The sequence below is a fragment of the Micromonospora sp. NPDC005206 genome (assembly GCF_040608175.1).
Taxonomy (GTDB): domain Bacteria; phylum Actinomycetota; class Actinomycetes; order Mycobacteriales; family Micromonosporaceae; genus Micromonospora.
In genome coordinates this window covers 228,097-282,519 of the sequence record NZ_JBEXHU010000007.1, presented here as the reverse complement: position 1 = coordinate 282,519, position 54,423 = coordinate 228,097, and the positions used below count along the sequence as shown (strand labels likewise).

General features: G+C 71.9%; 61 protein-coding genes and 1 tRNA gene (2 of these 62 cut by a window edge). 27 read left to right on the top strand and 35 right to left on the bottom strand.

Annotation, left to right across the window (positions count from 1 at the left end; translation table 11 throughout):
- From ABZU69_RS13170 to ABZU69_RS13120, 11 genes are all read right to left on the bottom strand, one after another.
- Positions 1-371, bottom strand: the 5' portion of a protein-coding gene (locus tag ABZU69_RS13170; protein ID WP_354964584.1) for a PD-(D/E)XK nuclease family protein. Its footprint begins 550 nt before the window's first position; 371 of the gene's 921 nt are visible here — the first part of the coding sequence; it begins with the start codon at positions 369-371; the stop codon falls past the left edge of the window.
- A 45-nt stretch (positions 372-416) separates the two neighbouring features.
- Positions 417-1,031, bottom strand: a complete 615-nt coding sequence (locus ABZU69_RS13165) for a MarC family protein (protein WP_089017854.1) — start codon at positions 1,029-1,031, stop codon at positions 417-419.
- Positions 1,032-1,071: 40 nt separating this feature from the next.
- Complete coding sequence (locus ABZU69_RS13160; RefSeq protein ID WP_354964583.1) at positions 1,072-1,944, bottom strand: PHP domain-containing protein; 873 nt, start codon at positions 1,942-1,944, stop codon at positions 1,072-1,074.
- Positions 1,945-2,014: 70 nt separating this feature from the next.
- Positions 2,015-3,187, bottom strand: coding sequence for a hypothetical protein (locus ABZU69_RS13155; protein WP_354964582.1), 1,173 nt, complete (start codon positions 3,185-3,187; stop codon positions 2,015-2,017).
- Positions 3,188-3,270: 83 nt separating this feature from the next.
- The gene (locus ABZU69_RS13150) at positions 3,271-4,047 is read right to left on the bottom strand and encodes a SigE family RNA polymerase sigma factor (protein WP_354964581.1); all 777 of its coding nucleotides are present in this window, start codon (positions 4,045-4,047) and stop codon (positions 3,271-3,273) included.
- A gap of 103 nt (positions 4,048-4,150) precedes the next feature.
- Complete coding sequence (locus ABZU69_RS13145) at positions 4,151-5,026, bottom strand: PH domain-containing protein (RefSeq protein WP_354964580.1); 876 nt, start codon at positions 5,024-5,026, stop codon at positions 4,151-4,153.
- Between the two features lie 6 nt (positions 5,027-5,032).
- The gene (locus ABZU69_RS13140; RefSeq protein WP_165942702.1) at positions 5,033-5,191 is read right to left on the bottom strand and encodes a hypothetical protein; all 159 of its coding nucleotides are present in this window, start codon (positions 5,189-5,191) and stop codon (positions 5,033-5,035) included.
- 116 nt (positions 5,192-5,307) lie between these two features.
- Entirely contained in the window at positions 5,308-5,988 is a 681-nt protein-coding gene (locus ABZU69_RS13135; protein ID WP_354964579.1) for a DUF6758 family protein, read from the bottom strand.
- An 81-nt stretch (positions 5,989-6,069) separates the two neighbouring features.
- Positions 6,070-6,693, bottom strand: coding sequence for an RNA methyltransferase (locus ABZU69_RS13130; RefSeq protein ID WP_354964578.1), 624 nt, complete (start codon positions 6,691-6,693; stop codon positions 6,070-6,072).
- Between the two features lie 53 nt (positions 6,694-6,746).
- A complete protein-coding gene (locus ABZU69_RS13125; protein WP_354964577.1) occupies positions 6,747-7,262 on the bottom strand; it encodes a hypothetical protein in 516 nt (171 codons plus the stop codon).
- Between the two features lie 110 nt (positions 7,263-7,372).
- Positions 7,373-7,888, bottom strand: coding sequence for a MaoC family dehydratase (locus tag ABZU69_RS13120; RefSeq protein WP_089017858.1), 516 nt, complete (start codon positions 7,886-7,888; stop codon positions 7,373-7,375).
- Between the two features lie 547 nt (positions 7,889-8,435).
- Here ABZU69_RS13120 and trxA point away from each other — a divergent pair.
- The 3 genes from trxA (at position 8,436) to ABZU69_RS13105 (ending at position 10,341) form a co-directional block, all read left to right on the top strand.
- Positions 8,436-8,798, top strand: a complete 363-nt coding sequence (gene trxA / locus ABZU69_RS13115) for a thioredoxin (protein WP_007455291.1) — start codon at positions 8,436-8,438, stop codon at positions 8,796-8,798.
- A 152-nt stretch (positions 8,799-8,950) separates the two neighbouring features.
- Positions 8,951-9,391 carry a hypothetical protein gene (locus ABZU69_RS13110; protein ID WP_354964576.1) on the top strand — a complete coding sequence of 147 codons (441 nt, stop codon included), beginning with the start codon at positions 8,951-8,953 and terminating at the stop codon, positions 9,389-9,391.
- Complete coding sequence (locus ABZU69_RS13105) at positions 9,388-10,341, top strand: HTTM domain-containing protein (RefSeq protein WP_354964575.1); 954 nt, start codon at positions 9,388-9,390, stop codon at positions 10,339-10,341. The genes ABZU69_RS13110 and ABZU69_RS13105 overlap by 4 nt, the downstream gene beginning before the upstream one ends.
- On the opposite strand, the gene ABZU69_RS13100 is transcribed toward ABZU69_RS13105, so the two are convergent.
- Positions 10,305-10,724: a DUF393 domain-containing protein gene (locus ABZU69_RS13100; protein WP_354964574.1), complete on the bottom strand. Its 420-nt coding sequence runs from the start codon at positions 10,722-10,724 to the stop codon at positions 10,305-10,307. The two genes, ABZU69_RS13105 and ABZU69_RS13100, sit on opposite strands and share 37 nt — an antisense overlap.
- A gap of 93 nt (positions 10,725-10,817) precedes the next feature.
- Between ABZU69_RS13100 and ABZU69_RS13095 the strand changes: the two genes are divergently transcribed.
- Together ABZU69_RS13095 and ABZU69_RS13090 are read left to right on the top strand one after the other, a co-directional pair.
- Positions 10,818-12,881, top strand: a complete 2,064-nt coding sequence (locus tag ABZU69_RS13095; RefSeq protein ID WP_354964573.1) for an intein-containing Rv2578c family radical SAM protein — start codon at positions 10,818-10,820, stop codon at positions 12,879-12,881.
- A 26-nt stretch (positions 12,882-12,907) separates the two neighbouring features.
- Complete coding sequence (locus ABZU69_RS13090) at positions 12,908-13,315, top strand: CoA-binding protein (RefSeq protein WP_354964572.1); 408 nt, start codon at positions 12,908-12,910, stop codon at positions 13,313-13,315.
- 30 nt (positions 13,316-13,345) lie between these two features.
- On the opposite strand, the gene ABZU69_RS13085 is transcribed toward ABZU69_RS13090, so the two are convergent.
- Entirely contained in the window at positions 13,346-14,542 is a 1,197-nt protein-coding gene (locus ABZU69_RS13085; protein WP_354964571.1) for an acyl-CoA dehydrogenase family protein, read from the bottom strand.
- Between the two features lie 177 nt (positions 14,543-14,719).
- Between ABZU69_RS13085 and ABZU69_RS13080 the strand changes: the two genes are divergently transcribed.
- Positions 14,720-15,256, top strand: a complete 537-nt coding sequence (locus ABZU69_RS13080) for a DUF4190 domain-containing protein (protein ID WP_354964570.1) — start codon at positions 14,720-14,722, stop codon at positions 15,254-15,256.
- Positions 15,257-15,293: 37 nt separating this feature from the next.
- On the opposite strand, the gene ABZU69_RS13075 is transcribed toward ABZU69_RS13080, so the two are convergent.
- Positions 15,294-16,199: an SDR family NAD(P)-dependent oxidoreductase gene (locus ABZU69_RS13075; protein WP_354964569.1), complete on the bottom strand. Its 906-nt coding sequence runs from the start codon at positions 16,197-16,199 to the stop codon at positions 15,294-15,296.
- Positions 16,200-16,314: 115 nt separating this feature from the next.
- On the opposite strand from ABZU69_RS13075, the gene ABZU69_RS13070 reads away from it, so the two are divergent.
- A complete protein-coding gene (locus tag ABZU69_RS13070) occupies positions 16,315-16,815 on the top strand; it encodes a DUF4190 domain-containing protein (RefSeq protein WP_354964568.1) in 501 nt (166 codons plus the stop codon).
- A 76-nt stretch (positions 16,816-16,891) separates the two neighbouring features.
- Here ABZU69_RS13070 and ABZU69_RS13065 read toward each other — a convergent pair whose 3' ends face one another.
- The gene (locus tag ABZU69_RS13065) at positions 16,892-17,848 is read right to left on the bottom strand and encodes a CoA ester lyase (protein WP_354964567.1); all 957 of its coding nucleotides are present in this window, start codon (positions 17,846-17,848) and stop codon (positions 16,892-16,894) included.
- A gap of 129 nt (positions 17,849-17,977) precedes the next feature.
- Between ABZU69_RS13065 and ABZU69_RS13060 the strand changes: the two genes are divergently transcribed.
- Together ABZU69_RS13060 and ABZU69_RS13055 are read left to right on the top strand one after the other, a co-directional pair.
- Positions 17,978-18,802 carry an SDR family NAD(P)-dependent oxidoreductase gene (locus tag ABZU69_RS13060; protein ID WP_354964636.1) on the top strand — a complete coding sequence of 275 codons (825 nt, stop codon included), beginning with the start codon at positions 17,978-17,980 and terminating at the stop codon, positions 18,800-18,802.
- A 10-nt stretch (positions 18,803-18,812) separates the two neighbouring features.
- Complete coding sequence (locus tag ABZU69_RS13055) at positions 18,813-19,088, top strand: hypothetical protein (RefSeq protein ID WP_354964566.1); 276 nt, start codon at positions 18,813-18,815, stop codon at positions 19,086-19,088.
- Positions 19,089-19,096: 8 nt separating this feature from the next.
- Here ABZU69_RS13055 and ABZU69_RS13050 read toward each other — a convergent pair whose 3' ends face one another.
- The 3 genes from ABZU69_RS13050 to ABZU69_RS13040 all read right to left on the bottom strand — a co-directional run bounded on the left by ABZU69_RS13050 (position 19,097) and on the right by ABZU69_RS13040 (position 22,065).
- Positions 19,097-20,476 carry a hypothetical protein gene (locus tag ABZU69_RS13050; protein ID WP_354964565.1) on the bottom strand — a complete coding sequence of 460 codons (1,380 nt, stop codon included), beginning with the start codon at positions 20,474-20,476 and terminating at the stop codon, positions 19,097-19,099.
- Positions 20,473-20,997 (bottom strand): SigE family RNA polymerase sigma factor, encoded by a 525-nt coding sequence (locus ABZU69_RS13045; protein ID WP_354964564.1) that lies wholly within the window; start codon positions 20,995-20,997, stop codon positions 20,473-20,475. The genes ABZU69_RS13050 and ABZU69_RS13045 overlap by 4 nt, the downstream gene beginning before the upstream one ends.
- A gap of 108 nt (positions 20,998-21,105) precedes the next feature.
- Positions 21,106-22,065: a DMT family transporter gene (locus ABZU69_RS13040; RefSeq protein ID WP_354964563.1), complete on the bottom strand. Its 960-nt coding sequence runs from the start codon at positions 22,063-22,065 to the stop codon at positions 21,106-21,108.
- A 102-nt stretch (positions 22,066-22,167) separates the two neighbouring features.
- On the opposite strand from ABZU69_RS13040, the gene ABZU69_RS13035 reads away from it, so the two are divergent.
- A complete protein-coding gene (locus ABZU69_RS13035; RefSeq protein ID WP_354964562.1) occupies positions 22,168-22,875 on the top strand; it encodes an HAD family hydrolase in 708 nt (235 codons plus the stop codon).
- Positions 22,876-22,893: 18 nt separating this feature from the next.
- Here ABZU69_RS13035 and ABZU69_RS13030 read toward each other — a convergent pair whose 3' ends face one another.
- Together ABZU69_RS13030 and ABZU69_RS13025 are read right to left on the bottom strand one after the other, a co-directional pair.
- A complete protein-coding gene (locus tag ABZU69_RS13030; RefSeq protein ID WP_354964561.1) occupies positions 22,894-23,424 on the bottom strand; it encodes a hypothetical protein in 531 nt (176 codons plus the stop codon).
- Positions 23,425-23,439: 15 nt separating this feature from the next.
- Positions 23,440-24,309, bottom strand: a complete 870-nt coding sequence (locus tag ABZU69_RS13025) for a PhzF family phenazine biosynthesis protein (RefSeq protein ID WP_354964560.1) — start codon at positions 24,307-24,309, stop codon at positions 23,440-23,442.
- A gap of 33 nt (positions 24,310-24,342) precedes the next feature.
- Between ABZU69_RS13025 and ABZU69_RS13020 the strand changes: the two genes are divergently transcribed.
- From ABZU69_RS13020 to ABZU69_RS13010, 3 genes are all read left to right on the top strand, one after another.
- Positions 24,343-25,629: a CBS domain-containing protein gene (locus tag ABZU69_RS13020; RefSeq protein WP_354964559.1), complete on the top strand. Its 1,287-nt coding sequence runs from the start codon at positions 24,343-24,345 to the stop codon at positions 25,627-25,629.
- A complete protein-coding gene (locus ABZU69_RS13015) occupies positions 25,622-26,272 on the top strand; it encodes a DUF1003 domain-containing protein (RefSeq protein ID WP_354964558.1) in 651 nt (216 codons plus the stop codon). Before ABZU69_RS13020 ends, ABZU69_RS13015 begins: the two co-directional genes overlap by 8 nt.
- An 87-nt stretch (positions 26,273-26,359) precedes the next feature.
- The gene (locus ABZU69_RS13010) at positions 26,360-27,508 is read left to right on the top strand and encodes an Mrp/NBP35 family ATP-binding protein (RefSeq protein WP_354964557.1); all 1,149 of its coding nucleotides are present in this window, start codon (positions 26,360-26,362) and stop codon (positions 27,506-27,508) included.
- An 85-nt stretch (positions 27,509-27,593) separates the two neighbouring features.
- Here ABZU69_RS13010 and ABZU69_RS13005 read toward each other — a convergent pair whose 3' ends face one another.
- Positions 27,594-28,016, bottom strand: coding sequence for a preprotein translocase subunit TatB (locus tag ABZU69_RS13005; RefSeq protein ID WP_354964556.1), 423 nt, complete (start codon positions 28,014-28,016; stop codon positions 27,594-27,596).
- Positions 28,017-28,092: 76 nt separating this feature from the next.
- Positions 28,093-29,463 carry a trypsin-like peptidase domain-containing protein gene (locus ABZU69_RS13000; RefSeq protein WP_354964555.1) on the bottom strand — a complete coding sequence of 457 codons (1,371 nt, stop codon included), beginning with the start codon at positions 29,461-29,463 and terminating at the stop codon, positions 28,093-28,095.
- 345 nt (positions 29,464-29,808) lie between these two features.
- Between ABZU69_RS13000 and ABZU69_RS12995 the strand changes: the two genes are divergently transcribed.
- Positions 29,809-30,459: an O-methyltransferase gene (locus ABZU69_RS12995; RefSeq protein WP_269458432.1), complete on the top strand. Its 651-nt coding sequence runs from the start codon at positions 29,809-29,811 to the stop codon at positions 30,457-30,459.
- A 6-nt stretch (positions 30,460-30,465) separates the two neighbouring features.
- On the opposite strand, the gene ABZU69_RS12990 is transcribed toward ABZU69_RS12995, so the two are convergent.
- Together ABZU69_RS12990 and ABZU69_RS12985 are read right to left on the bottom strand one after the other, a co-directional pair.
- The gene (locus tag ABZU69_RS12990; RefSeq protein ID WP_354964554.1) at positions 30,466-31,941 is read right to left on the bottom strand and encodes a leucyl aminopeptidase family protein; all 1,476 of its coding nucleotides are present in this window, start codon (positions 31,939-31,941) and stop codon (positions 30,466-30,468) included.
- Between the two features lie 147 nt (positions 31,942-32,088).
- The gene (locus ABZU69_RS12985; RefSeq protein ID WP_007455245.1) at positions 32,089-32,256 is read right to left on the bottom strand and encodes a DUF3117 domain-containing protein; all 168 of its coding nucleotides are present in this window, start codon (positions 32,254-32,256) and stop codon (positions 32,089-32,091) included.
- A 190-nt stretch (positions 32,257-32,446) separates the two neighbouring features.
- Here ABZU69_RS12985 and ABZU69_RS12980 point away from each other — a divergent pair, with 190 nt between their 5' ends.
- Positions 32,447-33,265, top strand: coding sequence for a PaaX family transcriptional regulator C-terminal domain-containing protein (locus tag ABZU69_RS12980; protein ID WP_354964553.1), 819 nt, complete (start codon positions 32,447-32,449; stop codon positions 33,263-33,265).
- Positions 33,266-33,269: 4 nt separating this feature from the next.
- Entirely contained in the window at positions 33,270-34,061 is a 792-nt protein-coding gene (locus ABZU69_RS12975) for an enoyl-CoA hydratase-related protein (RefSeq protein WP_354964552.1), read from the top strand.
- Positions 34,062-34,084: 23 nt separating this feature from the next.
- Here ABZU69_RS12975 and ABZU69_RS12970 read toward each other — a convergent pair whose 3' ends face one another.
- The 4 genes from ABZU69_RS12970 to ABZU69_RS12955 form a co-directional block, all read right to left on the bottom strand.
- Complete coding sequence (locus ABZU69_RS12970) at positions 34,085-34,708, bottom strand: hypothetical protein (protein WP_354964551.1); 624 nt, start codon at positions 34,706-34,708, stop codon at positions 34,085-34,087.
- Between the two features lie 12 nt (positions 34,709-34,720).
- Positions 34,721-35,302 carry a DNA-3-methyladenine glycosylase I gene (locus tag ABZU69_RS12965; RefSeq protein ID WP_354964550.1) on the bottom strand — a complete coding sequence of 194 codons (582 nt, stop codon included), beginning with the start codon at positions 35,300-35,302 and terminating at the stop codon, positions 34,721-34,723.
- An 87-nt stretch (positions 35,303-35,389) separates the two neighbouring features.
- Positions 35,390-35,884 (bottom strand): SRPBCC family protein, encoded by a 495-nt coding sequence (locus tag ABZU69_RS12960; RefSeq protein ID WP_354964549.1) that lies wholly within the window; start codon positions 35,882-35,884, stop codon positions 35,390-35,392.
- Entirely contained in the window at positions 35,881-36,459 is a 579-nt protein-coding gene (locus tag ABZU69_RS12955; RefSeq protein ID WP_354964548.1) for a DivIVA domain-containing protein, read from the bottom strand. The genes ABZU69_RS12960 and ABZU69_RS12955 overlap by 4 nt, the downstream gene beginning before the upstream one ends.
- Positions 36,460-36,614: 155 nt before the next feature.
- Here ABZU69_RS12955 and folP point away from each other — a divergent pair, with 155 nt between their 5' ends.
- Positions 36,615-37,484 (top strand): dihydropteroate synthase, encoded by an 870-nt coding sequence (folP, locus tag ABZU69_RS12950; RefSeq protein ID WP_354964547.1) that lies wholly within the window; start codon positions 36,615-36,617, stop codon positions 37,482-37,484.
- 66 nt (positions 37,485-37,550) lie between these two features.
- On the opposite strand, the gene ndhC is transcribed toward folP, so the two are convergent.
- Positions 37,551-37,928: an NADH-quinone oxidoreductase subunit A gene (ndhC, locus tag ABZU69_RS12945; RefSeq protein ID WP_074316464.1), complete on the bottom strand. Its 378-nt coding sequence runs from the start codon at positions 37,926-37,928 to the stop codon at positions 37,551-37,553.
- Between the two features lie 129 nt (positions 37,929-38,057).
- Between ndhC and ABZU69_RS12940 the strand changes: the two genes are divergently transcribed.
- The 3 genes from ABZU69_RS12940 (at position 38,058) to ABZU69_RS12930 (ending at position 42,694) form a co-directional block, all read left to right on the top strand.
- Entirely contained in the window at positions 38,058-39,500 is a 1,443-nt protein-coding gene (locus ABZU69_RS12940; RefSeq protein WP_354964546.1) for a hypothetical protein, read from the top strand.
- Between the two features lie 316 nt (positions 39,501-39,816).
- Entirely contained in the window at positions 39,817-41,664 is a 1,848-nt protein-coding gene (locus ABZU69_RS12935) for a 2-oxoacid:acceptor oxidoreductase subunit alpha (RefSeq protein WP_354964545.1), read from the top strand.
- Entirely contained in the window at positions 41,657-42,694 is a 1,038-nt protein-coding gene (locus tag ABZU69_RS12930) for a 2-oxoacid:ferredoxin oxidoreductase subunit beta (RefSeq protein WP_354964544.1), read from the top strand. The genes ABZU69_RS12935 and ABZU69_RS12930 overlap by 8 nt, the downstream gene beginning before the upstream one ends.
- Positions 42,695-42,920: 226 nt before the next feature.
- On the opposite strand, the gene ABZU69_RS12925 is transcribed toward ABZU69_RS12930, so the two are convergent.
- Together ABZU69_RS12925 and ABZU69_RS12920 are read right to left on the bottom strand one after the other, a co-directional pair.
- Positions 42,921-44,723: a trypsin-like serine protease gene (locus tag ABZU69_RS12925; protein ID WP_354964543.1), complete on the bottom strand. Its 1,803-nt coding sequence runs from the start codon at positions 44,721-44,723 to the stop codon at positions 42,921-42,923.
- A gap of 343 nt (positions 44,724-45,066) precedes the next feature.
- Positions 45,067-45,711, bottom strand: coding sequence for an NAD(P)H-dependent oxidoreductase (locus tag ABZU69_RS12920; protein WP_354964542.1), 645 nt, complete (start codon positions 45,709-45,711; stop codon positions 45,067-45,069).
- Between the two features lie 82 nt (positions 45,712-45,793).
- On the opposite strand from ABZU69_RS12920, the gene ABZU69_RS12915 reads away from it, so the two are divergent.
- Positions 45,794-46,282, top strand: a complete 489-nt coding sequence (locus ABZU69_RS12915; RefSeq protein ID WP_354964541.1) for a MarR family winged helix-turn-helix transcriptional regulator — start codon at positions 45,794-45,796, stop codon at positions 46,280-46,282.
- A gap of 22 nt (positions 46,283-46,304) precedes the next feature.
- On the opposite strand, the gene ABZU69_RS12910 is transcribed toward ABZU69_RS12915, so the two are convergent.
- Positions 46,305-47,318 (bottom strand): potassium channel family protein, encoded by a 1,014-nt coding sequence (locus tag ABZU69_RS12910; RefSeq protein ID WP_354964540.1) that lies wholly within the window; start codon positions 47,316-47,318, stop codon positions 46,305-46,307.
- 168 nt (positions 47,319-47,486) lie between these two features.
- Between ABZU69_RS12910 and ABZU69_RS12905 the strand changes: the two genes are divergently transcribed.
- The 5 genes from ABZU69_RS12905 to ABZU69_RS12885 all read left to right on the top strand — a co-directional run bounded on the left by ABZU69_RS12905 (position 47,487) and on the right by ABZU69_RS12885 (position 51,483).
- A complete protein-coding gene (locus ABZU69_RS12905) occupies positions 47,487-47,999 on the top strand; it encodes a SigE family RNA polymerase sigma factor (protein WP_354964539.1) in 513 nt (170 codons plus the stop codon).
- Positions 48,000-48,010: 11 nt separating this feature from the next.
- On the top strand, positions 48,011-49,123 hold the full coding sequence (locus ABZU69_RS12900) for a hypothetical protein (protein ID WP_354964538.1): 1,113 nt from the start codon (positions 48,011-48,013) through the stop codon (positions 49,121-49,123).
- Between the two features lie 111 nt (positions 49,124-49,234).
- Positions 49,235-49,732 carry a helix-turn-helix domain-containing protein gene (locus ABZU69_RS12895; protein ID WP_354964537.1) on the top strand — a complete coding sequence of 166 codons (498 nt, stop codon included), beginning with the start codon at positions 49,235-49,237 and terminating at the stop codon, positions 49,730-49,732.
- Between the two features lie 136 nt (positions 49,733-49,868).
- Positions 49,869-50,468 (top strand): ATP-dependent Clp protease proteolytic subunit, encoded by a 600-nt coding sequence (locus tag ABZU69_RS12890; RefSeq protein WP_354964536.1) that lies wholly within the window; start codon positions 49,869-49,871, stop codon positions 50,466-50,468.
- A 208-nt stretch (positions 50,469-50,676) separates the two neighbouring features.
- Complete coding sequence (locus ABZU69_RS12885; RefSeq protein ID WP_354964535.1) at positions 50,677-51,483, top strand: hypothetical protein; 807 nt, start codon at positions 50,677-50,679, stop codon at positions 51,481-51,483.
- 75 nt (positions 51,484-51,558) lie between these two features.
- On the opposite strand, the gene ABZU69_RS12880 is transcribed toward ABZU69_RS12885, so the two are convergent.
- Positions 51,559-52,047, bottom strand: a complete 489-nt coding sequence (locus ABZU69_RS12880) for a hypothetical protein (RefSeq protein WP_354964534.1) — start codon at positions 52,045-52,047, stop codon at positions 51,559-51,561.
- Positions 52,048-52,421: 374 nt separating this feature from the next.
- On the opposite strand from ABZU69_RS12880, the gene ABZU69_RS12875 reads away from it, so the two are divergent.
- Positions 52,422-53,330 (top strand): hypothetical protein, encoded by a 909-nt coding sequence (locus ABZU69_RS12875; RefSeq protein WP_354964533.1) that lies wholly within the window; start codon positions 52,422-52,424, stop codon positions 53,328-53,330.
- Between the two features lie 92 nt (positions 53,331-53,422).
- Here ABZU69_RS12875 and ABZU69_RS12870 read toward each other — a convergent pair.
- Both ABZU69_RS12870 and metH read right to left on the bottom strand, forming a co-directional pair.
- A tRNA-Arg gene (locus tag ABZU69_RS12870) sits at positions 53,423-53,495 on the bottom strand.
- 575 nt (positions 53,496-54,070) lie between these two features.
- A protein-coding gene (gene metH, locus ABZU69_RS12865; RefSeq protein ID WP_354964635.1) for a methionine synthase crosses the window boundary here: on the bottom strand, positions 54,071-54,423 show its end. It continues 3,262 nt past the right edge of the window; 353 of the gene's 3,615 nt are visible here — the last part of the coding sequence; its start codon lies beyond the right edge, outside the window — the gene reads right to left on this strand; its stop codon occupies positions 54,071-54,073.

The following is a 54,423-nucleotide window of genomic DNA, read 5'->3' as shown; positions in this document are numbered from 1 at the left end:
CGCCGGTAGGCGGCCCGCTCCTGCTCGTCGTCGCGGTAGCCCTCGCGGACCCAGGTGCCCTTGAGCAAGGTGGCCAGCGCCTCGGGGCGACGCCGGTCAGCGGGCAGCGCATACCAGTTCTTCAGCGCGGTGTGGACGCTGGCGCCGAGCGAGTTGTGCGCCCACGGCGGGCCCTTGGGCGGGGCCGGCCGGTCGACGTAGGAGTAGCGGTAGCGGCGCGGGCAGTCCAGGTACGCACCGAGCTTGCTCGGGGTGCAGACGAAGAGCCGCTCCGGCATGCCCTCGAAGCCGAGCTGCTCGGCGCTGCCGGCACGTTGCTGCGGGGCCCGGCCGCCGGCGGCCGGTCGTCCGGCTGAAGAGGATCGTCGCACGCCTGCGATCCTGCCACCCACCCCCGACAGCACGGGGGTGCCGGGTCAGGTCATGTTCACGTACTGCGTGACGAAGGCGGCCACCGCGTCCGCGATGAGCTGCACGGCGATCGCGGCCAGCAGCAGACCGGCGATCCGGGTCAGCACCTCGATCCCGCCGGGGCGCAGGATCTTCACGATGCCGCCCGAGAAGCGCAGCACGATCCAGACCGCGACCATCACGGCGAGGATCGCCGCGGCGATGGCGGTGAAGTCGCCCAGCCCGTCGGCCTGCTGGACGAAGAGCATGGTGGCGACGATGGCGCCGGGGCCGGCCAGCAGCGGGGTGCCCAGGGGCACCAGCGCGATGTTCGAGGTGACCTGCTGGCTGGGGTCGTCGGCCTTGCCGGTGAGCAGTTCCAGGGCGACCAGCACCAGCAGCAAGCCGCCGGCCGCCTGCAGGGCGGGCAGGTCCACGTGCAGGTAGTCGAGCAGGGTCTGCCCCGCCACCGCGAATATCACGATCACGCCGAGCGCCAGCGCCACCGCCTGCCAGGCCGCCCGGTTCCGGTCCCGGGCGGGCAGCGGGCCGGTCAGCGCGAGGAAGATCGGCATCATGCCCGGCGGGTCGGTGATCACCAGCAGGGTCACGAAAACCTCGCCGAACAGCTTCAGATCCACGTGATCAACCTAGCCGCGCCGTTGTGGACCGAAACCCGGATCAGCCCGAAGCGACCTCGGTCACCCCCGCAGCGACGATCCGCTCGTACGCCTCGACACCGGTGTTGAACGCCCCGAGCTGGACGGTCTTGTGGGTGCCGTGGAAGTCCGAGGAGCCGGTGACCAGCAGACCGAGCTCGGCGGCGAGTGCCCGTACGTGCGCCTGCTCGGCCGGGCTGTGGTCCTCGTGGTCGGCCTCCAGCCCGGCCAGCCCCGCGGCGGCCAGCTCGGCGATCAGCTCGTCGGGCACCACCCGGCCGCGTCGGGTGGCGCGCGGATGGGCGAAGACCGGCACGCCGCCGGCCGCCCGGACCAGCCGGATCGCCCGGAACACGTCGATGTCCTCCTTGGGCAGCCGGTACCGCTCGCCCAGCCAGTCCGGACCGAACGCCTCCCGGGTGCTCCCGACCAGGCCGGCCCGGATGAGCGCCTGCGCGATGTGCGGCCGGCCCACCGTGCCTCCCCCCGCGCCGGCCATAATGTCCGGCCAGCTCACGTCGACGCCGTCGGCGCGCAGCAGCCCGACGATGCGTTCGCCCCGCTCCTCGCGGGCGGCGCGCACCCGGGCCAGCTCGGCGACCAGCTCCGGGTGGTCCGGGTCGAACAGGTACGCCAGCAGGTGCAGCGGCACCGGCGACTCCGTGCCGGACCAGCGGCAGGACAGCTCCGCGCCCCGGATCAGGCGCAGCCCGGGCGGCAGCGCCCGCACGGCCGGCGCCCAGCCGGCGGTGGTGTCGTGGTCGGTGATCGCCAGCACGTCCAGCCCCGCGTGGGAGGCCGCGCGGACCAGCTCGCCCGGGCTCAGCGTGCCGTCGCTGGCCGTCGAGTGGGCGTGCAGGTCGATTCGCGGGGCGGAGCCGGTACGCGAGGTCATCACCCGACGCTACCCAGCGCCACCGACCCGGTTCTGTCGAGGCCTGCCCGCTCGCGACCGGTGCAGGTGGTCAGGAGCCCGTCACCACGACCGGCCGGTTCCCCGGCTGCACGTCGGGCGCCGGGACCGCCTGGGCCTGGTTTCCGGCCCGCACCCGGCCGACGTCGACCCGGACCAACTGGCCGGCGCCGTCGACGTAGGTGGCGTCCGAGTCGGTCGTCCAGGCGATCGCGCCGGTCGCAGGCGGCCCGGCCGGCACGGCGGTCATGTCCGGTCCGAACCGCTGCAGGTCGACCAGCAGTGCGCGGGCGGCCTTGCCGACCCGCCCGTTCACCAGCAGCCACCGCCCGTCGGCCGAGATCCCGCCGACTCCGCCCTCGCTCAGCTGCGGACCGCAGCCGGTGCTGACCCGCTTCAGGTCACGCTTCGGGTCGAGTACGGCCAGGCAGGTCCCGCCCGTGTCGCCGGCGGCGACCTGGCCGACCAGCCGTCCGTCGGGCAGCGCGCCGTAGACGCTCAGCGTGGTCCGGTCGACCCCCACGGTCAGCTGCCCGGCGCCGGGCCGCCACAGGGCGTGGCCCGCGCGGTCCGGGTCGAGCCGGACCAGCACGCTGTCGCCGACGAACCGGACCGGTTCCGCGTCGGCGGGTAGGGAGGTGCGCACCGGCCCGATGAGCTGGGTGCCGACCACCCCCGCCACCAGCAGGCCGGTGCCGTCGCGCCAGGCGACCTGGCGGCCGTCGGGGGCCACGACGATCGCGCCCGCCCCGGCCAGCAGCACCTGCACCAGCCCGTCGCGCTGCGCCACCCAGAGGGAACGGCCAGCGGCGGTCGGAGCGCCAACCACCAACCAACCGCCGCCGCCGGGCAGCAGGTGGGCGGCTTCGGCCGGCCCGACGCCGGACAGCTCCAGCCGCCCCCCGTTCGCGCTGATCAGCGTCCCGTCGACGAGTAGGTCGAGGGACGTCCCGGGCGAGGGCGCGGGGGCGGGTGCGGCCGAGGGAATCGGCCGGGCCGACGGGTTCGGGTCACCGATCACGACGATGGGTGTGCCCTGCCCACCGGAGTCGTCACCGAGCTGGGCCATCACGGTGCTGACCAGCACCGTGGCGACCGCCGCGAGGGCCAGGCCGCCCGTGGTACGACGGCGCCGGATCCGGTTCGCCCGGCGGATGGCCTGGCCGGCCGGATCGGGGCTCAGTGGGCGGGGTACGGCGACCTGGTGCGAGAGGGTCTCCCGCACCGCACCATCCAGCTCGTCAGGTCGCACGTGGTAGGGACGCGGCGGGCTGCCCGTCAGGTTGCCTGACCGCCCCGGGAATGCTTTCACCGCTGCTCTCCGGTGCCCGTGCCGACCGGCACGGCCGCCGGATCGACGGCCAACTCGACCGGCAGCTCGACCGGACGGGGGGCGATCGGGCGGGGCACGGCCGGACGGGACGCCGGGTTGGTCGTCGTCCGGGGCCGGCTGGGCGCGGCATCGCCGGTGGCCGTGACCTGCCCGCTCAGGGTGGTCGCTCCACCGGCACGCGCGGGGCCTGCGCCGCTCCGGAGCGTCCCGGCAACTGCGGTCCGGCCGCCGGTGGTGGCCTCGCCGGCCAACTCCGGTGCGGCCGCGCCCATCCGCCGGCGCAGCGTGGACAGCGCCCGGGAGGCCTGGCTCTTCACGGTGCCCGGGGAGATGTTCAGCATCGCGGCGGTCTGCGCCTCGGACATGTCCTCGTAGTAGCGCAGCACCAGTACCGCTCGCTGCCGGTTGGGCAGCTCCCTGAGGTGCCGCCAGAGCAGGTCGCGGTCCAGCTGCTGTTCGATCTCGTCGACACCGGCGCGCTCGGGCAGCACCTCGGTGGGGCGCTCACCGTGCCAGCGCCGCCGCCACCAGCTCGTCGATGTGTTGACCATCACCCGCCGGGCGTACGGCTCGACCGCCTCGATCCCACCGAGCCGCTTCCACGCCAGATAGGTCTTGGTCAGCGCCGTCTGGAGCAGGTCCTCGGCCGTGGCCCAGTCGCCGGTGAGCAGGTACGCGGTCCGCAGCAGGGCGGCGGAGCGAGCCGCGACGAAGTCGCGAAACTCCTCCTCCAACGGGTCCCTGCTCGCCACCACGCACCTCCGCACCCCAGCCGTCCTGGCAGAGTGCCATGTCAGAGGCGCTCCGGTCCATGACGAAAGGTGCGCACTTGCTCCGATGTTCGGACGAAAACCTTCACGCCCCGTCGTCGGCCTTGGCCTCGTCGGCTTCCTTGCCCAGCCGGGCCTCGACCGCCTGCGGCTCGTACATCTCTTCGACCACTCGCAGGTAGAGCTCGTTCGGGTTGGGCAGGTTCTTGATCTCGCGTAGCGCCTGCTCCTGGCCGGCGGACTCCAGCACGAAGGTGCCGTAGTTGAGCGCCCGACCGGAGGGCGTCTGCTCGTACTTCATGTCGGTGACCCGGACCAGCGGCATCATGGCCACCCGGCGGGTGATGATGCCGTTGACCACCATGACCCGCTTGTTGGTCAGGATGAACCGGTCATACCACCAGTCGGCGACCTTCCACGCCACCCAGCCCATCACCGCGAACCAGAGCAGCACGGCGACGGTGGTCAACGCCCCGACGTTCTGCCCGGCGAGGAAGCCGGAGAGGTAGCCGAGCACGAAGGTCGCCGCGATGCCGACCAGCAGCGGGGTGGTGAGGTGGATCCAGTGCCGCTTCCACTCACCCCGGTAGCGCTCGGTGGGGAAGAGGTAGCGGGCGACCAGCGAGCTGGGCTCGTCCTCCAGCGGCAGCACCCGCCGGGGGGCGGCGCCGGTCGCGTCGGCGCGCAACCCGGCCAGCTCGTCCTCGGAGATCTGCGGAGGCTGGTAGCCGGCCTCCGGATCACGGATCCAGGCCCGGCCCGAACGACCCTCACCGGCGTAGCCCGGCCCGTCACCGTAGCCGACGTCGTCCGAAAGGGACGGACCGTCGGACAGGCCGGGGCCGGCGCCGTAGCCCGGGCCGTCGTCGGGCCCGATCCGCGGGATCGGCTCGGTGTCGCGCTCGCGGCGCTCCCGGTCGGGGTCGTCCGGGTCGAAGGGTGGACCGGAGGGGCTGCCCATGGGCGGCTAGGCGACGAGGCTGGTGAAGAAGTCGCCGAACCCCTGGGCGATGTCGACGATCCCGCCGCCGAGCGACTTGAACACATCCGCCGCAGAGTTTGGCCGGTAGGCGACGAAGAAGATCAAGAATGCGATTCCGGCCCAGGTGAGGACCTTCTTGACCATGGCGGGCCATCCTCTCGCGCGGCGCCGGGTCCCATTACCGCAGCGGCACCCAGAGTATCAGTGTGGTGTCGTACAGTGAATATCTGCGTCCGTTCTCCGTCAATCCGGGAGCCATGTCAAGCCCTCCCGGGTAGGTACGGGGACGGTGCGCCGTACACGAGCTCGGGCGGAGTCCACTCGGTCAGGTCGTGCAGCACGACATCTTCCGCGAGCAGGTGACCCGCACTCGCCGGCCAGGCTATCGCATGCAGCCACATTCCCCGAGCCTCGCCGGCGTACGCGCTTCGATCCGTCGGAGAATTCACGAGCCACAGTGGAGTGGGATGCCCGCCGACCCGGATCCGGGCCTGCCCGACGTGCTCGGGGTGGCCCGGCCCAGGGTCGGTCAACGCGTCGGCCAACTCCGGTCCGGGGTCCGGGCCGGACAGCCCGGCCAGCCGGGTGCCCAGGCCGACGCCCGGCTCCTCGGCCACGAAGAGCAGATCGGCCGGGCCGCCACCGAGCGGCGCCGGGCCCGCGCAGGCCACCGCGGTCGCCCGCACTCCGGTGCGGTCGTCCCCGGCGTACGCCACGCCGGTGAGGGTCCAGCCGGGCGGCAGCGGCCACGGGCACCACAGCGGCGTGCCGGGCGGATCCGCGGTCGCTGCGGTGATCCGCTCCACCACGCTGGCCACGATGTCCGCTCCGATGTGCTCGGGCACGTGCAGCGGTGGCACCGGGCCACAGTGCAGGCACCTCGATTCGGTGTGCATCAGATCCGGCGCCCGTACCGGGCCCCCGCATCTCGGACAACTCACCGCGACACTCACATCCCCACCGTCACCCCGGACCGCCGGCCCGTCAAGCCGGAACGCCCGATTCGGCACCCAGGGGCGTGGTCAGTCCGGCGGCGGCCCGGCGTGGGTGCGGATCCACGCGTGCATGGCGATGCCGCTGGCCACACCCGCGTTGATCGACCTCGTGGAGCCGTACTGGGCGATGGAGTAGAGCTGGTCGCAGGCGGCGCGGGCCGGTTCGGAGAGACCGGGCCCCTCCTGGCCGAACAGCAGCACACACTTCCGCGGCAGGGTGCCGGTCTCCAGTGGGCGCGATCCGGGCAGGTTGTCGATGCCGAACACCGACAACCCCTGCCCGGCGGCCCAGCCGACGAACTCCTCGATCGTCTCGTGGTGTCGGACGTGCTGGTACCGATCGGTCACCATCGCGCCGCGTCGGTTCCACCGTCGCCGTCCGACGATGTGCACCTCGGCGGCGAGGAAGGCGTTGGCGTTGCGGACCACCGTGCCGATGTTGAAGTCGTGCTGCCAGTTCTCGATGGCGACGTGGAACCCGTGCCGGTGCCGGTCCAGGTCGGCGACGATGGCCTCGTGCCGCCAGTAGCGATAGCGGTCGGTCACGTTGCGCCGGTCCCCCTCGGCGAGCAACTGCGGGTCGTAGCGCGGGTCGTCCGGCAGGTCCCCCGGCCAGGGGCCCACGCCCACCTCAAGCTGGTCGTCGGTCACGGTCATCAGAGAGTACGGACCCGTCCCGCGCTCGCCACCGACGGCCTGCCGGTTCAACCCAGCCCGAGCGCGCCACCGAGCCGGTCCAGGAACCGCCGGTCGGCCGGGCTGGCCGACCGGTCGGCCGAGGGCTCGCCGGGGGCGGGCACCGCCCGGCAGACCCGGGCCGCGACCGACTGCACCCACTGGCGGTACGCGGCCGAGTCGGCGGGGTCGGCGCGCCGGTGCAGGACCCGGACCGCCGTCCGGCAGGCGGCCAGCAGGTCCACCAGATCGGTGAGCCGTTCGGTCGGGGACTGGGTGCCGTCGTGGCGGGCGTAGATCGCGGCGACCACCGCGCGGACCAGATCGCTGTCGAAAGCCCGGCCGGCGGCGACCGCGTCCAAGCCGGCCAGGCCCGCCATGACCCCGCGCGCGGGCCGGCCGGGGCCCGGGGCGGCGGCGGCCACGAGGACCCGACCGGGCAGGCTGGTCAGCAGGTCCCACTCGGCGGCGGAGTAGACGGCGGTGGTCAAGGGTGCGGCTCGGCGACCGGCAGAGGGCGGCTCTCCGGCAACGGAGTGGCTCATCGGAACCTCCGGCGCCAGCATATGCCTCGAAACGGGAAAAGGGCCCCTTCCCCATCAGAACCTGATGTGGGAAGGAGCCCGTCGCCGGCGCGGGTAGCCCGCCGCGGTGCTCAGCGGGGCTCGGGGAAGCTGGGCCGCTCCGGGTCCACTCCCTCGGGGACGTTGCTGGCCGCGTACTCCCGCTTGGGGACCATGACCTTGCGGCGGAAGACGCAGACCATGGTGCCGTCCTGGTTGTAGCCGCGGGTCTCCACCGACACCACGCCCCGGTCGGGCTTGGAGCCGGACTCCCGCTTGTCCAGCACGGTGGTCTCGCCGTAGATGGTGTCGCCGTGGAAGGTGGGCGCCACATGCCGTAGCGACTCGACCTCCAGGTTGGCGATCGCCTTGCCGCTGACGTCCGGCACCGACATGCCGAGCAGCAGCGAGTAGATGTAGTTGCCGACCACGACGTTGCGCTTGAACTGGCTGGCCGTCTCGGCGTAGTGCGCGTCCATGTGCAGCGGGTGGTGGTTCATGGTGAGCAGGCAGAAGAGGTGGTCGTCGTACTCGGTGACGGTCTTGCCCGGCCAGTGCCGGTAGACCGCGCCGACCTCGAACTCCTCGTAGTAACGGCCGAACTGCATCCTGGTCCCCTTCGACGGGCGGCGATGGAGTTCGGCACAGCATGCCTTACCGCTGGTTAAGGTGACCCGTGGGGCGCGACCCCGGCGGAAAAGTCACACCGGTCGCTCGCTCGGGGGGAGACGCAATGAGCGGCGGGGCCCTCCCCGGCACCCGCCGCCCACGCTCTGATGCGGAGAATTCTGCCCTACGGCAGCGTAGGTTCACAGAGACCGGCGTCACATTTACTCTTTTGTAACACTACTCTCCGTGGTTGAGCGCAGGGTGATCGGCGATCTCTGCAGGCCCGATACCTGCTTGTCAAGGGGCAAGTTACCGATTCGTAGTGCTCGATCGAGTGGATCTCCTTGGAAACGCTCCCATCACGTCCGGTCACGCAAGTGCGTCATGCACTTGCGTTCCGCAGATCGAAACGCACAGACGCGGGTCGATGACCCTCAGTGCCCGCAGTCAGCCCACAGCACGTTTCGTGCCCGACCGCCCGGGAATTCGATACGGTCAGCCCTGGTTCTACGGGACGTAGACAAACCGCGGTGATCGGAGAGTGCAATGGCAACCGTTGAGCTGACCTCGACGAACTTCGACGAGGTGACCGGCAACGACGGAATCGTCCTGGTCGACTTCTGGGCCGACTGGTGTGGTCCGTGCAAGCGGTTCGCCCCGGTCTACGAGCGCTCCTCGGAGAAGCACCAGAACATCGTCTTCGGCAAGGTCGACACCGAGGCCCAGCAGGAGCTGGGCGCCAAGTTCGACATCCGGTCGATCCCGACGATCATGGCGATCCGCGACGGCGTCATCGTTTTCGCCCAGCCGGGTGCGCTGCCGGAGTCCGCGCTGGAGAACCTGATCGAGCAGGTCGAGGCACTGGACATGGACGACGTCCGTAAGCAGCTGGCCGAGCACAACCACTGAGCCGTCCCCGCGACGGCACGCGAGGCCGGGCCCGGTACGGGCCCGGCCTTCGTCGTACCCGGAAGCGCGCACATGATCGCCTGCCCGGGCAGGCGGAACTGACCGCCGGTGGGAACCAACGCGGTCGGTAGATCCCGTATCGTCACGACCCGATGGAGAACCTGACCACCCGCGGGCGCGTGACCCGGCTGGGCGCGACCGCACTCGGTCTCGTCCTGCTGCTGGCCGGCACCTTCTGGGGCAGCGACGACGACTTCCCGTTCGGCCCGTTCCGGATGTACTCCACCTCGAATCCGCCGAACGCGCCCGCCCCCGACACGCGAGTCGAGGGGGTGAACAGCTCCGGGGCCGTGATCGACCTGAACCAGGACGCGACCGGCATCCGCCGCGCCGAGATCGAGGGTCAGCAGGCCCGATACGCCGCCGACCCGACGCTGCTCACCGAGGTCGCCGACGCGTACGCCGAACGCCACCCGGACGCCGCCGAGCTGGTCGAGGTCCGCATCGTCATCCGCTGGCACGGCATCCGCGCCGGCCGGCCGACCGGCCAGCACACCGATGAGACCGTGGTCCGCTGGCAGGCCCCCCGATGAGTCGCTGGCTGACCGAAGCGGTACCGCGAGGCCGCATCGCCGCGTTCCGGACCCTGATCTACCTCTTCGTCGCCGCCGACCTGGTCGTCTTCACGCCCTGGGTAAGGACCAGGGCCAGCGTGCCCGGCGAGCTCTACCAGCCGCTGCTGGTCGGCCGGCTCCTCCCGCTACCCACCCCGACCCCGGCGCTGGTGGCGGTGATCTTCTGGGTGCTGCTGCTGCTCGCCCTGCTCGCCGCGACCGGACGGGCGCCCCGGCTGCTCGGCTGGTCGGTGTGCGCGCTGTACCTGTTGTGGATGATCATCGCGATGAGCTACGGAAAGGTCGACCACGACCGGTTCGGGCTGCTCGTCGCGCTGGCCGTACTGCCCACCGCCGGCCGCGCCCGGCACGGCGACACCACCCGCACCGAGGCCGGCGGCTGGGCGCTGCGGGTCACCCAGATCGCGGTGATCTGCACGTACTTCCTGGCCGCCTGGGCCAAGCTGCGCTTCGGCGGACCGGACTGGCTGACCGGCTCGGTGCTCGCGCGGGCCATCATCCGGCGCGGCACCGACCTGGCGGACCTCATCGCCCAGGTGCCGTACCTGCTGATCGTCGCCCAGTTCGGCATCGTGGCCTTCGAGCTGTTCAGCCCGGTGGTCTTCCTGCTGCCGGCCCGCTGGCGGTCGGCCATGGTCGGCTTCTTCTACTCGTTCCACGTGGTGACCTTCGCGACCATCACCATCTCGTTCGCACCGCACCTGGCGGCGATGACCAGCTTCCTGCCGCTGGAGCGGGTCCGCCCGCTGGTCTGGGCCCGCCGGCTCGTCGGCCGCCCCACGGCCGGGCCGACGAGCGACGCGGTCCAGGACCCGCCGGAGCCGAGCGCGGCGCCGGCCCTGGAGGGCACCGAGCCGGCGCCGCTGGGCGGTCAGCCGCCGGTGGTCGGGCGACCGGTCGGGCCGTAGAGCCGCTCCCGGGCCTCCTGCGGCAGGGCACACGCCGCCGTGCCACCCGGCAGCCGGTGCCGGTTGCGCGCCACCCAGCGGTACGCCGGCCAGGCCGCGGCACGCGCCGGCGGGAAGCGCAGCCCGGCGCCGGCGACCCGCCAGACCGGGCCGCTCGCGGCGAGCAGCTTCGCGATGGCGTCCGGGCCGGCGGCGCGTGAGCCGTCGGCGCCGACCCACTGCACGGCCTCCTCGCACTCGTCCGCGGTGAGGCCGAGCGCGTCCAGGTCGGCGAACTGCCAGGGCACCACCCGCGCGGCGGTGGGGATGCGGCGTTCGATGAACTCGGCGCACCGGGTGCAGAACGCGCAGTCCCCGTCGTAGACGAAGGTCGACGTCTTCATGCTGTCCATCCTCCCCTCCGTCACCGCCCGACCGGGCACCGGTGTCCGGCGGGTCACTTGCGCTTCCCTCGTACACGTGTTCGAATAGTGGCCATGCGCTGGGACAACCTCACCGCTCCCCCGGCTGAGGGAGACCCCGAGCGGGCAGCGCCAGCGACGCCACCCCTGCCGCTGGCGCTGCCCGGCGCCGTCGCCCGCACCTTCGACACCCCGGAGTTCGCCGGGATGACCTTCTACGAGGTGCGGGCCAAATCCATCATCAACCGTGTGCCGGGGCAGTCCCGCGTCCCCTTCGAGTGGACCATCAACCCGTACCGGGGCTGCTCGCATGCATGTGTGTACTGCGTCTCGGGTGACACCCCAGTCTTGATGGCGGACGGGCGCACCAAGCCGATCAGCGAGTTGGAGCCGGGCGACCGGATCTACGGGACGGAGCGGCGCGGCGCCTACCGGCGATACGTCGTCACCACCGTGCTGGACAAGTGGTCGACCGTGAAAGCGGCTTACCGGGTCACCCTGGAGGACGGCACGACGCTCATCGCCAGCGGGGACCACCGCTTCCTGACGGAGCGAGGTTGGAAACACATCACCGGCGACATGGCCGGCACCGACCAACGCCCCTACCTCACCACCAACAATCGCCTGATCGGCACTGGCGCGTTCGAAACAACTCCGAAGGCCTCCCACGACTACCGTCGCGGCTATATCTGCGGCATGGTGCGTGGTGACGGAACCATAGGCACCTACGCCACAGGCAAGAGCTGGAGTCACCAGTTTCGCTTGGCGCTCGCGGACAGCGAGGCACTCGATCGTACCGAGCAGTTTTTGAGGGAAACGGGCGTCGAGACAAGCCGCTCCTCGTTCGGTCGTGCCATGCCTGACCGGCGGAAGATGGAGGCCGTCCGCGCTTCGGGTAAGCAGAAGGTCGATGCCATCAGGGAGATGATCCGATGGCCGAAACATCCGACTTCTGAGTGGCAGCGAGGGTTCCTCGCTGGCATCTTCGATGCCGAGGGCAGTTGCAGCCAGGGCATCCTGAGGATCGCCAACTGCGATGATCAGATTCTCAGCTACACGACGGAAGCACTGCGCGCCTTCGGATTCACCAGTGTTCTGGAGGACCGCCGGCGGACCAACCGACTGCGTTACGTACGGCTGACCGGGGGTCTCCCGGCACGGTTGCGCTTCTTCCATTTGACCGACCCGGCCATCACTCGCAAGCGGTCGATCGAGGGCGCCGCGCTGAAGCATCAGACCGCACTCCGGGTGGTGGGCATCCAAGCGCTCGGGCTGGAACTGCCGCTGTGGGACATCACCACCGGCACCGGGGACTTCATCGCCAACGGGGTGGTCAGCCACAACTGTTTCGCGAGAAATACTCACACCTATCTCGATCTCGACGCCGGTGCGGACTTCGACCGGAAGGTGATCGTCAAGGTCAACGCCGGGGAGCTGGTCCGGCGGGAGCTGGCCGCGCCGAAGTGGCGGGGCGCGCACGTGGCGATGGGCACCAACGTGGACTGCTACCAGCGCGCCGAGGGTCGTTACCGGCTGATGCCGCAGATCATCGCCGCCTTGCGAGACTTCGCCAACCCGTTCTCGATCCTCACCAAGGGCACGCTGATCCTGCGGGACCTGCCATTGCTGCGCCAGGCCGCCGAGGTGACCAGGGTCGGCATCTCCTTCTCGGTGGGCTTCGTCGACGAGCAGCTCTGGCGTTCCGTCGAGCCGGGCACGCCGCACCCGCGCCGGCGGCTGGACGCGGTCCGGGCGCTCGCCGACGCCGGCTTCTCCGTCGGGGTGCTGATGGCCCCGATCCTGCCCGGGCTGAGCGACACCGACGAGTCGATCGACGCCACCGTGTCGGCGATCGCTGCCGCCGGGGCGACCAGCGTGACCCCGCTGGCGCTGCACCTGCGCCCCGGCGCCCGGGAGTGGTACGCCCACTGGCTGGCCAGGGAGCACTCGCACCTCGTCCCCCGCTACCGCGAGCTCTACCGGGCCGGCGCCTACGCGCCGCAGGCATACCAACGGGAGCTGACCGCTCGAGTGCGGATCGCGAGCCGCCGGCACGGGCTGCATCGCGCTGATCTGGGCGACAACCGCAGCCTCCCCGAGCCACCACCACCGCCGGCTGAGCAGCTGACCCTGCTCTAGCCGGCGGGCGGCGCTACAGTCGGCGGGTGCGTACCGCTCAGCAGATCCTCGCCGACTCCGCCGTGATCGCCGTCGTGGGCGCGTCCCGCGACCCGGACAAGGCCGCGCACAGTGTGCCGTTGCAGATACAGCGGCACGGCTGGCGGATCATTCCGGTCAATCCGAGCGTCGAGGAGCTCTTCGGGGAGCGGGCTTACCCCACGCTGGCCGACATCCCGCACCCGGTCGACCTGGTGAACGTATTCCGGCCGGCGGCCGACGCCGTGCAGGTGGTCCGGGACGCGGCGGCGATCGGCGCCCCGGCGGTCTGGTTGCAGCTGGGCATCGTCTCCGCCGAGGCACGGCGGATCGCCGAGGCCGCCGGGATGGACTACGTCGAGGACCGCTGCCTCGCCGTCGAGCGCGCCGTCGGCGCCCTCACCCGCCTCGGCTGACCGCTCCCGCACGCCCCCAAGCGGCGTCGGTTAGAGCTTGTACTCCTTCAGCAGGCCGCGGGAGATGATGGTCTTCTGGATCTCGGAGGTGCCCTCGCCGATGAGCAGGAACGGGGCCTCCCGCATCAGCCGCTCGATCTCGTACTCCTTGGAGTAGCCGTAGCCGCCGTGGATGCGGAACGCCTCCTGGACGACCTCGGCGCAGTATTCCGAGGCGAGCAACTTGGCCATCCCGGCCTCGACGTCGTTGCGCTGGCCGGCGTCCTTGAGCCGGGCCGCGTTGACCATGAGGGCGTGCGCGGCCTCGATCTTCGTGCCCATCTCGGCGAGCTTGAAGGCGATGGCCTGGTGCTTGGCGAGCGGCTGACCGAAGGTCTTGCGCTGCTGCGCGTAGCTGACCGCCAACTCGAAGGCCCGGATGGAGATGCCGCAGGCGCGGGCGGCGACGTTCACCCGGCCCACCTCGATACCGTCCATCATCTGGTAGAAGCCCCGGCCCACCTTGTCGGCGCCGCCGAGGATCGCCGAGTCGGGCACGGTCACCCCGTCGAGCACCATTTCGGTGGTCTCGACGCCCTTGTAGCCCATCTTGTCGATCTTGCCGGGGATGGTGAGGCCGGGTGCGGTCTCGCCGAAGCCCGGCTCCTTCTCCAGCAGGAAGGTGCACATGTTGCCGTACACCGACTCGGCGCCGGTGTCGGTCTTGACCAGGGTGGCCACCACGGAGGAGTACGCCCCGTTGGTGAGCCACATCTTCTGACCGTTGAGCACGTAGCGGTCGCCGTCGCGGACGGCCCGGGACTTGATGGCCGAGACGTCGGAGCCGGTCTCCGGCTCGGACATCGAGAACGCGCCGCGTACCTCGCCGGTGGCCATCCTCGGCAGCAGCCGGGCCTTCTGCTCGGCGGAGCCGTGCTGGGAGATGAGGTACGCCACGATGAAGTGGGTGTTGACGATGCCGGAGATCGACATCCAGCCTCGGGACAGCTGTTCCACCACCAGCGCGTAGGTGAGCAGCGACTCGCCGAGGCCGCCGTACTCCTCGTCGATGGTGAGGCCGAACAGCCCCATCTCGCGCATCCCGTCGAGGATGTCGGTCGGGTATTCGTCGGCGTGCTCCAGCCGCTGAGCGTGCGGGATGATCTCCTTGTCGGCGAACTCCCGGACGGTCTCCAGGATCGACCGCTGCACATCGGTCAGGCCGGGCGTCTGGGCGAGTCGAGCCATCTCAGCCTCCGGGGATCAGCGCACTACTCATGGGTAACTGAACGCTGGGTCAGTATCGGCCTCCGGGGCCAGCGAGGCCAAGGTGACCAGTCCACACAACCGCTGTGAAAAGGTTCACCGCTGCGGGTAGCGTCCGGCAAGAGGGACTTTTCCGGCACTGGCAGGAGGAGGACAGCCGTGAGCTACCCGCCGCCGTCGGGACCGCCCGGGGACGAGCAGCCGCCGTCACCCTACGAGCCACCCCCGGACCAGTCGCCCTACGCGCCTCCGCCGCCGGGCCAGACGCCGTACGCGCCGCCGCCGGACCAGTCGGCCTTCGGGCCACCGGAGCGCTCGCCGTACGGGCCGCCGGCGGACGACCCCTCGCCGTACCAGCAGCAGGGACCGCACCAGCCGGCGCACTGGGCGCAGCAGCCGCCGTACCCTCCGCAGGGCCCCTACGGGCAGTACGGCCCTCCGTCGTCCGGACCGGGTCGGGGCACCAACGTGCTGGCGATCCTGTCGCTGGTGTTCGCCTTCGTGTTCCCCCCGGCCGGCGCTGTCCTCGGCCACGTGGCCAAGCGGCAGATCCGCACCAGCGGCGAGGAGGGCGGCCAGCTCGCCACCTGGGGATTGGTCCTCGGCTACGCCTTCACCGGGCTCACCCTGCTGGCCTGCTGTGGTTGGCTGGCGCTGGTCCTCATCGGCAACACCGGCGACAGCAGCGGCTACTGACCGGCGGCCCGGACCCGTCCCCTGTGGACGTGCCCGGTCAACGGAACCGGGCCTCGCGGACGCTGTTACCGCCGTCCACCACCAGCATCTGACCGGTGATGTACGAGGCGGCCGGCGAGCAGAGGAAGCTGATCGCGGCGGCGACCTCGTCCGGAGTGCCCGGCCGACCCACCGGGGTGCCCAGCCCCTGCTTGATCTCCGCCATCGTGGACGCCGCGGTGTAGATGGTGCCGGGAGCCACCGCGTTGACGGTCACGCCGTCGGCGATCATCTCCATGGCCAGTGCCCGGGTCAGCCCGACCACTCCGGCCTTCGCCGCGGCGTACGCGGCCTCGGTGGGCAGAGCGTTGACCGGGCCGGCCGTGGCGGCCAGGTTGACGATCCGACCCCAGCCCCGCTCGGCCATCCCACCGATGAACGCCCGACTGCACAGGAACGCGGTGGACAGGTTGCGGTCGATCTCGCCGCGCCACTCGTCGTAGGTCAGCTGCGCGACCGGCCGCAGCACACCCTGGCTGGCCCGACTGGCCAGGCCGGCGTTGTTGACCAGCACCTCGACGTCACCCAACTGCTCGGCGACCGCGTCGGCCAGCGCGCCGACCTCGGACTCGTCGGTCAGGTCCGCCACGAAGCCGGTCACCCCCAATTCGGTGGCCCGCTCATGGATGCGCCGGGTGGTGGAGACAATGGCCACCCGGGCACCCAGGTCGGCGAGTCGGCGGGCGGTGGCGTACCCGATGCCGTCCGGGCTGCCCGCTCCGGTCACCAGGGCGACCCGCCCGTCGAGTCGCATGGTCACCGGGTCGGCGAGCGCGACCGGCTCGTCCGCGCCGGTGGCGCCGGCCGGTGTGGCCGCACGGCCGCGCCGGCCGGCGCCGGGGCGGCTGACGTCCCGTCTCGGTCGACTGCCGGAACGATCGGCGGCGCGCGCATCCATTGCCATGCCAGGATCCTGCCCGGTCGGACGGGCCCGAGCAACGCGGCACCCGGGAGCGGGGGCATCCGGTTTGGTCGCCGCTGGCTACCCTGACGGCGCACCCGACCTGACGGAGAATCGCATGACCTATCCCCACGCACCCGGCGGCTGGACCGATCCCACCGGCCAACAGTCGAGCCCTCCGCTGGATCCGACCCTTGTGGCCGGTCAGCCGGTTCCCGCCCAGCCCAACCCGGCGGATCCGTACGCGCCGGTCGACCCGTACGCCGGTGGGCAGCTTCCCCCGGGCCAGCCCATGCCCGGCTACGCCCCGCCCGGCTATCCGCCGCAGTACGCCGGCTACGGCTACCCGGTGCCACAGAAGATCAACGGGATGGCGATCGCGGCGCTCGTTCTGGCCCTACTCGGCTTGACGTCCTGCATCACCGCACCGGTCGGCGCGATCCTCGGTCACGTGGCCCAGAAGCAGATCCGGCTGACCGGCGAGGGCGGCGAGGGGATGGCGAAGGCCGCGATCATCGTCGGCTGGATCCTCACCGGGTTGCTGGTGCTGCTGATCGCCTTCTACGTCGTCATGATCATCATCGCCATCGCGACGAGCGCCGGCAGCGACAGCTACTGACCGGCGAACGGGTCGGCACAGCGCCGGTTGTCGGGCCGCGACGACAGCCGCCGGCTGTCGTCGCGGCCCGGCACGGTCACTCCGAGGGCGGGGTGAACGACGACGTACGGCTCATCCCGGCGGCCCGGCCCTTGGCGGCGACCACCAGCGCCATCTTGCGGGACGCCTCGTCGATCATCTCGTCGCCGAGCATCACCGCGCCGAGCTTGCCGCCGGCCTCCGAGGTGTAGTGCTGGTACGCGTCGAGGATCAGCTCGGCGTGGTCGTAGTCGGCCTGCGCCGGCTGGTAGACCTCGTTGGCGGCGTCGATCTGGCCCGGGTGCAGCACCCACTTGCCGTCGAAGCCCAGCGCCGCCGAACGCTTGGCCACCTCGCGGAACGCGTCCACGTCCCGGATCTGCAGGAACGGGCCGTCGATGGCCTGCTTGTCGTGCATCCGGGCGGCCATCAGGATCCGCATGAGGATGTAGTGGTACGGGTCGCCCGGGTAGTCCGGGATCAGCGCGCCGACCACCAGCGACTTCATGTTGATCGAGGCCATGAAGTCGGCCGGGCCGAAGATGATGGTCTCCACCCGCGGCGAGGCGCCCGCGATGGCGTCCACGTTGACCAGGCCGGCGGCGTTCTCGATCTGCGCCTCGATGCCGATCCGGCCGACCTCCAGGCCGAGCGTCTTCTCGATCTGGGTGAGCAGCAGGTCCAGCCAGTGCACCTGCTCGGCGGTCTGCACCTTCGGCAGCATGACGCAGTCCAGGTTGGCGCCGGCACCCTCGACGACCTCGATGACGTCCCGGTAGGTCCACGGGGTGGTCAGGTCGTTGACCCGGACCACGCGCGTCTTGCCGGCCCAGTCACCCTCGTTGAGCGCGGCCACGATGTTCTTCCGCGCATCCGGCTTGGCCAGCGGGGCCACGGCGTCCTCCAGGTCGAGGAAGACCTGGTCGGCCGGCAGGCCCTGCGCCTTGCCGAGCATCTTGACGCTGGAACCCGGTACGGCGAGGCAGGACCGGCGGGGACGACCGACTGCGGCCATGGATGCGCTCCTTCCAGCGTCCGGCGGGCACGCCGACGCCACCTGACGACAGATCCGAGAAACTTAACGATCCCAAAGGGCGTGGTGACGCCACGGTAACCTCGCGCCATGACCGGGGTGAATGGACCTGTGGAAGATCTCACTGGGCGGCGACTGGTGGTGGTGACCGGCGCCAGCTCCGGCATCGGACTGGCCGCCGCCGTGGACCTGGCGTGCCGCGGCGATCAGGTGGTGCTGGTCGGGCGGGACCCGGCCCGGTTGCAGGCCGCGGCGGAACGGGTACGGGAGACGTCGGGCGAGCGTCCGGAGTTGTTCCGGGCCGACTTCGCGGTGCTGGACGACGTGCGCCGGCTCGCCGAGCGGCTGCGCGACGCGTACGGCCGGATCGACGTGCTGGCCAACAACGCCGGTGCCATCGCACTCCAGCCGCTCACGACCGTCGACGGCTTCGAACTGTCGATCCAGGCCAACCACCTGGCGCCGTTCCTGCTGACCAACCTGCTCGCCGACCGGATCGGCCGGATCGTGGTCACCGCCTCCGGTGCGCACCGCTTCGGCACGCTGGAGCCGGACGACCTGAACAGGCCGCTGGGCCGCTACCGGCCGATGGGCGCGTACGGCACGAGCAAACAGGCGAACATCCTGTTCACCGCCGAGGCTGCCCGCCGCTGGCCGGGCATTGCGGCACACAGCTTCCACCCCGGGGTGGTGCGGACCCGGTTCGCCAACGACAGCCGGCTGGTCGCCCTCGGCATGCGGCTCCTGCCGTTCCGCAGCCCCGAGAAGGGTGCCGAGACCCTGGTCTGGCTGGCCAACCAGGACCGGTCCCGGCTGATCGACGGCGGCTACTACCACGACCGGCGGCCGCGCCGGCCGTACCGCAAGGCCGTCGACCCGCAGCTCGCCGCCCGGCTCTGGGCGGCCAGCGCCAAGGCCGTCGGCATCGCGGACTAGCGTGGCCACCGTGCTGACGCTTGTCGCGCTCGTCGAGTTCCCCGTCGGGGCCGAGGCCGCCGGAAAGCGCTACGAGGACGCCGTGCTGGCGCTGCTCGGCCGGCACGGCGGCCACCTGGAACGGCGACTGCGCGGCATCGACGAGCGGGCCGAGGTGCACGTGATCACCTTCGAGGATCGGGCCGGTTACGAGTCGTTCCTCGTCGACCCGGAGCGGGCCGCGCTGCGCGCCGCACTCGGCGGGTCCGCGCCGACCACGCGCGTGATCGAGGTGTACGAGGCGTAGGGCGTGTCTCAGAAGCGCCGGGCGAGCCGCCGACCCCGCCAGCGCCGCAGCAGCGACAGCACCGGCAGGCCCACCACGAGCGCCAGGATGAACCCCATGGCGAGCAGCCAGAACGGCAGTGGCCCGTAGTCGGGTCGGCCGGTTTCGCGTACCGCGCCGTCGATCGCCAGGTCGGCGGCGACCGTCAGCTCGGTGATGCCCTCCGGGGTGCGGAAGAGCACCTCCGGCGCCGGTGCGCCCCGGCGCAGCACCACGAGTTCCACCCGATCCGTGCCCGGCTCGTGATACGGACCCCAGGCGATGTCGTGGTCCTCCGGCCGGTCCACCGCCTCCGGGCCGGGCACACCGACCAGCGCGACCGCCTCGTCCGCCGAGCGCCAGCCGAGCAGTTGGACGAACGTACGGGAGCGCAGCGGCGGGAACGGCGCCCCGGCCCGCGGTGCGTCGTCGACGGTGGACCGGACGGCCAGCGTCCAGGTACGCGGGTAGCCGGGCACCGGGCAGTCGGTACAGGTGGACCGGTCCAGGACCGCCACCGCACGCCCGTCCGGCAGCCAGGACCCGGCCCCGCCGAGCCGCCCGCCGTGCAGCGGCAGTTTCCGGTACGGCTCGGCGACGCCGTCCGCGTTGGCGTCGGCGACCCGGGCGAGCCAGACCTCGCCCCGGACCTGGAGGGCCAGTTCACCGCTGTCCGGGGAGAGCGCCGCCGTGCGTCCCGGCGGAATCCAGGCGGTGCCCACCGGGACCCGCAGGACGTCCTTCCCGCGCTCCCGGTCGTAGACCCCGACGTACGGGGTGGTGTAGGTGTTCGGCGGGGTGAAGGCGGCGTCGTCGTCGGCGTAGACGAGTCGCTCGCCATCCGGCGCGAACGCGAGCGGGTAGCCGTCCGTCCGGTCCGGGGTGAACCGCCCGGATGTCAGGTCGAGCAGGGACGCGCCGATCCAGGCGTACCGGCCGTCCGGGGACAGCAGCGCGTCGAAGCCCGGGGTGAGCTGCCCGGCGTCCAGTACCCGGTACCGGTCGGCGTCGGCTGCCAGCACGCCCATCCGGGTCTCGAACCAGTCGGTGCGCACGGCCGGGCCGCCGAAGAGCATCGCGGCCGCGCCGGGTGCCGAGTCCCGCACCGAGGCGGTGCGCAGCGGCGGGTCGACGATTCGGGTGGGCAGGCCAGGGGCATCGGAGTGTGGGGCGGCGGGCGACGGCAGGGCCACCGGGTGCAGCGCGTACCCGGTGCCGAGGAGCAGGACCAGCACGGCCAGCGCGCCGGCGGCGACGGCCCGGCGACGCCGGTGCCGGGTCCGCGCGGAGTCGAAGAGCCCAGCCGGTACGCGCGCGGGCGGAACGTCGTCGGCGAGGCGACGCAGCGCCTCGCTGAGCCGGGCGGTCATCGAGCCACCTCCTGCGGGTTACGGCCAACCAGCTCGGCCAGCTCGGGGGCGAGGACGCGCAGCCGCCCGAGGGCGTGCCGGGTCTGGCTCTTCACGGTGCCGACCCGGCAGCCCAGCAGCACGGCCGTCTCGGTCTCGGTGCGGTCCTCGTAGTAGCGCAGGACCAGGACCGCGCGCTGCCGAACGGTCAGCCGGGCCAACGCCGCTTGGAGCACCAGCCGCAGGTCCGTGTCGTCGCCCGGACCGGCCCGCTCCGGCAGCGCTCCGCCCAACCGCTCCGGCGGGCGGGCCCGGCGCCACCGCCACCAGTTCGCCGCCTGCGTGTAGAGCACCCGGCGCAGGTAGGCGGCCGGGTCGTCGAGCCGTTCCCAACGCACCGCGACCCGGGCCAGCGCCACCTGCACCAGGTCCTCGGCGTGGTGCCGGTCGCTGGTCAGCAGGTACGCGAACCGGGTCAGCCCGGCGGTCTCGGCCCGTACGAAATCGGCGAAGCCGTCCCGGGTGCGGTCCTCAGTCGTCAAACGGATCGCCCTCCTCATCCGGGCAGACGCCGGGCGGGCCCGCCCCGGAGGGAACCGCCATCCACGTTCCTCAGGTCGTCCCGGATTTCGCCCGGGCCGGGCGGGCGGTCAGTCTGTCAACGGGGCGGCGTCGGCGGGGAGCGGGGTGGGCGGCGCGGCGCGGCGGCCGGCTCGGGCGCCACCGAGCACCACCACCGCCACCCCGACCAGCAGCAGCGCCATTCCCAACAGCGCGTACGGGCGGGGCAGCTGCCCCAGCCAGACCCAACCGAGCAGCGCCGCGCCGGGCACCTCCAGCAGGATCAGCACGCTGACCGTGGTCGCCGGAATCCGGCGCAGGGCGTAGTTGAACATCGAATGGCCGAGCAGTTGCGCGCCGGCCACCAGGGCCAGGATGGCCAGCCAGGTACGCCCGTCGAAGCCGGTCATCCGGACCCCGCCGAGCAGGCAGACCACCAGCAGGATCAGCGCGCAGATCCCGTAGCAGATGGTGGTGTACGTGGTGGTGCTGATGCTGGCCCGGGCCCGCTCACCGAAGGCGGTGTAGACGGCGGCGAACAGGCCACCGGTCAGCGCGAGCAGGTCTCCGAGGACGGCCCGCCCGGAGATGCCCACGTCCGCGCCGGTGGCGATCACCGCGCCGCCGACCGCCACCGCGATGCCGATCCAGACCACCGGGGGCAGCCCGCGGCCCTGGGCACGGGCGATCAGCCCCTGCCAGACCGGCTGGGTGGCGACCAGGGCGGTGGCCGTGGCGACCGAGGTGAGCTGCGCGCTCGGCATCCAGGTCGCGAAGTGCGCGGCGAGCGCGACCCCGGAGAGCACGCAGTACAGCCCCTCCCGCCGGCCCGCCCGACCGGCCAGCGCACGGAACTCGGCGCGACGTCGGGCCAGCGAGAACGGGCTCAGCACGGCCACCGCGAGCAGGTTGCGCCAGAACGCGATGGCCAGCGCGGGAGCGGCGGCGTAGGCGATCAGCGGCGCGGATGACGACACGGCGACCACGGCCAGGCCGACCGCGCCGGTGGTCAGCGGATCCGGGGGCGGGCGGTGTGAGGAAGGGGGCACGGGAAGCAATCCTCACACGCTCGCGGATAACACAGAACGTCAGCACTCCGTTACGATCACGCGGGTCCGCGCCGGCCCTCGACCGCCCGGAGGCGCTCCCCCATGCCCAGCTACCAGGCGGTGCTGTTCGACTTCTTCGGCACCCTGACCCGTCCGGTCCAGCGCGGCGCCGCCCACCTCGGCACCGCCGAGCTGCTCGGATGCCACACCGACACGTTGACCGAGGTGCTGGACCGCACCTACTACGAGCGGGCCACCGGCGGGCTCGGCAACGCGGAGGCCACGCTGCGGTGGGTCTGCGCCCAGGCCGGCGTACACCCTAGCGACCATGCGGTGCGCGCGGCCGTGGCGTCCCGGCACCGCGCGGTCCGCGCGGACACCCGGCTGCGGGCCGACGCGGTGCCCGTGCTGGCGGCGCTGCGCCAGCGCGGCCTGTGCACCGGCGTGATCAGCGACTGTACGCACGAGCTGCCGGCCTTCCTGCCACAGCTCGCGGTCGCCCCGCTGCTCGACGTGCGGGTCTTCTCGGTGCAGGTCGGACGGTGCAAACCGGATCCGGCCCTCTACCTGACCGCCTGCCGGCGACTCGGGCTCGCGCCGCGCGACTGCCTGTACGTCGGCGACGGCGGCAGCCAGGAGCTGACCGGCGCGGAGCGGGCCGGGATGACCGCGGTCCGGCTCGCCGCGCCCGACCTCGCCGAGCACATGGTCTTCAACGCCGACCGGGACTGGCGCGGCCCGACACTCAGCACATTGCGCGACGTGCTCGACCTCGTCGACGCCGAGGTCATCGGCGTGGCGTTCGGCTGACCGCACCGCGGCGGCGGGTCAGCGGCGGCGGACCCGGTGCAGGCGGAACGGCTTGCGGGTGGCCCGGACCGCCGGGGTCTCCCGGGGCGGTTCGGCCTGCGCGTCGGCCGGCAGGTCGGCGCCGGCCAGCGCGTCACCGGCCGGGGCGAGCCGGTTCACCGCGCAGCCCTCGGCGGCCCACCGGGCCACCAGGTCGGCGGTCGGGCCGGACGCGTTCAGCCGCTTACCCGCCACCAGCGGCGCGGTGGTGTCCCATGCCTCGGTGCCCGGTCGCAGCCGGGTCACCCGGGCCGGCCAGGTGACGATCCGGCCGCCGTGGTCACCGCGCAGGGTGACCTGCGCCTCGGCCGCGTCGGCCAGCCCCGGCGCGGCCTGCTCACCCGGCCCGCTGACCACGAACAGCGCGCCCTCCAGCGGGGCGCACCAGAGTGCGAGCGCCGGCCCACCGGCCACGCTGACCCACGCCACCGCAGCCTTCTTCATCGCCTCGTCGACCAGTGGCGTGCCACGGGGGGCATCCTCGTCCGTCACACCCGCATTGTCCCGCATGAGGACCTCCGCCGGTCAGCCCACGAAGGGCGGCACGGCGATCTCGCCCCGGGCCACCGGCATCACCTGGCCGGCGACCGTCGCGCCGACCACCACGCCGTTCTCCGCGGTGACCGTGCAGGCCAGCGCGGACGGACGGTTCATCTCCACACCCTGGCGCACGGCGTATCGGGACATCCCTTCGCCGGGCAGCAGGCCGCTGGCCACGAGCCAGACACCGAGACCGAGCGCCGCCGAGCCGGTCGCCGGGTCCTCCGGTACGCCGAGGCCGGGAACGAAGACCCGGGCGTGCGCGGTTTGGGTGGTCGGGTCCCAGGAGAAGACGCTGACGTGCGCCACCCCGTACCGCTCCGCCGCCGCCGGGTTCAGCCGTGCCCGGGCCACCGACTCCGGCCGCACCGGCAGGTACGGAAACTCCAGCCCGCAGCCGGCGACCCGTGGGGGCGGCCCGACGTGGTCGTCCGGGACCAGCCCGGCGATCTCCAGCAGCGGCTCCGGGTCCAGTTCGGGGCCGAGGGTCGGGCTTCCACCGGTGAGGGTCGCCCCGGACGCGGTCACCTCGATCGGCAGCACGCCGGCGCCGCACTCCTGCATGACCTGCCCCACACCGAACATCCCGCGCCGGCTCGCGGTGACCGCCGCACCGACGCTGGGGTGGCCGGCGAACGGCAACTCCTCCACCGGGGTGAAGATCCGGGCCCGGTATGTGGCGCCGACCTGGGTCGGGGCCAGCACGAACACCGTCTCGGAAAGGTTGAACTCCAGCGCGAGCGCCTGCATCTGCTCCGCGGCCAGCGCCTCCGCGCCGAACACCACGGCCAGCGGGTTGCCGGCGAAAGGGCGGTCGGTGAAGACGTCCACGATCTCGTAGGACAAGGTCGACATGTTGATAAACACTAGGCGCTTAGGCTGGTGCCCGTGAGCACGCCGACCCGGGTCTACATAGCCCGCCTCGCCGGAGTCGCCGTCTTCGATCCGAACGGCGACCAGGTGGGCCGGGTTCGTGACGCGGTGGCCCGGCTGCGGGCGACCAAACGTCCCCCGGAGGTCGTGGGCCTGGTCGCTGAGATGCCGATGCGCCGGCGGATCTTCCTGTCCATCAACCGGATCACGTCCATCGACGCCGACGCGGTCGTGCTCGGCTCCGGCACCCTCAACCTGCGGCGCTTCGAGAAACGCCCGAACGAACTGCTGGTGCTCCAGGAACTGCTGGACCGGCGGGTGCAGCTCGAACCGGCCGGCCAGCCCGGCGCGGTGGTGGACGTCGCCATGGAATGCTCCCGGGGTGGCGAGTGGTCGCTCACCCGGGTCGCGGTCCGCGAGCACACCGGCCGGCTCACCCGCCGCGGCCACCTGCACCAGGTGGAGTGGGACCGGGTGCGCGGGCTCAGCGGCATCGCCGACAACCGGGGTACGGCGAATCTGCTCGCCGTACTGGAGGACATGCGCCCGGCCGACCTGGCCAACGCCTTGCAGGACCTGCCCGACGCGCGGCGCAACGAGGTCGCGGCGGCACTGGACGACGAGCGGCTGGCCGACGTGCTCAGCGAGTTGCCGGAGCACGACCAGGTGGAGATCCTCGCCGCGCTGGACCGGGAACGGGCCGCGGACGTGCTGGAGGAGATGGACCCGGACGACGCGGCGGACCTGCTCAACGAGCTGCCTCCGCCGGAGCAGGACGTGCTGCTGGACCTGATGGAGCCGGACGAGGCCGACCCGGTGCGCCAGCTCCTCAAGTACACGCCGGGCACGGCGGGCAGCGTGATGACCTCGGAGCCGGTCATCCTGCCGCCGGACGCCACCGTCGCCGAGGCGCTCGCCCGGATCCGGGAGCCCCAGCTCTCCCCCGCGGTCGCCGCGCAGGTCTTCGTGACCCGGGCCCCACAGAACACCCCGACCGGCCGGTACCTGGGCATGGTGCACTTCCAGGCGTTGCTGCGCGAACCCCCGGCCGACCTGCTGGGCAAGGTCGTGGTCAACGACATCGACCCGCTACGCCCCACCACCCCGCTCCCGGAGATCACCCGCCGGATGGCCACCTACGACCTGGTCGCCATGCCGGTGATCGACCGGAACAACCGGCTGGTCGGCGCCGTGACGGTGGACGACGTGCTGGACCATTCACTGCCCCGGGACTGGCGGGACCGGGACGCCCTGGGCGCCCTGAACTCCCCGGAACCGGCGCCGGATGGCGCGGATGGCTGACCAGCGGCGGGCTGAACGGCTCGATCAGCCACGCGAGCCCCTAGGGATCAAGCTGCCCCGGTTCGACGCGGAGGCGTTCGGCCGGTGGTCCGAGGGCATCGCGCGCGGCATGGGCACCGCCAACTTCATCGTCGTCATGACGGTGGTGATCGCGATCTGGTTCGGCTGGAACACCCTGGCCCCGGCCGATCTGCGCTTCGACCCGTACACCTTCACGTTCCTGACCCTGGTGCTGTCGTTGCAGGCCAGCTATGCGGCGCCGTTGATCCTGCTGGCGCAGAACCGGCAGGCCGACCGGGACCGGGTGGCGCTGGAGGAGGACCGGCGGCGGGCCACCGCGCAGAAGGCGGACACCGAGTACCTGGCCCGGGAGATCGCCGCGCTGCGCATCGCGCTGGGCGAGGTGGCGACCCGGGACTTCCTGCGCTCGGAGCTGGCCCGGCTGGCCGAGGAGCTGGACGAGGCGGGGCAGCGCCGGCAACGGTTGGAGCGCCGCCAGCAGGAGAAGGACAGCCGGCAGGAGAGGCGTGGCCAGCGGCCGACCGACGGTGCCGGGCTGGACGAACCCCGCGACGATCTGGACGGCGACTTCGCCCGCGAAGCCCGGCCGGACGCCACCGGGCCCCGCCCGCAGGACGGCTGACCGGAGGGTTCGAGCGGGCCATCGATTCGCTCACACCATTCCCGGCCAGCGGCCGGAGCGGATGCCCCGCGACGTAGCATTGCGGGCATGTCAGCACCCGTCAGCACCGTCGAGGACGCGATCCAGGCCGCCCTGGCCACCGTCAACGACCCGGAGATCCGCCGGCCGATCACCGAGCTGGGCATGGTCCGCTCCGCCGCGATCGACACCAGCGGCGTCGTACGGGTCGAGTTGCTGCTCACCGTCGCCGGTTGCCCGCTCAAGGACAAGCTGCGCACGGACATCACCGCCGCGGTCGCCGCGGTGCCCGGGGTGACCGGCGTGGAGATCGACTTTGGTGTGATGAGCCCCGAGCAGCGGCAGTCGTTGCAGTCGCAGCTGCGCGGCGGAGGTGCCAGCGAGGAGCCGGTCATCCCGTTCGCCCAGCCCGGCTCGCGGACGCGGGTGTACGCGGTGGCCAGCGGCAAGGGTGGCGTCGGCAAGTCCAGCGTGACGGTCAACCTGGCGGCGGCGCTGGCCGCCCGCGGGCTCTCGGTGGGTGTGGTCGACGCGGACATCTACGGCCACTCGGTGCCCCGGATGTTGGGCGCGGACGGCCGGCCGACCCGCGTCGAGGACATGATCATGCCGCCGCAGTCGCACGGCGTGAAGGTGATCTCGATCGGCATGTTCACCGCCGGCAACGCCGCGGTGGTGTGGCGCGGCCCGATGCTGCACCGGGCGTTGCAGCAGTTCCTGGCCGACGTCTACTGGGGCGACCTGGACGTGCTCCTGCTCGACCTGCCCCCGGGCACCGGCGACGTGGCCATCTCGCTGGCCCAACTGCTGCCCAACTCGGAGATCCTGGTGGTCACCACCCCGCAGGCCGCCGCCGCTGAGGTGGCGGAGCGGGCCGGTGCGATCGCCCTGCAGACCCACCAGCGGGTCGTCGGCGTCATCGAGAACATGTCCTGGCTGGAGCTGCCGGACGGCTCCCGGATGGAGATCTTCGGTGCCGGCGGCGGTGCGGCGGTCGCCGAGTCGCTGAGCCGGACCATCGGCGCGCAGGTGCCGCTGCTCGGGCAGATCCCGCTGGACACCCGCGTCCGCGAGGCCGGTGACGCCGGTAACCCGATCGTGCTGGCCGAGCCGGAGTCGCCGGCCGCGCAGGCGCTCGGCACGATCGCGGACCGGCTCGCGCTGCGCCGTGAGTCGCTGCTCGGCAAGCCGCTCGGCCTCAAGCCCGCCGGGCGCTGAGCGCCCGGTCCGTCGTTAACCCGCCGGCCGTCCGGCCGGCGGGTGCGGGCCGGGCAGGTGGCGGGCCGGTCTGGTGACGGGCCGGTCAGGTGGCGTCGTCGTAGCTGGCTCGGGGAGCCGGCGCCGACGGGGTGCCGGTGGCCGTGCCGGACCGGGTCCCCTTCGTCCGCGGGTCCGCGGCGTTGGCCACGTCCTTCAGCTCGTTGTGCACGCCGCCGACATCCGCGCGCAGGTTGTCGTAGACGCCCTGCAACGGCTTGCGGATCGCCGCCTCGTCCTCCTCGCTGAGGAGGTGCTTGCGGATGAAGGCCTTCGGGTGCAGATCCTCGAGCTGAATGTCGGTGCCCAGCTCACGACTCAGGTCGCCGGTGGCGTTGCGGGCCATGTTGCGAAGGTTGCGCACCATCCGCAGGCCGTCGGTGATCACGGCGGGCAGCCGGTCACCGAAGATCAGCAGTGCCAGGAGCAGCAGCGCACCGATCTCCCACCAGTTCAGGTTGTCGAGCATCCCGCGGGCCTCCTCTCGGCGTCAGCAGCAAGACTACGCACGTCGGACGGCTTTCGGGCAGGGGGTGACCCGCTGTTCACTTGGCATCCGCGGCGAGGGTGACCGAGGTGTTCTGCCGGTCGGCGCCGCGCCGGAACTCGACGGTCACCACCGAGCCGGGCGCGAACTTGCGGACCAGCGCGATCAGGTCTGTCGGCTCGGTCATCGGCCGGCCGTTGAGCTTCAGGATCACGTCGCCGACCCGCAGCCCGGCGCCGGCCGCCGGACCGGACGGCTCCACCGCGGCGAGCCGTACGCCGCCGCTGGCTCCCGCGCCCGGACCGCCGACCTGGGCGCCGATCACCGTACGCCGGGCCTTGCCGGTGCCGATGATGTCCTGGGTCACCCGTTTGGCCTGGTTGATCGGGATAGCGAAGGCGAGACCGATGTTGCCGGCCTCCTGACCGTCGGCGACCAGCGACTTGATGGTGGAGTTCACCCCGACCACCCGTCCGGCCCCATCGACGAGCGGGCCGCCCGAGTTGCCGTGGTTGACCGCCGCGTCGGTCTGGATCGCCGCGTAGTACCGCACCGGACCGCCCGGCTCGCCGGCCTGCATCGTCCGGTCCAGGGCGCTCACGATGCCGGCGGTGACCGTGTTGGCCAGCGAGAGCGGCGAGCCGATGGCGAGCACCGGGTCGCCGACCGCCAACGCGTCGGAGTCGCCGAACTCCACCGGCCGCAGCCCGGTCCGGCTCACCTTGATGACCGCGATGTCCGACTCCGGGTCCTGACCGACCACGGTCGCGGCCGCGGAGCTGCCGTCGTTGAAGATCACCGAGGCCTTTCCGCTGCCGCCGGCCACCACGTGGTCGTTGGTGATCACGTGCCCGTCGGCGCTGGCGATGAAGCCGGAGCCCTCACTCGTCCCGCCGAGACTGCTCACCCGCACGGTGACCACGCTGGGCAGGACCCGTTCGGCCACCCCGGCCAGCGACTCCGGCTTGCGCTGGGCCAACGCCGGCGGCTGCGCCGGCTCGGCGCCGAGCACCGTCCCGCCGGCCCCGCCACGTACGGCGAACGCGTAACCCAGCGCGCCGCCGAGGGTGCCGGCGAGCAGCGCGGTGATCACCGGGATGAGCAGCAAGTGGCGCAGCGTCGGCCGGCCCGGCGCATCGGGGTCGGTGACCGGCTCTGGCTCGGTGCCCGCCGCCACCACCCCGGGCACCATCACGGCGGCCGGCGCCGCCGGATCCCGCCACGGATCAGCGAGCGCGTCGGACCACCAGGGCGACGTGCCGGCGGCGCCGGGCCCACCCGGCGCCGCGGTCGACGCCGGCCAGGTGGTCGGCGGCGCGGTCGACGCCGGCCAGGTGGTCGGCGGCGCGGTCGACGCCGGCCAGGTGGTCGGCGGCGCGCTGGATGCCGGTGGGCTCCCGGCCGTCGACGCCCCGTCGGCCGCGGGCACGCTGCCGGCCCCCGGCGCTACCGGCGACCCCGCCGACGGGGCCTCTGCCCCGGGCGGTCGTGCCGGAGCCGGAGTTTCACCGCCCCGGCGCCAGTCCCAGCCGTCGGTCACGTCGGTGCCTCCCAGTCCGTCCCCGGATCCCGCGCCGCGTCGTCCGGCCACCGACCGGCGCGGTCGCGGCTGACGGGATACCGCCTCCAGGATTGCACGGATGCGCGCGGTGGAGTCAGCGGTTGCCTCCGGTGATCGCGGGGGACGGAGGCGCGGCTGCGCCACGCGACGGTCGCCTCTACGCTCACAGTGCCAACCCGCCCCCGCACCACGCACCGCCCCCGGAGGTGCCCCATCGCCACGGTCGCCGGTTCCGGCAGTTCGACGACCCAGGCTCAGCAGTTCGCCGAGTCGTACGTCACCGAGGATCTCGTCCTGCGCACCGCCCGCAGCCTGGCCCACGAGGTGGGCCTCGACGCGGTCACCCCCGGCGCCGGAGCGGCGCTACGACTGCTGGCCGCAGCCGGCAACGCCCGCGCGGTGGTGGAGATCGGCACCGGCACCGGGGTGAGCGGTCTCTGGCTGCTCCGCGGCATGCGCGCCGACGGCGTACTCACCACCATCGACGTGGAGGTGGAGCACCAGCGGATCGCCCGGCGGATCTTCAGCGAGGCCGGCTTCGCCGCCGGCCGCACACGGATCATCACCGGTCGCGCCCTCGACGTGCTGCCCCGGCTCGCCGACGGGGCGTACGACCTGGTCTTCGTGGACGCCGAGGCGACCGGCTTCCACGCCTGCGTGGAAGCCGCGCTGCGGCTGCTGCGCCCGGGCGGCGTGCTCGCGCTCAACGGCATGCTGGCCGGCGGCCGGATCGGTGACCCGGCCGCCCGGGACGCGGAGACCGTGACAGTCCGGGAGACGATCAAGGCGGTGCGGGAGTCCGAACACTGGATTCCCGCGCTGCTCCCGGTCGGGCACGGGGTGCTCGCCGCGGTGAAGTGCTGACTCCGGTCAGTCGACGCTGGCCAGCCACCGCAGGAGCGAGCGGACACCCCACCCGGTCGCGCCCCGGCTGACTTCGGCGTGGTCGCTGTCCGCCCAGGACGGGGCCGACATGTCCAGGTGCAGCCAGCGATCCCGCAGCTCGCCGGTGAACTCGCGCAGGTAGAGTGCGGCCACCACCGACCCGGCACCCTGGGTCGGAGCGCTGTACAGGTCGGCGATGTCGCTGCCCAGGTACTCGACGTAGTCGGTGTGCAGCGGCATCCTCCAGGCAGCCTCACCGGCCGCCTCGGACGCGGTGAGCACATCGGCGGCCAGCCGGTCGTTCTCGCTGTACAGGGCGGCGGTCCGCTTGCCCAACGCCACGGCGTTGGCCCCGGTGAGGGTGGCTAGGTCGAGCAGCAGGTCCGGCGCGAGCTGCCGCACCGCGTACGCCAGCGCGTCGGCGAGGACCAGCCGGCCCTCCGCGTCGGAGTTGGTCGTCTCGCTGGTCGTCCCGCCGTAGTGCCGGACGATGTCGCCGGGGCGGAACGCCGAGCCGCTGACCATGTTCTCGGCCAGCGGGGCCAGCGCGGTGACCCGGACCGGCAACCGCAGCGTCGCGGCGCCGAGGGTGGCGGCGACGACCGCGGCCGCGCCGGCCATGTCCTTGCGCATCAGCTTCATCGCCGGCACCGGCTTGATCGAGATCCCGCCGGTGTCGAAGGTGATGCCCTTGCCGATCAGCACCACATGGGTACGCGCGCCGGCAGGGTTCCAGTCGAGCTCGACCAGGCGGGGGCCGCTGGCCGAGCCGCCGCCCACGGCGAGGATCCCGCCGAAGCCCTCGGCAGCCAGCTCATCCGGCCCACGGACCCGTAGACGCAGGTCCGGCAGGTCGGCCGCGGCGGAGGTCACCTGGTCGGCGAACCACTGCGGGTTCTTCACGGAGGAGGGCGTGTTGGTCAGGTCGCGGGCGAGTCGGGTCATCGCGGCGGTGGTCCGAGCCGTGGCGATGGCGGCCTCGTGCGCGGCCGGGTCGGCGAGCAGCAGGTCGACGCCGGCGAGCGCGGGCGGGTTACCCGCCTCGGTCAGCCGGAACCGGTACGAGGCGAGCAGCAGCCCCTCGGTCAACCCGCGGACTGCGGCCGGTGTCACCTCCGCGGGAAGCGCGAGAGTGATATGCGTCTCATCTACGGCGGCGCGGGCCAGGGCCGCGCCGGCGGTCCGCCAGGCCGCCTCGTCGCCGTCGCCGATGCCGAGCAGCAGCAGCCGGCCGGGGGTACGCCCGGGGCGCAGATGGGTGCGGATCTCGCCGGCCCGGCCGGTCAGCCGGGCGACCGGCGCCAGCGCGGCGGCCTCCTCGGCGGTGCCGTCCGGCAGTGCGACGGCGGTGGGCGCCGGTACGGCGGAGGCGTCGCCATCCGCTGCCTGGTCGGCGGGACGGACGGGCAGGACAAGGACGTCGAGCCGGTCAGGCTCGGCGATCAGACGGATGGCGAGCACGCGGAACCGCACCTCCAGGAAAGTGTCGCGGAGCGGGGCCGGACCCGTTTCTCCGCACAGATGAAGACCCTGAGCCACCGGCGATGCCGGTGGCTCAGGGACCGAGGAAGGTTCCGGGCGGCGTACGCCGCCCGGATCAATCCTCACTCAGCCGGCGGCCGCCTTCAACGCGTCACCGAGCGCGTTGGCCTCGTCGGGAGTCATCTCGACGACGAGCCGGCCACCGCCCTCCAGCGGGACCCGCATGACGATGCCCCGGCCCTCCTTGGTGACTTCCAGCGGACCGTCGCCCGTCCGCGGCTTCATCGCCGCCATGTTGTCTCCCCTCAGACCTACACCAGGGTCGGTGGGTTGCCCCACAGCCACTTCGTCACGACCACCCGCAACGGTCGCGGGGGTGTCGACCAACGATTTTCCCTGATGAACACCGCCGGACCCAAACCGGAGCAGCATTGATGTAACAGCATCTAGCATATCTTGAGAAGGCCTGTCACAATGTGCGGTCATGCAGGCACGGTCGGCACTCTTCGACCTGTACGGCGACCACCTCCGGCCGAGGGGTGGCCGCGCACCGGTCGCCGCCCTGGTCAAGCTACTGGCACCGTTGGGAATCGCGCCGCCGGCAGTGCGCACCGCCGTCTCCCGGATGGTGCGTCAGGGCTGGCTCGACCCACTCCGACTGGCGTCCGGACCGGGATATTCGATCACACCGAAAGCCGCCCGGCGACTGGACGAGGCGGCAGCCCGGATCTACCGGACCGGCCGGGTCAGCTGGGACGGGCGGTTCGATCTGCTCGTGCTGGAGGCGCCCGGCTCCCGCCGGGACCGGCAGCGGCTCGCCGCCAACCTCAGCTTCCTGGGCTACGGCACGCTGGATGAGCAGACCTGGGTGGCCACCCGGCCCGCCGAGGACGTCGACCTGCTGCTCGCCGAGGCCGGTGTCCGATTCGAGCGGTTCACCGCCTCGCACTTCGCCGGCACACCCGGCGCGATGGGCGTGGTCCGCCGGGCCTGGAACCTGAGCGAGATCGGCCGCGCCTACGAACGGTTCGTCGCGGACCAGCGCCCGCTGCTCGCCGCGGTCACCGCACGCAGCAGCGAGGAGGAGGCGTACGCGGCCCGGTTCCGGCTCGTGCACGCCTGGCGTACCTTCCTGTTCCGGGACCCGCAGCTGCCCCCGGCGCTGCTGCCCGAACGCTGGCCCGGCACCGCCGCGGCCAGTTTCTTCGACCGGCACGCGGCCCGCCTGCGTCCGGCCGCCGACCGGTACGTCGAGCAGTGCCTCGACGCCGGCAACCGCATCGTCCGACAGAAGGGTCGTTAGACACGTGACCGAACCGTTGCTGGTCGACCGGACCGACGCCGTCGTCACCCTCACGCTGAACCGGCCGAACGCGATGAACGCCCTCGACGTGGCGCTCAAGGAGGCCCTGCGGGACACCCTCGCGGAGCTGGAGACCGACCGGTCCTGTCGGGCGGTCGTGCTGGCGGGCGCGGGTGGGTCGTTCAGCGCCGGTCAGGACCTGCGCGAGCACGTGTCGACGCTGGAGGGCGCCTCGGGTAACCCGCTGGACACCGTACGGGCGCACTACAACCCGATCGCCGCCCGGCTGGCCAACCTGCCCAAGCCGGTGGTGGCCGCCGTCCGTGGGATGGCCGCCGGGGCGGGCGCGTCGCTGGCCTTCCTCGCCGACATCCGGATCGGTGGCCCGGCCACGAGCTTTCTGATGGCCTTCGCCCGGGTCGGCCTCGCCGCCGACACCGGCGCCTCCTGGACGCTGCCGCGACTGGTCGGGCACGCCAAGGCGGTGGAGCTGCTGATGCTGGCCGAGCCGGTACGCGCCGAGGAGGCCAGCCGGCTGGGGCTGCTCAACCGGCTGGTCGACGACGACGAGCAGGTGCTGCCGACCGCGCAGGAGCTGGCCGCACGCCTCGCCGCCGGCCCCACCGTCGCGTACGGGGCGATCAAGCGGCAGCTCTCCATCGCCGACGCCGGCACCCTCGCCGACGCGCTGGCCGCCGAGGCGCAGGCACAGGCGATCTGCGGCGCCACCGCCGATCACCGGGCGGCCACCCTGGCCTTCGTCGCGAAGCAGAAGCCGGTCTTCGAAGGACACTGAGCGCGGCAGCCCGACGGGGCCTTCTAGTCGTCCTCTTCCGGGTCCTGGTTGGCCTCCGCGCCCAGCACGAACGCCTGCATGGCCAGCTCGTCGCCGGAGGGTGACACGAAGGCGGGCAGCTCACGCGGCCCCAGCTCCTGCACGTATGACCAGAAGAGCCGGACCGCCTCGGCCGGTGTGCCGGCCTCGATCGGCAGATCGAGGCTGACCAGCCAGGTGCGCCGCGCCGGGGGCGGGCCGAGCCGGTCGGCGAGCGCCCGGAAGGCCGCCGGATCCAGCGCGGTGACGGGCCCGTCGAGCGTCAACCGGTCGGCCGGCACCGGCTCGTCGAAGGCCCTCCGGGTGTACGCCACGACGAGCGCTCCGGGCTCGACCGGGGACTGCGGATCGTCCGGGTCCTCCCGGTGCCGTTGGGCCGGCGCGGTGACCCGGCCGAGCGCCACCAGCCGGGGCGGCGTGTCGGTCAGCACCGCCACCCGGTCACCGGGGCCCGGCCGGCTGACGCCCGTCAGCCCGGTCAGCTCCAGCGTGTCGTGGTGCACGAGCCGCTCGGCCTCGTACCGCTCGGCGGGCAGCAGCACCGCCCAGGTGCCCGTCCCGTCAGCGTGCCCGGCCTCGCCGGCCCGGTGGGCGGTCTCGGTCGTCATGCTGCCATCCCATCACGCCGCGGGTGGGAGCGTGACGTGGCAGCCGACGATGTGATCGTCGACCATACCGGTGGCCTGCATGAGCGCGTACGCGGTGGTCGGGCCGACGAACCGGAAGCCGCGCTTCTTGAGCGCCTTGGCCATCGCCGTCGACTCGGGGGTGATCGCCGCGAGCTCGGCGAACGAGGCGGGGCGGACCGGCCGGTGCACCGGGGCGAAGGACCAGAGCAGCGCGGACAGCCCGTCGGGCAGCTCGAGCGCGGCGCGGGCGTTGGCGATCGCCGCCTCGATCTTGGCTCGGTTGCGGACGATGCCGGCGTCGGCGAGCAGCCGGGTCACGTCGGCGTCGCCGTAGCCGGCGACGGTCGGGATCCGGAACTCGTCGAAGGCCAGCCGGAACGCCGGGCGCTTGCGCAGGATGGTCAGCCAGGACAGGCCGGACTGGAACGCCTCCAGGGTCATCCGCTCGTAGAGCGCGTCGTCGCCGTGCAGCGGCCGCCCCCACTCGGTGTCGTGGTAGACGGCGTAGTCGGGGGTGCTCGCCCCCCAGGCGCAGCGTGGCAGCCCGTCGGCGCCGATCACCAGGTCAGTCACCTCGTACACGCTAGGCCATCGGGCCGACAGCCCATCGCCGCCGGCGGCCCGGCGGCCGGCGGTGCCCGGCGGCCGCCGCGAGCATGGTCAGGGCAGCCGGCCCTGCTCGACCAGACGGGCGAACCTCTTCAGCGCCTGGGTGAGGCCGACCTTGGAGCCGGGCCAGAGCACCGGCCACGCCAGCCGACCGGCCGGGCCACCCGGCAGGTGGAACCACTCGTGCCAGACCACCTGGGTGCGGGCCCGGTCCATCTGGGTGCAGCGCAGCACACCCGGGCCGCGCAGCAGCCGGCCGCAGTGCACCACGCCGATCTCGTACGGCTCGTCGACCCGGACCACCCGCATCTCGTCGCGCAGCACCACCGGGCCGAGCGCGGTCACCGCCTCGATCAGGCTGCCCTCACGGCCGTCGCCCTCGACCACCCGCAGTCGGGTGAACGGGATCCAGTCGGACTGACGTTCCCAGGCGAGCAGCGCGGTGAAGACCCGTTCCGCCGGGGCGTTCACGATCACCGTTGCGGTCACCTCGCCGGCGCCGGGTTGGGCGGCCTCGCGAAGATCGTCGGCGCCCGGGTCGGTCACGCCGACTCCGACCGGACCACCGCGCCGTGCTGTCCGGCGCCACCGGCCGGCTCACAGTCGGTCGGCTCGTCATCCGCTGGCGCGACGGCCGGGGCCACGCCGTCGGAGTCTGCCGGGGAGGAACTGGCAGCGGGCAGCGCGCCGGCGGCGCCGGAGTTGGCGTCGTCGCCCGGCCGCGGACCCTGACGAGCCGCCGCATCCTCGTTCGTCGCCGCGGTGGCGGACTGCTCACGGGCCTGGCGCAGCGCGTCCGCGTCGGCGGTGCGTCCCGCACGCAACGCGGTGACCTCCGCCTCCAGCACGCCGATCAGCTCAGACTTGTAGCCGATGTCGTAGGCGGCGCGGCGCATCGCGTGATCGACCTGGGCCATCCGGTACCCGCGCAGCCCGGTGTCGAAACGGACCGCGCCCACATCGGATTCGCGCAACGGCCGGGTGACCGGCAACGACACGGCCTGCGAGTCCGGTTCGGCGGGCGCCAGGCCCGGATCACGACCGGTGACCAGCACCGTCACGCCGAATACCACCGCCGCGACGGTCAACGCCACGACCAGGAAGAGCAGAAGCTGACCCATGCACTGATCGTGGCATGGCGACCGGCCGTGAGCGAGCCCACCACCCACCCCGATCACGATCATCGCCGACGCCGCCGGGCGTCCTGGCCGGCTGACCGGCTAGCGTCGGGACCGGCCGACGCGGCGGCGACGGTGCGGACTCTCAGGAGGCGGGCATGGCCGGGGCGCTTCGGCTGGGTGGGCGGACGTTCGCCCCCGGCGAGCTGGTGGTGATGGCGATCGTCAACCGCACGCCGGACTCGTTCTTCGACCGGGGCGCCACCTTCGCCGCCGACAGCGCGCTGCGCGCGGTCGAACGGGCCGTGGACGAGGGCGCGGCGATCATCGACATCGGCGGGGTGAAGGCCGGCCCCGGCGCCGAGGTGGACGTCGCCGAGGAGATCCGGCGCACGGTGGACACCATCGCCGCCGTCCGGGCCGCGTTTCCGGAGGTGGTCATCTCCATCGACACCTGGCGCGCCGAGGTGGCGGTGGAGGCCGTGGCGGCCGGCGCCGACCTGCTCAACGACACCTGGTCGGGCGCCGACCCGGCGCTCGCCCAGGTGGCCGCGCAGACCGGCGCCGGCCTGGTCTGCTCGCACGCCGGCGGGCTGGTCCCGCGAACCCGGCCGCACCGGGCCGCCTTCGACGACGTGGTCGCCGACGTGGTCGCGACGGTGACCGGCCTCGCCGAGCGCGCGGTGGCGGCGGGGGTACGCCCGGACGGAATCCTGATCGACCCGGCACACGACTTCGGTAAGAACACCCGGCACTCCCTGGAGATCACCCGCCGGCTGGACGAGTTGACCGGGACCGGCTGGCCGCTGCTGGTGGCGCTCTCCAACAAGGACTTCATCGGCGAGACCCTGGACCTGCCGGTGGCCGAACGGTTGGAGGGGACGCTCGCCGCGACGGCGATCTCCGCCTGGCTGGGTGCCCGGGTCTTCCGGGCCCACCAGGTCGCGCCCACCCGCCGGGTGCTGGACATGGTGGCCTCGATCCGCGGCGACCGGCCGCCAGCGGTGACCCGCCGGGGCCTGGCCTGACCGCTCGCCCGGCAACCGGCCGCGAACGGCCGGACGGACCGGCACGATCGCCGGAGGCCCGGGCGGTCAGGTCCAGCGCAGGATGTTCCTACGCCAGGCATAGAGGATGCCCAGCGCGAGCACCGCGACGAACACCGCCATCTCCACCACCGTGACCAGGCCGAAGCCCGGCCGGTCGAAGACGACCGCCCAGGGGAAGAGGAACACCGCCTCGACCGCGAAGAGGACGTAGAGGTAGGCGTAGACGTAGTAGCGGATCTGCATCTGCGCCCAGTCCGCGCCGACCGGGTCGAGCCCGCACTCGTAGCTGGTCCGCTTGCCGTGCGGCTCGGCCGGTCGGGCGGGACGTAACACCCGGTTGGCCGAGAATGCCGTAACGAAGAACAGGACGCTGGCGAGCAGCAAGAGCCCGAGCGTCGCGTACGAGCCCAGGTAACCGGTCACGTCCGGGAGCCTACCGCCCGCCCGAAAGGGCCGTCCCGAACACGTTACGGACTTGTTTCCGAATGGGACTAGTGCTCGAAGGCAACTGTTACCGAATACTGGACCCCCACCCATGTCACCGGAGGACAGATGGCCAGCGCGCAGGTTCCGCCCGGCTCCCGGGCCGCGGGGCGGCGTCCCGCGCCCCTGCTGGCGACCTCGCTCGCGCTCGGCCTGCTCGCGGCGCTCGCCGTGGCACCGGCCTGGGCCAGCGCGGCGACGCCGGACGCCAGCCCGGTCGCGGTGGTGAGCGATCCGGTGACCGAGCCCGAGCCCGTCCCCGAGACCACCCCGGCGGAGGAGCCCACCCCGACCGAAGAGCCCGGCGGCGATCCCCTGCCCACCGAGACGGCCCCGGAGACCACCGCACCGCCATCGGAGACGACGCCACCGGCCCCGCAGACCACCGCGCCGGACGTGACACCGGCGCCGACCACCGCCGCGCCCGCGCCGGGCAGCACCACCCGCCCACCCACGCCCGGACCACCGGCGCCCCCCGCGCCGTCAGCGCCCCCGGTCCGTCCGCCGGCACCGGGCCCGGACGCGCCGCCGCCGAACCCACTCGGCGTGCGGGTCACCACCGAGGACGTCACCCTCACGGGCGGGTACTGGAACGCCGCCAGCACCGCCACCACGCTGCGGGTCACGGTGACGAACACCGGCACCACCGCCCAGCGGATCCGACTCTCGTACACCCTGCCCGCCGGGCTGACCGACGCCGGGACGAAGGGCTGCACCGCCACCGGTGGTGGCGCGTACCGCTGCGGGGCCTGGACGGCCGAGGCGGGCGCTCGGTTCAGCAGCCTGCTCCGGCTGCGGGTCGCCGGCACCGCCTGGAAGCAGATGCCACTCAGCGGGTCCGTGCGGGTCACCGCGAGCGCGCCGGGAATCACCGGCGAGGCGGCCGACGTCCAGGGCTTCGCGGTGCTCTTCCCACCGGGCCCGCCGGTGCCCGGGATCTCGCTGGCCGCCGACGAGGTGAGCTTCGACATCAGCGGCGCGGCGAGCACCCTCGCGGTCCGGCTGGGCAACACCGGAACGGTGGACGCGGCCGGCCGGGTCGAGGTGGTCCTTCCGCCCGGGGTGAGCGTGCCGGCCCCACCGGCGGGCTGCGTGGCGATCGACCCGACCCGCACCCGGTGCGACACCGGCCCGGTGCCGGCGGGCAGGACCGCCGATCTGCGGCTGCCGCTGGAGGCGACCGCGCAGGCCCAGCAGGAGGCGCCGCTGTCCGGCGCGGTGATCGGGCAACTCGACCCGCGTAGCGGCCCGACCCGACAGGTGCAGATGAGTTTCCGGATCACCGCGGCCGCCGCGCTGGCCACCCCGGTGGTCTCCCCGCCCGCGCCCACCGGCTCGCAGGGCGTGCTCCCCGCCGGGGGTTCGGCCGACGACGGCGGGATGACCTCGGTGCAGCGCACCGCGATCACCCTGATCGTGATCTCCGCGTCGCTGGTGGTGCTGGCCCTCACGCTGGCCACCACCTCGCTGCGTCGCCGGCTCACCGACCCGACCACGGCCCGCACCGACTGACCGGCCACACCACGTGTCCGGCATGCGGCGAGGGTCGCTGGCGGGACGGCGACGGTGATCTGAATTACGGCGGGCTGCGCGAAACGCCGCAATACGGCGTAATCCTCAACCGGATCCGGTCCCAGTCGGCGGACCTCCGGGGAAGGTCGGGGGTCTGTTCGACGTAGGCTCTCAGGTGAGGAACGACAGCGGACCGGACCAGCCTGGAGCGGTGCGGTGCAGCGTTGCGTCAAGGAGGTCCCGTGACCGGGCAAGGCGAGGTCACCATCATGTTCAGCCGCCCGCGCGACCGCGCGCAGCGAAGCGAGGTGCAGGCGTGACCAAGCAGATCCGTCAACTCGACCGGGTGGTCATCCGGTTCGCCGGTGACTCCGGCGACGGCATGCAGCTGACCGGCGACCGGTTCACCTCGGAGACGGCGCAGCTCGGCAACGACATCTCCACACTGCCCAACTTCCCCGCCGAGATCCGGGCGCCCGCCGGCACCCTGCCCGGCGTGTCGAGCTTCCAGGTGCACTTCGCCGACTACGACATCCTCACCCCGGGCGACGCGCCCAACGTGCTGGTGGCGATGAACCCGGCGGCGCTCAAGGCCAACCTGGCCGACCTGCCCCGCGGCGCGGACATCATCGTCAACATCGACGAGTTCACCAAGCGCAACCTCGCCAAGGTCGGCTACCAGGCCAGCCCACTGGACGACGACTCGCTGGCCGGCTATGTCGTGCACCCGGTGGCGCTGACCTCGATGACCGTCGGCGCCCTGGCCGCGTACGACGTGTCCAAGAAGGACGCCGAGCGGTCGAAGAACATGTTCGCCCTCGGCCTGCTCTCCTGGATGTACTCCAGGCCCTACGAGTCGACGCTGCGCTTCCTGGAGCGTAAGTTCGCCGCCCGTCCCGAGCTGGTCGCGGCGAACGTGGCCGCCTTCAAGGCCGGCTGGAACTTCGGCGAGACCACCGAGGACTTCGCGGTCCGCTACGAGGTCAAGCCGGCGAAGATGCAGCCGGGCACCTACCGCAACATCACCGGCAACGCGGCGCTCTCGCTGGGTCTGGTCGCCGCCGGAGTCCGCTCCGGGCTGCCGGTCTTCCTCGGCGCGTACCCGATCACGCCAGCGTCGGACATCCTCCACGAGCTGAGCAAGCACAAGCGCTTCGGCGTGCTCACCATGCAGGCGGAGGACGAGATCGCCGCGGTCGGGGCGGCGCTGGGCGCGTCGTACGGCGGGTCGCTCGGGGTGACCACCACCAGTGGCCCCGGTGTGGCGCTCAAGAGCGAGACGATCTCCCTCGCGGTGGCGCTGGAGCTGCCGCTGGTGATCGTGGACGTGCAGCGCGCCGGCCCGTCGACGGGCATGCCGACCAAGACCGAGCAGGCCGACCTCAACATGGCGCTCTACGGCCGGCACGGCGAGGCACCCGTCGCGGTGATCGCGCCCAGGTCGCCGTCGGACTGCTTCTTCGCCGCGCTGGAGGCGGCCCGGATCGCGCTGACCTACCGCACCCCGGTGATCCTGCTCTCCGACAACTACGTCGCCAACGGCTCGGAGCCGTGGCTGCTGCCCGACGTGGAGTCGCTGCCCGACCTGCGGGTGGAGTTCGCCACCGAGCCCAACGGCGAGGACGGCACCACCTTCCTGCCCTACCTGCGCGACCCAGAGACCCTGGCCCGGCCGTGGGCGATCCCGGGTACGGCGGGCCTGGAGCACCGGATCGGCGGCTTGGAGAAGGCCGACAAGACCGGCGACATCTCCTACGACCCGGCCAACCACGACTTCATGGTCCGCACCCGCGCGGCCCGGATCGAGACGATCCCCGTGCCGGACATCGAGGTGGAGGACCCGGACGGCGACGCCCGCGTGCTGGTGCTCGGCTGGGGCTCGACGTACGGGCCGATCGGTGCGGCGTGCCGCCAGCTCCGCCAGCGTGGCCTGTCCATCGCCCAGGCGCACCTGCGGCACCTCGCCCCGATGCCCGCCAACCTGGCTGAGGTGCTGCGCTCCTACGATCGGGTGGTCATTCCGGAGATGAACCTGGGCCAGCTCGCCCACGTCATCCGGGCCCGCTACCTGGTCGACGCGATCAGCTACAACCAGGTCCGCGGCCTGCCGTTCACGTCCACGGAGCTGGAGACGACGCTGGAAGAGGTGCTGAAGAATGTCTGAGCCCGTCGCCCTCAAGCTGACCGCCAAGGACTTCAAGTCCGACCAGGAGGTCCGCTGGTGCCCCGGCTGCGGTGACTACGCGATCCTGGCGGCCATCCAGCAGTTCATGCCGGAGCTGAACATCCCCCGGGAGCGGACCGTCTTCGTCTCCGGCATCGGCTGCTCGTCCCGCTTCCCGTACTACATGAACACGTACGGGATGCACTCGATCCACGGCCGCGCTCCGGCGATCGCGACCGGCCTCTCGGTGTCCCGGCCCGACCTGTCGGTCTGGGTGGTCACCGGTGACGGTGACGCGCTCTCCATCGGCGGCAACCACCTGATCCACGCGCTGCGGCGCAACGTCAACCTCAAGATCCTGCTGTTCAACAACCGGATCTACGGGCTGACCAAGGGGCAGTACTCGCCCACCTCCGAGGTCGGGAAGATCACCAAGTCGACCCCGGCCGGTTCGGCGGACGCCCCGTTCAACCCGCTCTCCCTCGCGCTCGGCGCGGAGGCCAGCTTCGTCGGCCGGACCATCGACTCGGACCGCAAGCACCTGCAGTCGGTGTTGCGGGCTGCGGCCGAGCACCAGGGCTCCGCGTTCGTGGAGATCTACCAGAACTGCAACATCTTCAACGACGGGGCGTTCGACCAGCTCAAGGATCCGGCGACCCGGGACGACTACCTGATCCGCCTGGAGCACGGGCAGCCGATCACCTTCGGCGGCGCCGACGGCCGGTTCTGCGTGGTGCACCCGCCGGGCGGGTTCGGCCTGGAGGTCCGGGAGACCAGCTCGGTCCGCCCAGAGGAGATCGTCGTGCACGACGCAACGGTGGCCGACCCGGCGTACGCGTTCGCGCTGTCCCGACTGCCCGGCCTGGACCTGCGCAACACCCCGATCGGAGTGTTCCGCTCGGTGGACCGGCCGTCGTACGACAGCGTGGTGCAGAGCCAGCTCGCCGCCGCCAAGGCGAAGGTCACCGAGACCCCCGAGCAGCAGCTCGCCGGCCTGCTGGGCAGCGGCGACACCTGGACCATCCTCTGACCGGACGTTCCGAGCACGGCCGGGCCGGCGCCGGAACGTCCGCGAGCGTTATACCTCTGAGGCATAGATATGACTCTGAGGTATAACGCTCGTGACTGTGTTGGGCTGGCACGAGGGTTGGGCCGAGGAACCGCAGGGGCGCTCGTGGCAGCTGGACAGCGATGAGAAGGGGCCCGCAACCGATCCGGTTGCGGGCCCCTTCCGTTTGCGGTGGCGCAGACCTCGATCAGAAGATCGGGTTGAAACCGCCCCAGCCGCTGGAGATCACCTTGCCGCTCGCGTCGAGCCACTGGCCGTAGCCGTTGGTGGTGTAGAGACGCATCTGGTTGCTGCTGTTGACGCCCAACAGATCCATCATGTTGTCGCCGCTCCAGTCACCCGGAACCATGATGTTCTTGTAGTTGGCCCAGCCGCTGCCGATCTGGGTACCGGACGGGTTGGTCCAGCCGCCCGTGCCGTTGGACTGGTACATCTTCAGCACGCCCGTGGAGGTGCGGCCGATCAGCACCTCCAGCCCGTCACCCTTCCAGGCGCCCGGGGTGAGGAACAGGTTGAACCCGTTCCAGCCGGTGCCGATCCGGGTGCCCGACGGGTTCTCCCAACCGCCCGCACCGTTGCTGGTGTAGCGGATCAGGTCGCCGTTGGACTTGCGGACCATCAGGCTCGGCCGGTTGTTACCCAGCCAGTTGTTCGTCACCATGAGAGCGGTGAAACCCGCCCACCCGCTGCCAATCTTCCGGGCCCCGCCGACGAAGTTGCCCGCGCCGTCGGAGTCGTAGATGAACAGCTCACCGGTCGGCTTCATGGCCATGATGGACGGCTTGTTGTCGCCGTTCCAGTTGTAGACCCGGAAGACCCGGGTGAAGCCGGACCACCCCGCGTTGATCTTCCGCTTGTAGTAGAAGCCGCCACTACCGTCGTTGGAGAAGCCGCTGCCGTAGTACAGCTGGAGGTTGCCCGCGCTGTCCCGACCGATCAGGTCGGTGTGCCCGTCGCCGGACCAGTCGGCGTTGATCAGCTTCGGCCGGGTCAGGTCCGCCTTGATGGCGTTGCTGTAGTAGCTCAGCCGCTCGTAGTAACCCGGGGACGACCCGCACGGCTCGAAGCCCCAGTCGGTGATGCCGACCTGGACCCCGTTGACGAGCAGCGGACCGCCCGAGTCACCCCCGCAGGTGTCGCTGCCCGGCGTGGTGTCGGTGCCCGAACCGGCGCAGATCATCCGGTCGGATCGGTAGAGCGCGCCAGCTGCACAGTCCTCGTTGGACCGCATCGGGACGGTCGCCTTGCGCAGCCGGCTGTCCATCACCGCGTCGTTCGACGAGGTGACGCCGTAGCCCGCGATCTGGGCCGGCGTGCCGGCCGCGTACGGGCTCTGGTCGCCCTGGGCGCTCAGCGCCACCGGGGTGTACGCGCTGGGCAGGTTCTGCTTGAGCGTGAGGACCGAGACGTCGTCCAGGATCGGAGCGTAGGGGTCCTGGTACTGCTGGGCGATGTTCCAGCTCGGGTGGGTCCAGGTCGAGCTGACCTCGGCGACGTAACCGCTGCCGGGGATGATCTGACCGTTGCTGTCGAACAGCCGGTCCTTGCCGGCGAGGACCCGCGTGGTGCCGGGCCCGTCGGCGGTGCAGTGCGCGGCCGTCAGCACCTTGTTGGGGGCGATGATCGAGCCGGTGCACCAGTACCAGTAGTACTCCCCACCTTCCTCAATACTGGTGACGATGCCCACGATGTACGGAAACTCGGAGGCGCTCGCCAGACTTCCCTGGAAGACCTTGGGAGACGCAATCGAGCCGGACTCGAACGCCCGGCCCTTGGCGCCCGGCTCGGGAAGCGTGAGCTTCCCCTTGTGCAGGTTCGGCAACTTGCTGAACCGGTCCGGTTGGGAACTGCTCGCCGCGTCGTACACGTCGCCCCCGGCGGGGGCGGCGTGAGCACTGGTCGCGGGTGCGACCGCCGCCGCGCCCGCGAGAGCGAGGCCCGCCGCGACACCGGCGTACCACCGCCGTCGGGCTCCTGCGGATGTTGCCACTTCAGCCACTGATTGTTTCCCGTCGTCCGATTAACGAGGTACTCGGAACGGCCCGGATGAGATGCGTCCGAACGGACGGGAAGGTGACGACCGACGCCGGAGCCTCCGGCGCCGTGCGATTGTTCCCCCGTCGTGCCTGCGCCAGCGACACCGCGCGAGCACTCGCTGCGGCGACCTCATTGGCAGTTCCAAGCCGCCACACCGTAGCAAGCATCACGGCGCGAAAAAAGCTCCAAATAGAGGGTCTTCGCTCGGCCTAGGGGAGGAACGTGGGACCTCCGTCCGGGGGTGGCTGGCCTTCCGGCGCGGAACGGCCAGCCACCGTCCAGACCAGAGGTCTCGCTCAGCGCTGCGCGGAGGACGGCAGCCAGAGGTTGTCGATCTCCTTCTCGGTTGCCGCGAGGCTCGCCTCGTGCAGCGGGATCAGCTCGGCCATCGCCGGGACCGACGGGGCGAGGGTCAGCTCGGTGCTGATGAAGCGCGGCTCCATGCCGGTCAGCGCGAGGCCGTGCGGAAGCCACGGCTCGGCGTGGTCCCAGCCGTAGCGGGGCGTGCCCTCGCCGTAGCCACCACCCCGGGTGGCCAGCACGACGAACTCCCGCCCGCCGAGCAGACCCTGCTGGGAGGCCGGGTCGTACGCCAAACCGGGCACGATCAGGTGGTCGACCCAGGCCTTGACGCTGCTGGGCGCGCCGTAGTTGTAGAGCGGCAGCCCGAGCAGCACCACGTCGGCCTGCTTCACCTCGTGGATCAACTGCTCGCTGAGCTCCCAGGATTCGCGCTGCGCCGGGGTGTGCTCGTCGGGGGGCGTCATCCGGGCCAGGCCGCCCGCCGCGTCCAGGTGCGGCAGCGGCTCGGCGCCCAGATCTCGGTACGCCACCGTGCCGTTGGGGTGGGCCGCCTGCCAGACGGCGACAGCGCGGGCGGTGAGCCTCCGGCTGACGGACCATTCGCCACGGATGCTCGAGTCGATATGCAGCAGATGCATGATTCCTCCTCCAGGGATCGTTCGTGAAGCGCCAACTATTTATAGCAGGCCGATGTTCCATCAGCTCGGTAGACTGGGTCACATGCCCGCCGCATCGCTCGACTCTTCGGAGCACCGCTCCGGCCCGCTGCTGGACCATCTGGCCCGGCGTATGCGGCTGCGGTCCGAGTCGGTGCTGTCGCCGCTGGGCCTGCGGCCGCGGCATCTGGTCGCGCTCACCGTGCTGCGGGACGGCGGCGGCACCAGCCAGCAGGCGCTCGCCCGCACCCTGGCCATGGACGGCACCAACATCGTCGGGCTGCTCAACGACCTTGAGTCGATGCAGCTGGTCCAGCGGCGCCGCTCGGCCGCGGATCGCCGCCGGCACGTCGTCGAACTCACCGATGACGGGGCAAAACGCCTCAGCGAGGCCGAATGCGCCATCGCCGCCGTCGAGAACGAGGTGTTGGGGGCGTTGGAGCCCGACGATCGGGAGAAGCTCTACCTACTGCTCCGACAGGCCGCCAGCGGGACGACGGTCGCCTGCGAAGCGGTGATCCTCGAGGACACGTCTCCCGTCGACGGCCGCTGACGCCGTCGCAGCGGCGGGCGCCTCAGACCGCCGAGGTCGACTGGGGGCGGTCGTCGCGGACGTGCACCAGCATGTCGCCGGTCTCGATCACGGCGCCGGCCCGGTCGGCCAGGGTGACCACCTTGCCCCGCCGCACCAGGGCGATCACCAGAGAATCCAGCTCGCGCGGCGAACGACCCACCTCGTCCCGCTCCGCCGAGCGCATCGCCAGCGCCATGCCCTGACCCGGGGTGAGCAGGTCCTCCACCACGTCGATGAGCGGCGGGGCCGAGGTGGAGAGACCGAGCAGCCGACCGGCGGTGGCCGAGGAGACGATCACGTGGTGCGCACCGCTCTGCTTGAGCAGCGGGGCGTTCTCCGCCTCCCGGGCAGCCGCGATGATCCGGACCTGACCCGCGGTGAGCTGCCGCACGGTCAGCGCCACCAGCACCGAGGCGTCGTCGCTGTCGGTCGCGATGATCACTGCCTTCGCGTTCCGGACGTGCGCCTCGTTGAGCACGGACGACCGGGTCGCCGAGCCCTCGATCGCGACCAGTCCGGCAGAGGTGGCCTGCCGCAGGGCAGCGCTACTGCGCTCCACCACCACGATCCTCGACCGATCGAGGCCGTTCTCCAGCAGGGCGGAGACCGCGCTGCGGCCCTTGGTGCCGTAGCCGCAGATGATGACGTGGTCCTTCACGGTTCTCCTCCACCGCGACAGGCGACGGCCGGTCCGGTACTGATCGGTCAGGACTTCCAGGGTGGTACCGACCAGGATGATCAGGAAGAGCACCCGGGCGGGCGTGACGAAGAGGACGTTGACCAGCCGGGCCGACGGCGCGGCCGGGGTGATGTCCCCGTAGCCGGTGGTGGAGAGCGAGACGACCGCGTAGTAGAAGCAGTCGAGCAGCGTCAGGCCGTCCTCGTTGACGTCGCGGTAGCCGTCCCGGTCCAGGTAGACCGCGCTGACCACGGCCAGGACCAGGGCCAGCGCGGCGGCCAGCCGTAGGCTCAGCGCGCTCAGCGGACCCCGACGCTGCGCAGGGAAATGGATCACCGTCGAACCTGCTCCGCCACTGTCACCTGCACGCCCACAACATAGCTGGTGGGCCGTACGCCGCACGTCCGGGTCGCGCGGCGGACAACCGGCCCCGGGCCCGCACCCGACTACCTGACGACAACGACGAACCGGTGCGGGCCGGCAGACGGAGGGGGCGCGACCCTCGTGACGACAAGCGGCGGACGGCGAGCCGAGGCCGACGACGAATACACCGAGTACGTGAGATCCCGGATGGTCCAGTGGCGACGGACCGCGTACCTCATGTGCGGGGACTGGGACCGGGGCGACGACATCCTGCAACGGGTGCTCACCGAGCTGTACCGCTCCTGGAGCCGAGTGCGGCAGGCCGATCACCTGGACGCCCTGGTCCGCACCATGCTGCTGCGGCGGCTGATCGACGAGCGGCGGTTGCGCTGGTCCCGGGTACGGCTCGGCGCCGCACTGCCCGACGTGTCGACGGCCGCCACCGACCCGACCGACCGGATCACCCTGGTCGGCGCGTTGCGACAGGTGCCTCCACGCCAACGCGCGGTGCTGGTCCTGCGGTACTTCCAGGATCTCAGCGTCGAGGAGACCGCCCGGGCCATGGGCTGCACGACGGGAACCGTCAAGAGTCAGACCGCGAAGGGTCTGGCCACCCTGCGCACCCTGCTGTCCACCAGCCTGACCGGCAACTGAGAGGAGCGACGATGCTGGATGAACGCCAGATTGGCGACCTGATGCTGGCCGAGATCGAATCGGCGGAGCGACCCTCCGCGGTGTTGGACGTGGACCGGGCGATGACCGCCGCGCGGCGGCAGCGCCGCCGCGCACAGGGGGTCGGTGCGGCGCTGCTGGTGGCGGCGCTGGCCGTCGGCGGGCTGACCGTCCCCGACCTGTTCGCCCCGGAGGGCCCGCCGGCACCGTCCGGTGCGGCAGCCCCCGCCGGCCAGACCGGTCTGCCGGCCGCACTCACCGCGGTGGATCCACAACGCGTGTACGTCCGGTTCGGCTGGCTGCCGGACGGGTTGCCCAATCTCCAGTACCAGGCCGGGCTGCTGCTCTCCGGTCCCGGGGTCTACCTCGGCGCGTCCAACGCCCCCGGCAGTGACCAGCGGCGGAGCGTCAGCGTCGACCTCTACCCGAAGGGAGTGGAGCCACCGGCACCGCAGCGCGACAGCGGGCAGCCGGCCACCGTGACCGACACCAGCGACGGGCCCGACCTGAACGGCGGGGCCAGCACCTTCACCGCGTACGGCGGCGCCGAGGCGCCGGAGGCCATCCTGCGCTGGCGGTACGCCCCGGACGGCTGGGCACAGCTCCGGGTGGTCGGCACCGGACCGGACGTACGGGGCACCGCGGTACAGGTTGCCCGATCGCTGCGATTCGGCGCGGACACCGTCCCGATGCCGGCGACCGTGGCGGGACTGCCCACCAACCTTCGGATGATCACGGTCAACGTGTCCGAGTCACTGGACGAGCCCCGGTCCTGGTACGCCGGGTGGACCTGGACCGCGCAGCCGACCACCGCCGAGCCCCAGTGGCAGCGGGCCCGAACGCTGTCCGTCGGGGTCTCCCGCTACCGCCACATCACCGATCCCGCCGACAATGAGTACGTCGACCCGAACACCACCGTCGACGGGCACCAGGCGCGGTTCGGTGGACAGGACGGCAACGAGTCGCTGACCGTCTACGACGTGAACGGGGCGAACGTGTCGTTCGACGACAGCGCCCTGCTGCCCGCCGGCGGCACCCGGGCCCTGTTCCGGCACATCACGCTGACTCGGGACCCGGCCGACTGGCACACCCACCTGACCCGATGAACCGTCGGGCCCGCGCCAAGCCGCGGGGCGGGCCCGGACGGGTCGGCCCCGACGGCCGGCAACGGGCATGATGGGGGTGGCCAAACCGACGACCGCGAGAGTGAGGTCCGCATGTCGTTGCTGCGACGAGTGATCGGCGGGGTGCTGCGCCGCCTGCGCCAGAGCCAGGGCCGCACGCTGCGCGAGGTGGCCGCGTCCGCCGGCGTCTCCGTGCCGTACCTGTCAGAGGTCGAGCGGGGCCGCAAGGAGGCCTCGTCGGAGGTGCTCGCGGCGATCTGCCGGGCGCTCGGCATCCGCCTCTCCGACCTGCTGGAGGAGGCCCGCGACGATCTGCGCCGGGTCGAGCCGCGCATCCCGGCCGCGCCGCGGGCGGTGCTGAGCCGGCTCGAGCGGGTCGAGGTGGCTCGACGGGACGCCGGCAACCACACACTGCGGGTGGGCCCGCGCACCGCCGGGCCGATCCTGCACCGGGGGCCGGGGGCGGCCGGCCCGACCCTGCACGTCGGCGCGATGGCCTCCGCCGGTGGCTTGCGCCCCGGTCCGCGTACCGCCGCCCTGCGGGGCTGTGCGCGGGCCCGGGCGGGTGCGCGGCGGCTGACCGCCGCGTAGGCCGCGCGGGTTCTGCCGTCGGCGGATCTGCCGGCGGAAGAATCCCTGGGCCAGCCACCGTCGCCGCGCGCACGCTGGAGGGGCCGGTCCACCGGGCGGTCCCACCGCCCGCCGGCACGGCGGAGGGCGACTGCGAATGATCGACAATGGTGTACGGATGCTGGACGGCGGGCAGCCGTCCTTCGGTGATCAAGTGTTCGAGCGGCTGCTGCGGGAGCGCATCGTCTTCCTCGGCACCGAGGTGACCGAGGAATCAGCCAACCAGATCTGCGCGCAGATCCTGCTGCTCGCCGCCGAGGACGCCGAGCGGGACATCTACCTCTACATCAACTCGCCGGGCGGCTCGGTGAGCGCCGGGATGGCGGTCTACGACACAATGCGCTACGTCCGCAACGACGTGGCCACGCTGGCGCTGGGGTTCGCCGGTTCGATGGGGCAGTTCCTGCTGTGCGCCGGCGCGGCCGGCAAGCGGTACGCGCTGCCGCACTCGCGGGTGATGATGCACCAGCCATCCGGCGGGATGGGCGGCACCGCCTCGGACATCACCATCCAGGCGGAGAACATGCTGCACGTGAAGCGGACCATGCAGGAGTTGATCGCACAGCACAGTGGACGGACGCTGGACGAGGTCCAGCGGGACTGGGACCGGGACCGCTGGTTCACGGCCGAACAGGCCTTGGAGTACGGCCTGATCGACCACGTGCTCACCCGCGCCGAGCAGCTACCGTCGGTCTGACCTGTGCCAACGCCGGACGCGGCCCCCTCGATCCGCGTCCGACCAGGCACGAGCGGGCCTGAGTGGTGCCGGCCCCGATACGTCCGAGCCTATTCCCGCCGGTGGGAATAGGCTCGGCTGGAGAGGCGCAGCGCATTTCCACAGATTCTCGTTACAGAGATCGGCGTAAATCTGATGCGCCCCCAGCCACCGACACCTCGGCATCGCGATGGGGGTGATGCTGGAGAAAGGCGGCCAGCGGCGGTCCGTTAGGGTCGCGTCTATGCGTCGACTGATCCCAACCCTTTCGATCGCCCTCGCCGCCGCCCTCGTGGCTGGCTGTGGCACCAACTCCACCGGCGACTCCGCCGCACCCGCAACGTCCACAGCGGACCCGGTCACCGCCATCCGGCAGGCCATGGATCGCAGCCTCGCCGACACGGTCACCATGGACGCCTCGATCAAGGCCGGCACCCAGTCGATCACGCTCAGCGGAAAGATGGACCCCGCCTCCCGGGCGGTCCAGGTCACCGGCAATGCCCCGGAGCCGATGGAGGCCCGGCTGATCGACGACGCGGCCTACATCAAGTCGGACTCGCTCGAGGGCGAGAAGCCGTGGATGAAGATCGACCTCAGCAAGCTCAAGCCGACCAGCTCGCTGCGCCAGTCCTTCGACCTCAAGGCGCAGACCGGCATCATCGGCGGCGTCGTGTCGGCGCAGGATGCGGGCGGCGGCCGCTACACCGGCACCGCCGACCTGGGCAAGGCGGCCGAGGCCGCCAGTTCCGATAGCGGCATGCGCCAGGGCCTGGAGTCGTCCGCGAAGCTGGCGAAGGACCCGACGGCGATCCCGTTCGAAGCGACTGTCGACGCCGATGGCCGCCTCACCGCGCTGTCCTACACGATCGCCACGAAGACGGTGGGCGACCTGGTCACCGACATGCGCATGAGCGACTTCGGCGAGAAGGTCTCGGTGACCGTACCGCCCGCCAACGAGACCGAGCCCGCCTCCGCGGAGATGTACAAGTTCCTCTGATTCCCGATAGAACGCGGTGCCCTCCGGATGGTCCGGAGGGCACCGACCGTTTCTGCGGGAACACCACCGCCGCGATCAGCCATCGCGATCGGCCGCGTACGAGGCCGGCGGTAGGGCGCTCTTTGCCGTCGTCGTGGCGAGGAGCCCGCACACGGCGGTGGCCAGTCCGAGGGCGACCGCGGCCGGGTTGACGTACCCCGGCACGGACGACGTGACGTACGTGTCGCCACCGTCGAGGTGGCATTCGAAACGGAGCGGCAGGTAGCTGACCCCGTACCCGGTGACCTGGCTCGCCAGTTGCGTCCCGGCTTCCCGACACGGCTGGATCGGGAAGGAGCCAGCTCCCCCGTCCTCCTCCGCCTGCATCACCGCGACGCCGACGTGGAGCAGTCCCCACGCGTACATGGCGACGGCGGCGGCGCCGACGAGGAGCGCCGCCGCCCGCAGCCGCGCCGGCCGGGAGCGCCCGCCTCTACGAAACACCGCGACGAGCCCCCGAACGGTGAGGACCACCGTAGTGACGGCGCCGCCGAGCGCGGCGAGGAGCAACACGAGAAAAAGCATGGCGCCGTCCTTGGTCTCGCGGGGTCGTCACGGCGCCGAACGGGCGGCGCGGTGACTCAGCCCAGGTCCTGTCAGCAGTCGAACGGTCGACTGCTTCGGGAACCCAATCACCCGCTGACGGCCACTGTCCAAGACCGCACGTCTGTCGGTCCGATAGGCGTCCGGATATCAGCCCTGCCTGTGGGGGTCTGCGGGTCGTCCCGGCGGGAGGCACGGCGGGAGGCATCCAGAGCCGAAGCCCCCGTCGCCACGGCCGGGAGCGCCTTCGCCTCGCCTCGCCTACCTGGATCTTGCCCCAGAGGTCATCAGCGGAGTGGAGTGGGGAGAGGCACTTCCCCGCTCAGCGCCTTCTCAGCCAACTCGATGCGCTGGCGGTGGAGCGCGTCGTCGCTCAAAGGGTGGCCAGGCACGTTGACACAGCGTTGGGCTGCCAGGGCATCGCAAACCGGACATTGAAGGAACATCCCGCCGGATGGCACCAGTTCGACACCTTGAGCCAGGGCCGCTCGGCCGATCTTGACGATCGCCCTGTAAAGGTCGTAGTCCTGGTGCCGCGCAGCGGCAGCGGCCACCGCCCGCATCCCTTCCCAGAACTGTTCGGCGGCCCTTGGTTCGTCTACGTCGATGCGCACGATTGCGCATCCCCGCCCTCTGACCGGCCAAACCTCACGGTGTTGCTGTCCACATGGTGGGTTTGTGTATGGTCCGTCGGTGGTCTTGGGGAGATCCTGTTGCCGGCGTGGCTTGCCGTGACGCCGATATCGCGGTGGCCGGTGCTCGCGCCGGCAGTCGCGGTCGGGGTGCTGGTGCTCGGCCTGGCGCTCAACGCCGCAACGATCATTTACGACCTTACGCGTTACGACGCCGTGTACTACGTGCCGCCCGGGGAGGCGTCCAACCGGAGTGGTTCTGCAGACCTCGGCATCCAAGTCGTCAATCAACTGGCCTTGGTTCTGTCCGGCCTGGCCGTGGCTGGCCTGCTCCTGTCCATGGCGGGGCTCGTGCGCGGCAGGACGTTGGCACATGTGACGACCTGCATCCTGACCGCTCCATTCGCTCTTTGCTGTGGCCTGACGTTCATCAACGATCCAGGCTCATCCGCTGAAAACCCGGGGCATATCTGGGCGCCGACCTGGGTTCGCGTTGGCGATGCGCTGGTGCTACCCCTGCTTGTGGGCGCGGCAACCGTCGTCGTGATCCTGCTGTTTGTCCCGGCGGTGCACCGGCGCTTCCACCCGTCCGGTCGGCAGCGCGACCCGCGAGGGCTCCGTCATCACGAATAGCTGAGCCGTTGCTGGGCTGCCACCGCAGGCCGGCTCCTAGCGGAGCCGGTGCGTGTTTCCTGCTCAGGTAGCTTTCTGGCTGATCATCGAGGTGCCCCCGGCAGGATTCGAACCTGCGACACACGGTTTAGGAAACCGATGCTCTATCCCCTGAGCTACGGGGGCGCGAGTGGCCAGTGTAGCGACCTGCGGGTCGACCCGCGTTGGCAGGGAGTGACCGGCGTTGACCTGGGTTGACCCGGCGAACCGCCCAGGCCGACGACCACACGCGGATCACACCGGACGGGCCTGCGACCATGATCGTTGACCCAGATTGACCCCCAGTGGCAGGGATTAGCCCGGGCTGGTTTCCGCTGGAGATCACACTACGTACACATCAGTAAGATCAATAAGGGTCCATCGGCGGACCCTCGCTTCGCCTCGCACCCCACGCCCGACCGCACCCTCGTTGAGACCTCGCCACCCACGACGCGGCCCTAACACCCACGAGGAGCAGCTGATCGCGCGGCTGCAACGCCACGGGCTGAACGGCACGTCGTGGCCCATCGGGCTGCTCGGTCAGACTCCGGGCATCGTGACCTGCACCTGGGACGGCGGACGTTGACGGTGGCGTCCAGTAACGGCTGCTCTGAGACGAAACGTGGATCGTGGCCACTACGGCAGCAACTCCCGGCGGCGCCGGCGCTTCGTCGTCGCCGACCGCGCCACGGCGTGGCGATCCCGCCCGGCCGGTACACCCGTCAGGACGGTTCATAGGCCAGATTGGGTCGCAGCCACCGCTCGGCGTCGGCGACGCTGATGGCGCGGCGGGCGGCGTAGTCTTCGATCTGGTCCTTGCCGATACGGCCCACTGTGAAGTATTTCGCCGCCGGGTTGGCGAAGATCAGCCCACTGACGCTGGCGGCCGGCGTCATCGCGAAGGACTCCGTCAGGCCGAGGCCGAGCTCGGCGGCCTTCAGCAGGTCGAACAGTTCCCGCTTCTCGCTGTGGTCCGGGCTGGCCGGATAGCCAAGCGCCGGTCGGATGCCCCGGAAGCGTTCGGCGTGCAGGTCGCCGAGGTCCGGCTTGGCGTCTGGCTCGAACCAGTCGCGGC

Excerpts from the sequence above, each read along its gene's own strand:
- ABZU69_RS13160 (WP_354964583.1), bottom strand. The coding sequence starts at position 1,944 with ATGACCTCGCGTACCGGCTCCGCCCCGCGAATCGACCTGCACGCCCAC.
- ABZU69_RS13145 (WP_354964580.1), bottom strand. The coding sequence starts at position 5,026 with ATGGGCAGCCCCTCCGGTCCACCCTTCGACCCGGACGACCCCGACCGG.
- ABZU69_RS13140 (WP_165942702.1), bottom strand. The coding sequence starts at position 5,191 with ATGGTCAAGAAGGTCCTCACCTGGGCCGGAATCGCATTCTTGATCTTC.
- ABZU69_RS13125 (WP_354964577.1), bottom strand. The coding sequence starts at position 7,262 with ATGAGCCACTCCGTTGCCGGAGAGCCGCCCTCTGCCGGTCGCCGAGCC.
- ABZU69_RS13120 (WP_089017858.1), bottom strand. The coding sequence starts at position 7,888 with ATGCAGTTCGGCCGTTACTACGAGGAGTTCGAGGTCGGCGCGGTCTAC.
- trxA (WP_007455291.1), top strand. The coding sequence starts at position 8,436 with ATGGCAACCGTTGAGCTGACCTCGACGAACTTCGACGAGGTGACCGGC.
- ABZU69_RS13110 (WP_354964576.1), top strand. The coding sequence starts at position 8,951 with ATGGAGAACCTGACCACCCGCGGGCGCGTGACCCGGCTGGGCGCGACC.
- ABZU69_RS13105 (WP_354964575.1), top strand. The coding sequence starts at position 9,388 with ATGAGTCGCTGGCTGACCGAAGCGGTACCGCGAGGCCGCATCGCCGCG.
- ABZU69_RS13100 (WP_354964574.1), bottom strand. The coding sequence starts at position 10,724 with ATGAAGACGTCGACCTTCGTCTACGACGGGGACTGCGCGTTCTGCACC.
- ABZU69_RS13095 (WP_354964573.1), top strand. The coding sequence starts at position 10,818 with ATGCGCTGGGACAACCTCACCGCTCCCCCGGCTGAGGGAGACCCCGAG.
- ABZU69_RS13085 (WP_354964571.1), bottom strand. The coding sequence starts at position 14,542 with ATGGCTCGACTCGCCCAGACGCCCGGCCTGACCGATGTGCAGCGGTCG.
- ABZU69_RS13075 (WP_354964569.1), bottom strand. The coding sequence starts at position 16,199 with ATGGCAATGGATGCGCGCGCCGCCGATCGTTCCGGCAGTCGACCGAGA.
- ABZU69_RS13070 (WP_354964568.1), top strand. The coding sequence starts at position 16,315 with ATGACCTATCCCCACGCACCCGGCGGCTGGACCGATCCCACCGGCCAA.
- ABZU69_RS13065 (WP_354964567.1), bottom strand. The coding sequence starts at position 17,848 with ATGGCCGCAGTCGGTCGTCCCCGCCGGTCCTGCCTCGCCGTACCGGGT.
- ABZU69_RS13050 (WP_354964565.1), bottom strand. The coding sequence starts at position 20,476 with ATGACCGCCCGGCTCAGCGAGGCGCTGCGTCGCCTCGCCGACGACGTT.
- ABZU69_RS13035 (WP_354964562.1), top strand. The coding sequence starts at position 22,168 with ATGCCCAGCTACCAGGCGGTGCTGTTCGACTTCTTCGGCACCCTGACC.
- ABZU69_RS13030 (WP_354964561.1), bottom strand. The coding sequence starts at position 23,424 with ATGCGGGACAATGCGGGTGTGACGGACGAGGATGCCCCCCGTGGCACG.
- ABZU69_RS13025 (WP_354964560.1), bottom strand. The coding sequence starts at position 24,309 with ATGTCGACCTTGTCCTACGAGATCGTGGACGTCTTCACCGACCGCCCT.
- ABZU69_RS13015 (WP_354964558.1), top strand. The coding sequence starts at position 25,622 with ATGGCTGACCAGCGGCGGGCTGAACGGCTCGATCAGCCACGCGAGCCC.
- ABZU69_RS13010 (WP_354964557.1), top strand. The coding sequence starts at position 26,360 with ATGTCAGCACCCGTCAGCACCGTCGAGGACGCGATCCAGGCCGCCCTG.
- ABZU69_RS13005 (WP_354964556.1), bottom strand. The coding sequence starts at position 28,016 with ATGCTCGACAACCTGAACTGGTGGGAGATCGGTGCGCTGCTGCTCCTG.
- ABZU69_RS12985 (WP_007455245.1), bottom strand. The coding sequence starts at position 32,256 with ATGGCGGCGATGAAGCCGCGGACGGGCGACGGTCCGCTGGAAGTCACC.
- ABZU69_RS12980 (WP_354964553.1), top strand. The coding sequence starts at position 32,447 with ATGCAGGCACGGTCGGCACTCTTCGACCTGTACGGCGACCACCTCCGG.
- ABZU69_RS12970 (WP_354964551.1), bottom strand. The coding sequence starts at position 34,708 with ATGACGACCGAGACCGCCCACCGGGCCGGCGAGGCCGGGCACGCTGAC.
- ABZU69_RS12955 (WP_354964548.1), bottom strand. The coding sequence starts at position 36,459 with ATGGGTCAGCTTCTGCTCTTCCTGGTCGTGGCGTTGACCGTCGCGGCG.
- folP (WP_354964547.1), top strand. The coding sequence starts at position 36,615 with ATGGCCGGGGCGCTTCGGCTGGGTGGGCGGACGTTCGCCCCCGGCGAG.
- ABZU69_RS12940 (WP_354964546.1), top strand. The coding sequence starts at position 38,058 with ATGGCCAGCGCGCAGGTTCCGCCCGGCTCCCGGGCCGCGGGGCGGCGT.
- ABZU69_RS12930 (WP_354964544.1), top strand. The coding sequence starts at position 41,657 with ATGTCTGAGCCCGTCGCCCTCAAGCTGACCGCCAAGGACTTCAAGTCC.
- ABZU69_RS12920 (WP_354964542.1), bottom strand. The coding sequence starts at position 45,711 with ATGCATCTGCTGCATATCGACTCGAGCATCCGTGGCGAATGGTCCGTC.
- ABZU69_RS12915 (WP_354964541.1), top strand. The coding sequence starts at position 45,794 with ATGCCCGCCGCATCGCTCGACTCTTCGGAGCACCGCTCCGGCCCGCTG.
- ABZU69_RS12900 (WP_354964538.1), top strand. The coding sequence starts at position 48,011 with ATGCTGGATGAACGCCAGATTGGCGACCTGATGCTGGCCGAGATCGAA.
- ABZU69_RS12895 (WP_354964537.1), top strand. The coding sequence starts at position 49,235 with ATGTCGTTGCTGCGACGAGTGATCGGCGGGGTGCTGCGCCGCCTGCGC.
- ABZU69_RS12890 (WP_354964536.1), top strand. The coding sequence starts at position 49,869 with ATGATCGACAATGGTGTACGGATGCTGGACGGCGGGCAGCCGTCCTTC.
- ABZU69_RS12885 (WP_354964535.1), top strand. The coding sequence starts at position 50,677 with ATGGGGGTGATGCTGGAGAAAGGCGGCCAGCGGCGGTCCGTTAGGGTC.
- ABZU69_RS12880 (WP_354964534.1), bottom strand. The coding sequence starts at position 52,047 with ATGCTTTTTCTCGTGTTGCTCCTCGCCGCGCTCGGCGGCGCCGTCACT.